A 57,671-nucleotide genomic window follows, 5' to 3' on the forward strand; every position below is an offset into this window, starting at 1 on the left:
CGAAGCTGGCCAAAGTGCCATTGCCTCATCTCACATCAGCTCATTCTTCTCGATGACAACCGGGTCCACGCCCGGTACCGGCGCGGGGGCGCCACACCATGTCGACACTATCGATGCTTCAGCGCGCTGCGGCGCGGGGTCTGGTTATGACGGTGGCGTCCCTCGCCACGGCAGGTGTGGCGCTGCTGAGCGGGTGCTCGAGCGCCAACGTCACTTCCACGCCGATGGCGGTGATGCCGATGCCGCGGGTGACCAACGTGCAGACGGCGGGGTCGATCTATCAATCGACCACGGCCACGAACTGGTTCGAAACGCCAGTGGCGCACCGGGTGGGCGACTTGCTCACGATTCAGGTGGCGGAAAACACGACCGGCAGCAACAAGGCGCAGAGCAATGTCACGCGCAACGCGAGCGTCACGGCCAAGAGCGCCAAAGACAACGGCGCCGATTCGCTGCTTGAGCGCTGGTTCAACATCGGCTCGTCGGCAAGCTCGTTCCAGGGCAACGGCACCACGAGCTCGACGTCGGCGATGACCGGCACCATTGCCGTGGCGATTGTCGAAGTCCTGCCGAACGGCGCCTATGTGGTGGGGGGCGAGAAGCAGGTGATGCAGGGCCGCAATATGGACACCTTCCGGTTCACGGGGGTGGTCAACAAGTTCGACATCCAGCCGGGTAACGTCGTGGCGTCGAGCAAGGTCGGTCAGGCGAAGGTGGCGCGGGTGGAGGACGGTCAGGTCGCCGACGGCGCAAACGGTGGCTGGCTCCAGCACGTGCTGCTTGGCGTGGCACCCTTCTGATGAAACGGCTCGCCGGGGTACTGGCGCTGGCGGCGGCGGCCTGCGCGTCGTTGGGGGGGTGTCTGTTCGCGACGCCGGTGCCGGTGATGGCGGCGCAGGTGGCGGCCAGCGTGGTGACGACAGGCGTCGTGCTGGCCGATCAGCTGCCGTCGGTCGTGCCGCCGACGCAGCCGGCCGCGCCGGAGCTGATGTCGCGCAATCTGTGTATCGAACTGGGGGCGGATGGGGTGTCGGACTTGCTGCCGGCCATTCAGGGCCGACTGCGCGCCTACGGCATCGTGAGCACGATTTACAGCCCGGGGACTTGGCCGACCGGCTGCGTCGTGCTGAACTACGCCGTCCGGCGCGCGTGGCGCAATTCGCTATGGGGCAGCACGCCTAGCGAATATCTGGCGTACGCGACGCTCACGCTGAGTCAGAACGGCTCGGTGATGAATACCGTGTACTTCGACGGCAGAACATCGACCGTGGAGTCGTGGTCCGGCGCGAACGCCAAGATCGCACAACTGGTGGATCGGCTGGTGGTGTTTTGATTTGGTGCGCCCGACTGGAATCGAACCAGTGACCCTCGGCTTCGGAGGCCGATACTCTATCCCCTGAGCTACGGGCGCTGTGCAGACCACCGGTGAGAAATGCGCGAACGCGCGGGCCGGCGGGCAAAGACGTAGAAGCATAGCGGTTTTGTCGCGTGCCGTCCATGCCTGGCGCATTCTCTCGCCTCACAATGCGGCAATTCACTACGGGATACGCGTCAGGCGCGGTTTTGCTGTGCATGCAACGCTATCCCACTTCACGCACAAACCACGCGGAACACCGCTTTGGGTTTCGCGTAAGTTAGGGAAAACACGGGACTTTTGCGGCGTCTGCGCACGGCCATCACGTGTCATCGCGTGAGTGTTTGTTGCTACAATGGCTCGTTATTTTGACTGGATGGCGCCTGCCATCCAGTGCGACGCACTCGGTTTCCACAAAAACTATTGAGAGATCCCGCATGAGTGAAGCACATAACGAGCATGAGTCCCTGATCAAAACACCCAAGCAGCTCATCGCGGCAGTCATTGCAGGTTTTCTAGTTCCGATCGTCATCATCGTCTTGCTGGTCAATTACGTGGGCAACAATGCCCTGACCGGCGCGGGCAGTTCCGCCATGACCGAAAAAGCCATCGCCGAGCGCATCGCGCCCGTGGCCAAGGTCGAAATCAAGGATGCCAACGCACCGCGCGTCTATCAGACGGGCGAGCAACTCTATAAGGCCGTTTGCGCCGCGTGCCACGCCGCAGGCACCGCCGGCGCGCCGAAGGTCGGCTCGGCAGACTGGGCCCCGCGAATTGCGCAGGGCTACGATGAAATGCTCAAGATCGCGCTGGCCGGCAAAGGCGCCATGCCCGCGCGTGGCGGTACCAGCCCCGACGACGTGACCGATTACGAAATCGGCCGTGCCATCGTCTATATGGCCAACGCCTCGGGCGGCAAGCTGCAAGAACCCGCGGAACCGGCACAACCGGCCTCCGGTGCCGTGGCCGCCGCTCCGGCGTCTGGCGCAGCACCCGCAGCAGATGCCGGCTCGGCCGCAGCAGCTGCCGCCGCCATGGCATCGCTCAAGACCGCCGCACCGGCCGCCGCCAGCGCCGGCAGCAACCTCGACGCGGGCAAGAAGCTGTACGACACCGTGTGTATGGCGTGCCACGCCGCAGGCGTCATGAATGCCCCGAAGTTCGGCGACAAGGCCGCCTGGGCGCCGCGCATCGCGACCGGCATCGACACGCTGCACAACGCCGCGCTCAAGGGGCTGAACGCCATGCCGCCGAAGGGTGGCGCGGCCAACGCTTCGGATGACGACGTGAAGGCAGCCGTCGACTACATGGTGAGCGCGGCGAAGTAAGCCCGCGCAGACGCCTTCGAGCCGACCGGCCGCACGGTTGCGCCGGCCGCAAAAGAAAATCCCCGCTTCGGCGGGGATTTTTGTTTTCTGCGTCGTGTTGCGCTGCGTTACGTCATCGCTGCGTCGCGATGTTGCGGCGCGTCAAACAGTGACGCACAACGCGGGGTCGAACGCGGCGTTCTCGACGCGCCCTTCGAAGCAATAACCACGCGGATTACACAGCACACGCGTGTGCCCGACGCGGTAATCAAACGAATCGTGCGTATGGCCGTGCACCCACAAGGCGGCGTCGGACTGGTCGACAAATGACGTCAAATCCGAAATGAATGCCGGATTGACGAGTGACCCGGCAAAGCGCGGATGAATACTCTGCGGCGTCGGTGCGTGATGGGAGATGACGACGGTCGGGCCGTCATGCGGGTCGGCCAGCGCGCGCGACAGCCACGCCACGTTCTCGCGGCACAACGCGGCACAGTCTTCCGGCGTGAAGAACGGCAGGTCGGACCATGGCGCGGCCGGATCGCCCACGCGAATGCGCGTGAAGTCGCGCACGAATTTCCGGGACTCCTCGATCACTTCGTCATGCTTGCCTTCGGCGTCGTACAACGCGAAGTCGGTCCACAACGTCGTGCCGATGAAGCGAACGCCGTCGATCGTCAGGCTGCCGCGCTCCAGCACATGAACGTTCGTACCTGCTGCGAGTTTGCGCAATTCGGCGAGCGTGCCCGCAAGCGTCGCGCCATAGAACTCGTGGTTACCGGCAACGTAGATGACGGGGCGTGGAAGTTGCTTCGCCCACTCGATGGCTTGCGCCGGCCGGCTGATGTCGCCGGCGAGAATGGTGACGTCGGCGGCGACGTCGGGCGTCGCCAGCGGGGCCACAGACAAATGCAGGTCAGACAGGATATGCAATCTCACGCACCACGCTCCACAAGGCTTGAGGATCGGTGCCGCACACTCGCCACGGCAGGGTGCTGATGACGCATCGCGAGAACGTTGGAGGGTGTGGGCATTGGGCCGAAATCGACGCAATTCGCGTATCGTTTCGCCCGTTTTTTACCGACTATCACCCGCGCCGCGCCGATGGTCAAGATGTCTTTGTCATCGAAAGAATGGCCTCCTATAGTGAAACCTCACCTGACGAGTGGAGGAGAGCCTATGCGCAAGTTGTTGGTTGTCGTTGTGCTTGGTTTCGCCGGTCTGGCAGGCGCGATGGTGGCGTCGAGTCCGGCAATCGCGTGTGGCCAGACGTCTACGGGCGGTGGCAAATAGCAGCAAGCCTTGCTTTACTGCGCGATCCGCCGCCGCCGACAGCCCCGGCCGGACGCTGCTGAATCCTCAGGCCAGCCCCCCGTACGCGGGGGGCGATTCGTTTACAGCGGAGATACAGCGGAGATACAGCGGGGATACAGCGGGGATACAGCGGGGATACAGCGGGGATACAGCGGAGACAGGCGGAGATACGGCGGGAATCTTAGGGCGGAGACCCTTTATTGCGGCGTCTTGTTCGCGCCGCCCGAGAGCATCGCCTTGAGGCTGGCGAGCCGATCCTTCGGCGACATCGGGGCGTCTTCCGGTGGCGGTGGCGGCGCTTCGTCGAGTTGCATTTCGGGTACGAACCGCGAGACTTCGCACGTGTACGTTTCCCGCGCCCGTTTGCGCTTCTTGCACCACGACAATTGCAGCGTGCGTTGCGCGCGGGTAATGCCCACGTACATCAACCGGCGCTCTTCCTCGATCTTCTCCGCAGTGACTTCTTCATCTTCGCGAATGTGCGGAAGAATGCCTTCCTCCATGCCGACGAGGAATACGTGCGGATATTCGAGACCCTTCGACGCATGCAGCGTCGACAGCCGCACCGCATCGGGATCGTCGCCGTCGCGGCCTTCGAGCATCGACATCAGTGCGATGGTTTGCGTGAGTTCCATCAGGCTCTTGGCGTCGTCGTCGATGTCCTCGGCGTTATCCAGTCCGGTCGCCGCATCGGCCGTGCCGCGCGTGCCCTTGCGCTTCATCCATTCGAGAAATTCGAGCACCGTGGTCCAGCGCGCCTGCGCCTGACGCTCGTCGAACGTGTCGTAAAGATAGGCCTCGTAGTGAATGCCTGCCATCAGGTCATCAATGACCTCATTGGCAGGATCGCGGGCTGCGCGTGCGGCAATGCGCTGAATGAAATCGCAGAACGCCCGCAGCGGTTCGAGCTGGCGCGGTTGCAAGCGCGCTTCGACGGCGCCCATGTAGACCGCCTCGAACAGCGACACCTTCGCCTGCCCGGCAAACCCGCCGAGCGATTCGAGCGTGGTGCTGCCCACGCCCCGGCGCGGTGTGGTCACCGCGCGGATGAACGCGGGATCGTCGTCCGGGTTGGCCAGCAACCGGAGGTAGGCGCAAAGATCCTTGATTTCGGCCTTGTCGAAGAACGACTGGCCGCCCGACAGCACGTACGGAATGCGCTCGCGGCGCAGCACTTGCTCGAAGATGCGCGCCTGGTGATTGCCGCGATACAGAATCGCGTAGTCGCGAAACTCTGCGCGCCGCTCGAACTTGTGGGCCGACAACCGGAATACGACCGATTCGGCCTCGTGTTCTTCGTCATTGGCAGGCGTGACGGTAATCGGATCGCCGAGGCCGTGCTCACTCCACAACTTCTTCTCGAAGATTTTCGGATTCTTGGCGATGACGTTGTTCGCCGCCGTCAGGATGCGTGAAGTCGAGCGGTAGTTCTGCTCCAGCTTGATGACTTTCAGCGTGGGAAAGTCGACCTGCAATTGCTTGAGGTTATCGAGCGTGGCGCCGCGCCAGCCGTAGATCGCCTGATCGTCGTCGCCCACGGCCATGAATGCCGCGCGCGGGCCGGCCAGCAGTTTGAGCAGCAGGTACTGACAGGTGTTGGTGTCTTGATACTCGTCGATCAGCAGATAGCGCAGCTTGTTCTGCCAGCGCTCACGCACCTCTTCGTCGCGCGCGAACAACTCGGCGGGCAGACGGATCAGATCGTCGAAGTCGACCGCCTGATACGCCTGCAACGTGGCCATGTAGTTGCGATAGACCACCGCGGCCTGATGCTCGTCGGCGGTCTCGGCGGCGGCCAGCGCCGTCTCGGGCGTGACCAGCGCATTCTTCCAGAGCGAGATGGCGGTCTGCACGCCGCGAATCATCCCCTTGTCCGTCGTGCCCAACTGTTCTTGAATGAGACCGAAACAATCGTCCGAGTCGAGAATCGAGAACTGGGGCTTGAGGCCGACGTTCTCCGCCTCGCGGCGCAGAATCTGCACGCCAAGCGAGTGGAACGTACAAATCGTCAACTGATTGACGGGAACCTTGCGGCCTTCCTTGCCGGGCGTGGTGAGCGTCTTGCCTTCGAGCTGCTTGGCCACGCGCTCGCGCATTTCGGCGGCGGCCTTGTTCGTGAAGGTGACGGCGGCGATGTGCTTCGGCTCGAACCCCTTGGTCTCGATCAGCCACGCGATTTTCTGCGTAATGACGCGCGTCTTGCCGCTGCCGGCACCGGCCAGCACGAGGCAGGGGCCGTCGAAATAACGCACGGCTTCGTTCTGGGCAGGATTGAGCGGAAAGGACGACATGGTGTGAAACGAAGGGGATGAAGGCGGCGGCTGGCCGGGTGCTCGCGAGGGCACCTCGTCGGGCTCGCGCAGGAGGTGGGCAAGTCTAACATGGGGCGTGCGCGCGTCTGTGACGCGGCGATGGCGGCAACGATGACAGGCCCGGTGACGGGCCGCAGCGCCTGAACTGTGGGGCTAGCGCGACGCTGTGTGACGCAACGGCCGCCATGACTGGCGTCCACGCACGGGGGGTGCCTATAATAAAAAACGTTGCCATCGTGGTGAGGTCGCCGTGCAATGTCCAACCTGTGGGACGAACAATGCGACGAGTGCGCTGCGCTGCAAACAGTGCGGTGCGCCCCTTGCAGATGCCGAACCGGGCTTTCGGGAGGCCAGTCTGGCGTCCACGGGGAGCGGTGTGCTCAGTGCATCCGGTGCCGCCGAGGTGCCGGTCACGGCGGCGACCGTGAGTGAGACTTCCGCATCTGCCTCAGCTAACGCGTCTGTCCCGCCTTCGGAGAACCGCCGTCTGACACGGCGCGAGCGCCGGGAACAGCGCCGGCGTGACGGCGAACCCGGCTGGATCAATGGCGCGCTGGTGCTGGGCACCGCCGTCTTCGCCGCCATCGCGCTCGTCGGTATCTGGTGGAATCTGCGCGCGCCTTATGTCGACCCGACGCCCAAGCCGGACGCCATCGTCGTCGCCCCATTCAATAACGGTAGTAACGCTCCCCCGATCAATGCGTCGGGCGATGTGAGCGCGGCCGCCCCCAGTGCCGCCAGCGGAGCGGAATCGGCGTTACTGGCCCGCGCGCAGGTACTGGCCGCGGTCGATGCCGCCGCGTCAGGCGCCGAGGCGGACGTGGCGTCGGCCCCGCCAATGACGGCGTCTGCGGCCACCGCTGCACTGACCGCCGCCGCGACCGCAGCACTGACACCGCCCGCACCTGCCCCGGACGACATGATGACGTTGCTCAGCCGTCGCGATGCGGCGAATGCTACGAATACCGCGCGGCCGGTGGCCAACCCGGACCTGCCCGCGCATCTCGACAACAACGACATCGGTCCGATTGCCGCAGCCGGGGCTGCGCGTCCACCCGTCACGGCGTCCAGCCCGACGGCCGCGTCGGCCGCCGGTGCGGCCACGACCATCGCCGCCGCGCTCGCGCAGTGCGACAAGTACCGGTGGTTTGAAGTCGTGCCGAAGCAGCGCTGCATCTGGGCGGTCTGTAACGGACGATGGGGTCGAGACGGTTGTCCGGCCGGGGTGAATCCCGGGGAGTCGCACTAGCGGTTTTTCGTCAAATTGACAGCCCCCGGCTTTCCCCGTAAAGTGCGCGAACGCGGTCGGGAGAGCGCGCCGGGAAGCACATGCTGGCGCCGCCGAAGGGGTAATACCCACAAACTCTCAGGCATCAAGGACCGTCCGCGCCGAAGGCTTCGCCTTCGATCTCTGGAGAGCGGCTGTGGCGTGACTTTCGTCATGCAGACAGCCCACCGAAGGGGCCGGCTGTCTCGGTCAACACCGAGCACCGGGCAATCTCTCAGGTACCAAGGACAGAGGGGTCATCTCGCCAACTGGCATCGCGCCGGGCAAGTGCATTCGCACACGCTCGAAGCGCAGGTGCCGGTCGTCGAGATGACCCCTTTTTGCATTTTCGGACACTGTATTTCCGAAACCCCTGGATCCTGAGGCCTCGATGACCGATCTCAAACGCACTCCGCTCAACGAAACGCACCGCGCCGCCGGCGCCCGCATGGTCGATTTCGGCGGCTGGGACATGCCCGTGAACTACGGCTCCCAGATCGAAGAGCACAACGCCGTTCGCACCGACGCCGGCATGTTCGACGTCTCGCACATGTGCGTGGTCGATCTGCACGGCCCGAGCTGCCGCGAACTCCTGCGTTTCGCCGTCGCCAACAACGTCGACAAGCTGCAAACCCCGGGCAAGGCGCTCTACACCTGCATGCTCAATCCGAGCGGCGGCGTGATCGACGACCTCATCATCTATTTCATCGCTGAAGACTGGTTCCGCATCGTCGTGAACGCGGGCACCGCGGACAAGGATCTGGCCTGGATCGGCCAGCTCAACGCCCACGGCGATTACAGCCTGACGATCACGCCGCGCCGCGACCTGTCGATCGTGGCCGTGCAGGGCCCGAACGCCCGCGCCAAGACCTGGCAGGCCGTGCCGGGCAGCCAGCCGGCGAGCGAAGTGCTCAAGCCCTTCAACGCCGCCTTCGTCAAGGACACGCCGTTCGGCGAATTGATGATTGCGCGCACGGGTTACACCGGCGAAGACGGTTTCGAAATCGTCGTCAATGCCGACCACGTGGCGGCGCTCTGGCAGGCGCTGGTCGCCGCCGGTGTGCGACCGGCGGGGCTGGGCGCGCGCGACACGCTGCGTCTGGAAGCCGGCATGAACCTGTACGGTCAGGACATGGACGACGACACCTCGCCGCTCGACGCCGGTCTCGGCTGGACGGTCGAAAAGGAAAGCGAGCGCACGTTCGTCGGCAAGGATTCGCTGCTCACGCGCGGCCAGACGTGGCGCTTCGCCGGTCTGGTGCTCGACGGCAAGGGCGGCGTGTTGCGTGCCCATCAGGTCGTGGTGACCGACGCTGGCGACGGTGAAATCACCAGCGGCACGTTCAGCCCGAGCCTTCAGCAATCGATCGCGTTTGCGCGCCTGCCGAAGGGCGTGGCCGACGGTGCGCTCGTGCACGTACAAATTCGTGACAAGCAATTGCCCGCACGTGTGGTCAAATTACCGTTCGTGCGTCACGGCAAGGCCGTGGTGGCGTGAGCGATAAGGGCACACCCACGCGGTTGGCGACACGACAGACTCTCAATAAGACACCCCATACTGAAACCGGAGCGTCACACATGGCGAATACCCCCGACAACCTGAAGTACGCCGAGTCCCACGAATGGGCTCGCCTCGAAGCCGACGGCACCGTGACCATCGGCATTACCGACCACGCGCAGGAAGCGCTGGGCGATGTGGTCTTCATCGAGCTGCCGGACACCGGCCGCACGGTCAAGGCGCAGGAACAAGTCGCCGTGGTCGAGTCGGTCAAGGCCGCCTCGGACATCTATGCCCCGATCGGCGGCGAGATCATCGAGACCAACAGCGAAGTGGCCGGCTCGCCGGAGCAGGTCAACACCGATCCGTACGGCAACTGGCTGTTCCGCATCAAGCCGTCGGACGTGAAGGAACTCGACGGCCTGCTGAGCGCCGAGCAATACAGCGCCGGCCCGGGCGCTTAAGCCCGCGAGCCGAAAGCCCGGTGCGATGGTGGCGATCGTCGCCATCGCACCGGGCTTAGTCACGCTAGCAACGCTTAGCAACACCTTGCCGTAGTCACTTGCCGTGACCGAACGAGAGATCTGACCCATGAATGCCATGACCGACCTGCATCAGCCGCGCCGCTCGCTCACCGAGCTGGAACAGCGCGACAACTTTTCTGCGCGCCACATCGGCCCCGACAGTCCCGAACAGCAAGCCATGCTCACCGAGCTCGGCTACGCCTCGCGCGCCGCGCTCATCGACGCGGTCGTGCCGGCGTCGATTCGCCGCGACGGCCCGCAATTCGCTGCTGCACTGGGCCAGTTCGCCGCGCCGAAAACCGAGTCGCAAGCCGTCGCGCAACTGCGTGCGCTGGCCGACCAGAATCAGGTCTTCAAGTCGTTCATCGGTCAGGGCTACTACAACACGTTCACGCCGGGCGTGATCCTGCGCAACGTGCTCGAAAACCCCGCTTGGTACACGGCCTACACGCCGTATCAGCCGGAAATTTCGCAAGGCCGTCTCGAAGCGCTGCTCAACTATCAGCAGATGGTGATCGACCTGACGGGTCTCGCCATCGCCAACGCCTCGATGCTCGACGAAGCCACCGCCGCCGCCGAAGCGATGACGCTGGTCAAGCGCACGGGCAAGTCGAAGTCGAACACGTTCTTCGTGGCCGACGACGTGCTGCCGCAAACCATCGAAGTGGTGCAAACGCGCGCCAAGCCGTTGGGCATCGAAGTGCAGGTTGGGCCGGTTGCCGCCGCTGCCGACGTCGATGCGTTCGGCGTGCTGGTGCAGTACCCGGGCGTGGGCGGCGACGTGCGCGAATATCGCGCGCTGGCCGACGCGATCCACGCGAACGGCGGCATGCTGATTGCCGCCGCCGATCTGCTCTCGCTCACGCTGCTGTCGCCGCCGGGCGAGTGGGGCGCCGATGTGGCCGTAGGTAACAGCCAGCGCTTTGGCGTGCCGATGGGCTTCGGTGGCCCGCATGCGGCTTATCTGGCCACGCGCGACGAACTCAAGCGTTCGATGCCGGGCCGTCTGGTCGGCGTGTCGGTCGACACGCAGGGCAAGCCCGCGCTGCGTCTCGCACTGCAAACGCGCGAGCAGCACATCCGCCGCGAGAAGGCGACTTCGAACATCTGTACCGCACAGGCACTGCTCGCCATCATGGCCAGCATGTATGCGGCGTATCACGGCCCGCAAGGCCTGCGCATCATCGCGTCGCGCGTGCATCGTCTGACGGCGGTCCTCGCTGCCGGTCTCGCGAAGCTGGGTGCCGCACCTCGCAATGCCACGTTCTTCGACACGCTGACCGTGCCGGTCGCCGGCCGTGCTGACGCTGTGCACACGGCTGCCGTCGCGCGCCGCTTCAACCTGCGTCGCGAAGATGCGGACATCGTCGGCATCTCGCTCGACGAGACCAGCACGCGCGATGATGTGATCGCGTTGTGGGAAGTGTTCGCCGAAGGCTTGGGCAAGAGCGCCGGTTCGATCGACTTCGACGCCATCGAAGCCACGATTGCCGACGGCTTCCCGGCGGCGCTGGCGCGTCAGAGCGCCTATCTCACGCACCCGGTATTCAACCGTTATCACTCGGAACACGAGATGCTTCGCTACCTGCGCAGCCTCTCCGACAAGGATCTCGCGCTCGATCGCACGATGATCCCGCTGGGCTCGTGCACGATGAAGCTCAACGCCACCTCGGAAATGCTGCCGGTGACGTGGCCCGAGTTCGGTCAGATCCACCCGTTCGCGCCGACGGCGCAGACGGCGGGCTATCGCACGATGATCGACCAGCTTGAGCAAATGCTCGTGGCGGCCACCGGCTATGCGGCTGTGTCGCTCCAGCCGAATGCCGGCTCGCAGGGCGAGTACGCGGGTCTGCTGATCATTCAGGCGTATCACGCCTCGCGTGGCGAAGCGCATCGCGACATCTGCCTGATTCCGGCATCGGCTCACGGCACCAACCCGGCGTCGGCGCAAATGGCCGGTATGCAGGTCGTGGTGGTGGCATGCGACGCCAACGGTAACGTCGATCTGGCCGACCTTCAGGCGAAGGCCGAGCAGCACCGCACCCGTCTGGCCGCGATCATGATGACGTACCCGTCGACGCACGGTGTGTTCGAAGCCGGCGCGCGTCAGATTTGCGAGATCGTGCATGCGAACGGCGGTCAGGTGTATGTCGACGGCGCGAACATGAACGCGATGGTCGGCCTGTGCGCACCGGGCGAGTTCGGCGGCGACGTGTCGCACCTGAACCTGCACAAGACGTTCTGCATTCCGCACGGCGGTGGCGGCCCGGGCGTCGGCCCGGTCGCAGTCGGCGCGCATCTGGCGCAGTTCCTGCCGAACCAGCGCTCGACCGGTTACTCGCGCGACGCCGACGGTATCGGTGCCGTGTCGGCCGCGCCGTACGGCTCGGCCTCGATTCTGCCGATCTCGTGGATGTATGTCGCGATGATGGGTGCCACCGGCCTGACGTCGGCCACCGAGACCGCGATTCTCAACGCCAACTACCTCGCGAAGAAGCTCGCGCCGCACTATCCGGTGCTCTACTCGGGCCCGGGCGGTCTGATCGCGCACGAGTGCATTCTCGATCTGCGTCCGCTCAAGGAAACGAGCGGCATCTCGGTCGACGACGTGGCCAAGCGCCTGATGGACTTCGGCTTCCACGCACCGACCATGAGCTTCCCGGTGCCGGGCACGCTGATGGTCGAGCCGACCGAATCGGAATCGAAGCACGAACTCGACCGTTTCATCGAAGCCATGGTCACCATTCGTGAAGAAATTCGCGCGGTGGAAGAAGGCCGTGCCGATCGCGAAGACAACCCGCTCAAGCACGCCCCGCACACGGCAGAAGTCGTGACCGCCGACGAATGGACGCACGCGTATGCGCGCAGCCAGGCGGCGTACCCGGTGAAGGCACTGCGCGAGCGCAAGTACTGGCCGCCGGTGGGCCGTGCCGACAACGTGTACGGCGACCGGAACCTGTTCTGCGCCTGCGTCCCGATGAGCGACTACGAGTAAAAAACGTCGCAAAACTCGATAAAAAGGGGCCGGCAGAAACATTGCTGGCCCCTTTTTGTCTCTATAGATGTCACGCGAATGCGCCAGCATGTTGGTGCTCGCCGAGTCTCAAGTCAGTACTAAAAAATCAGGAAAGCCCCATGGCCGTTTCAGTTTTCGATTTGTTCAAGATCGGTATCGGACCTTCGAGTTCGCATACCGTGGGGCCAATGCGCGCGGCGCTGATGTTCGTGCAGGGGTTGGAGCGCGACGGCTTGCTGCCGCAGGTGGCGTCGCTGCGCGCCGAGTTGTACGGCTCGCTCGGGGCCACGGGCAAGGGCCACGGCACCGACAAGGGCGTGCTGCTCGGTTTCATGGGCGATGCCCCCGACACCGTCGACCCCGCCACGATTGCGGACCGTCTGGCCAAGCTGCGCCGTGAAAAGGTGCTGTCGATTCTGGGCAAGCACGACGTGCCGTTCATCGAGAAAGAGAACGTGGTGTTCTACCGCCGCGAAGCGATGGCCGAGCACCCGAACGGCATGAAATTCCATGCCTTCGACGGTGCGGGCAACAAGTTGCGCGAAGGCCGTTATCTGTCGGTGGGTGGCGGCTTCGTGGTGACGGCGGGGGCTTCGAATGCGCAGGTGCTCGCGGCGCACGATCAACTGCCGTACCCGTTCCGCACGGGCAAGGAATTGTTGGAAATGTGCCGCGAGAGCGGCAAGACCATCGCCCAGCTGATGTGGGAGAACGAGAAGGTCTGGCACAAGGAAGAAGACATCCGCACGGGCCTGATCAACATCTGGCACGTGATGCAGTCGTGTGTGACGCGCGGTTGCGGCATCGGCAACCCGGAAGCCGAAGGCGAATTGCCGGGCCCGCTGCACGTGCGCCGTCGCGCGCCCGAGCTGTACCGTCAACTGACGCAGCGCGCCGAGCGTACGCTCTCCGACCCGCTGTCGGTGATGGACTGGGTGAACCTGTACGCGATGGCCGTCAACGAAGAGAACGCGGCCGGTGGCCGTGTGGTGACGGCGCCCACGAACGGCGCGGCCGGCATTATCCCGTCGGTGCTCCATTACTACGACCGCTTCGTGCATGGCGCGAACGATCAGGGCGTGATCGACTTTCTGCTGACCGCAGGTGCCATCGGCATTCTGTACAAGCTCAACGCCTCGATTTCGGGCGCGGAAGTGGGTTGTCAGGGCGAAGTCGGCGTGGCCTGTTCGATGGCCGCCGGTGCGCTGGCAGCGGTGTTGGGCGGCACAGTCGCGCAGGTCGAGAATGCCGCTGAAATCGGCATGGAACACAACCTTGGGCTGACGTGCGACCCGGTGGGCGGTCTGGTGCAGATTCCGTGCATCGAGCGCAATGCCATGGCGTCGGTGAAGGCCGTGAACGCCGCGCGCATGGCGCTGCGTGGCGATGGTGCGCACTACGTTTCGCTCGATTCCGTCATCAAGACGATGCGCGAAACCGGCGCCGACATGAAAACGAAGTACAAGGAGACGGCACGAGGCGGTCTGGCGGTGAATATCGTCGAGTGCTGAGTGCAATGCACGACTGAGCCTCGGCGACACCGGGCGTGCACTTCGCCACCGTCCTGCCGGCGCATGTGATGGCCGTCGCTTCGTGACCGTCACATGACCGACATATTGCGGCGGTAACCTTGTCGTCGATGTCTCCTTGCCTTGTCTTTTGAGCCGCCCGGTATTTGCCGCGCGGCTTTTTTATTGCGCTTGGGAATCAACCTAAAGTGCGTCGCCGATTGCTCCTTTCGAGCCAAATCCTTGCCACTCTCCGTCTTTTCGCCCATTTTTTGTGGGCCAGTTCGTTAATACGCAGGTAACGAAAGGAGACGCAGCAATGGAGCAATGGCTCAAACCGATGGTCGATGCCGTCGGCGGTGTGTTGTCGGGATACCCGCTGGTGGTCGCGTTGCTTGGCGCGGGGTTGTACTTCACGATTCGCTTCGGCGGGGTTCAGGCGCGTGCGCTCTGGCACAGCATCAGTTTGTTGCGCAGTTCGGGCAGCCCCACCGGCATCTCGCCGTTTCAGGCGTTTGCGACCGGGCTGGCGAGCCGTGTCGGCACCGGCAATATCGCGGGCGTGGCCGTCGCGCTCACCATTGGTGGCCCCGGTGCCATCTTCTGGATGTGGATGACGGCGCTGCTCGGCATGGCGTCCGCCTTCGTCGAATCGACGCTCGCCCAAATCTTCAAGGTGGCGCATCGCGACAAGACTTTCCGGGGCGGCCCGGCGTATTACATCCAGATCGGACTCGGTTCGCGCACCTTCGGCATCGTTTTCGCCGTGGCGCTGCTGTTCACGTTCGGTTTCGCCTTCAACTCCGTGCAGTCGCACTCGATTGCCGAGACGCTCGAAGCGTCGTTCGGCTGGTCGCGCATCTGGATCGGCATCACGCTGGTGCTGATGACGGCACCGATCATTTACGGCGGCGTGCGGCGCGTTGCTCGCGTGGCGCAGTGGATCGTGCCGGTCATGGCGCTGATCTATCTCGGATTGGCGGCCTATGTCTGCATCGTCAACTACGACAAGATTCCGGCCATGATTTCGCTGATCGTCGATCACGCGTTCGGGCTGGGGCAGGCGGCCGGCGGTGTGGCCGGTTACGCGGTGAGTCAGGCGGTGCTGATGGGTGTGAAACGCGGCCTCTTTTCGAACGAGGCCGGGATGGGCAGCGCACCGAATGCGGCGGCGGTGGCCACCACGAAGCACCCGGTGCAACAGGGCCTGATGCAGATGCTCGGCGTGTTCTTCGACACCATCGTGGTGTGCTCGGCCACAGCCTTCATGATTCTGCTCTCGGGGCAGTACGAAGTCGGTGGCGTGGCAGAGGGGGCCGTGCTCACGCAGCGTGCGCTGGCGGCGCACTTCGGCGAGTGGGCGATCATGTTCACGGGCGTGACGGTATTCTTCCTCGCCTATTCGAGCGTGTTGGGCAACTACGCGTATGCCGAAGTGAATCTCGACTTCATGACGCGGCGTCCGTGGTGTTTCCACATCTTCCGCGCGCTGGTGTTGCTCGCGGTGATGTTGGGCTCGGTGGCGAGCTTGCCGCTGGTCTGGAGTTTTGCCGACGTGGGTGCGGCGTTGATGGCCTTCATCAATCTGGTTGCCATCGCGATGCTCGCCAAGTACGCCCACGCCGCATGGCGTGACTACGCGGCACAACGCAAGGCGGGGATTGCCGAGCCGGTCTTCACGCACGAGTCGCTGCCGCCGGAACTGCGGGCGTGTCTGCCGAAGGATGTCTGGCCGGCGCAGGCCAGCGTCGGCGCTGCGAAACCCGTGCCGCCGCAAGGATCGTTGCCGACGGCGGTGACGGACGCCTCGTAGGGCATCAGACGTAATACGTTACGTCGCAGCAGATAGAAAAAGGGCTGACGAGTGATCGTCAGCCCTTTTTGCGTTGCTACCGGACGGTGGAGGACTTACTTGCCGCCGACGGTCTCGAGCACGGTCCACTTGCCGTCGACAACCTTGTAGACGGTGATGGAGCCGTTCTTCAGATCACCCACGCTGTCGTAGGCGAGCTCACGCGTAGTGACGCCGGGCATGCCGGTCTTGGCAAGCGCCGGCAGGTACTTCGCCGGGTCGGTCGAGTTGGCCTTCTTCATGGCCGACATCATGGCCATCGCGCCGTCATAGGCATACGGCGAGTACGTTTCCGGCGCTGCGCCGAACTTGGCCTTGTAGCGCGACTCGTAAGCGGCGCCGCCCGGCATCTTGTCGAGCGGCAGGCCGGCAAGCGACACCACCGAGCCGTTGGCTGCATCGCCGGCGAGCTTCAGGAAGGCGTCCGACTTGACCATTTCGCCGGCCATCAGCGTGGACTTGATGCCCAACTGGCGCATCTGCTTGGCGAGCGGGCCGGCTTGTGCGTCGGCACCGCCGTAGAAGACGACGTCGGGGTTGGAGCGCTTGATGTTGGTCAGGATGGCGGTGAAGTCCACGGCCTTGTCCGTGGTCGACTCTTCGCGCACGATCTTGCCGCCGGCGGCCTGCGCGGCCTTCTTGAATTCGGCGGCGAGGCCCTGACCGTAGGCCGTACGGTCATCGACGATGGCGATGTTCTTGAAGCCCAGCTTCTTGACGGCAAAGTTGCCGACGACCGAACCCTGCTGAATATCGGACGTCATCATGCGGAAGGTCGTTTTGAACCCTTGCTTGGTGTACTCCGGTGCCGTGGCCATGGCGATTTCGGGAATGCCGGCCTGTGCGTAGATGCGCGAGGCGGGAATCGTCGTGCCGGAGTTGAAGTGGCCGAGCATGCCCTTGATGCTCGAATCGACCAGCTTCTGGGCCACCAGCGAGCCCTGACGCGGGTCGGCCTGGTCGTCTTCGGCTTGCAGAACGAACTTCACCGGCTTGCCTTCGATGGTCGGCTTGGTGGCGTTGTACTCGTCAATGGCGAGCTGGATGCCGTTTTGCATGTCCTTGCCGTAGTGCGCCTGAGCGCCCGTGAGCGGTGCAGCAAAACCCAGCTTCACTTCCTGCGCCTGTTGCGCGTTTGCGGCGCTGCCGAACGCGATCAGTCCTGCGACCGCGAATGCGCTGAGCGTAAGCTTCGATTGCATCAACCCTCTCCTTGCATGTGTATGTCGTTGAGTGGCAGGCCTGCGGGATCGCCGCGGCCCGCCTGTCGTGGGATGCCATCTGCCACGCGCCGGTTGGCCGTGAGACGGCATTCAATCTGTATCAAACGCACAATGCGCCCGACGCGGCAGTATTGGATGGCTACGCACGCCGGTCAAGAGGGACATATTCCGATGGAAGGTGCTACCGGGTTATGGCGAAGGTTGCGCCGCCGGGGTGTCGGGCACCGCGTCTTCCTCCCGGCCGGCCTGAATGTCGCGCAGACGCTGCTCGGCGGCCTCGTAGCGGGCCACCACCTCGTGGGGTGGCGCCCGGTCGAGACGGCTCACGACGATCAATGCCAGACCGCCCAGCGCAAAGCCGGGCAGGATTTCGTACAGATCGAACCAGCCGAACTGTTTCCAGATCAGCACCGTTGCCGCGCCGACCACAATGCCTGCCAGCGCGCCGTTACGGGTGACGCGCGGCCACAGCAACGTGGCTAGCACCAGCGGGCCGAAAGCGGCGCCGAAGCCGGCCCACGCATAGCTCACCATGCCCAGCACACGGCTGTTCGGGTCGAGCGCCAGCAGCACTGCCACGGTGGCAACGGCAAGCACCATCGCCCGGCCAATCCACACGAGGCGGCGCTGGCTGACGTGTCCGGGGGCGAACGTCTTGTAGAGGTCTTCGGTGAGCGCACTGGCGCACACGAGCAACTGGCATGAGAGCGTGCTCATCACGGCGGCCAGAATCGCTGCCAGCAGAATGCCGGCGAGCCACGGCGCAAAGAGTTGTGTGGTGAGGGCGATGAAAATCGTCTCCGGGTTGGCGGCCACGCCTGCGCTGGCCGCGAGATCCGGTCGCGCGCTGAAGAACGCCAGTCCGAAGAAGCCGACCGCGACGGCGCCGACCAGACACAACACCATCCACGTCATGCAGATGCGCCGCGCCTTGGGGATGGCCGCAGCGGATCGCGTTGCCATGAAGCGCACGAGAATGTGCGGCTGGCCGAAGTAGCCCAAGCCCCACGCGAGCATCGAGATCACGCCGAGCGGTGCGAGATCGCCAAACCAGTCGGTATGCGTCGGATGCACGGCGGTCACGGCCGCAACCGCCGCTGCCGGGCTGCCGTCGAGTGCGATGACGGCGATCGGGGTGACCACCAGCGCCGCGAACATCAGCGAGGCCTGCACGGTGTCGGTCCAGCTCACCGCGAGAAAGCCGCCGATGAAGACATAGGCAATCGTGGCGAGCGCCCCGATCCACAGCGCAGTGCGGTAATCGAGTCCGAACATCGTCTCGAACAGGCGCGCGCCTGCGACCACGCCCGACGCGCAATAGATTGTGAAAAAGATCAGGATCACCAGCGCGGTCACGATGCGCAGCACGTGGCTGCCGTCGCCAAACCGGTGCGTGAGGTATTCGGGCAATGTGAGCGCGTTGCCGCACTGCTCCGTGTGCACGCGCAGACGTGCGGCGACGAGATGCCAGTTGGCCCACGCACCGATCGCGAGGCCCACGGCAATCCACACGCCCGACAGGCCGCCGGCATAAATGGCGCCGGGCAGGCCGAGCAGCAACCAGCCGCTCATGTCGGAGGCCCCGGCAGAGAGGGCGGTGACGAAGCTGCCGAGACGGCGCCCGCCGAGGATGTAGTCGGAGAGATTGTGCGTTGCCCGATAGCCGAGCCAGCCGATGCCGAGCATCAGCAGTAAATAGACGGTGAAGGTCACCGCCGTGGGATTCCAAAGGGACATGAAGCCTCCTTGACCGGCGCCGTGGCACGTGCGGAGGCATCTCCCGGCATGACAAAAGACGCGTTGGCGCGTGCCGGCGACGGCAGCGGCCGGCGATACGTGTCGCCGGCACAGGTTGACCGCACAAAGGCGGTTACGGATTCCGATTTCGGATGTCGGGGGAGGGCGCGACGATACCGCGAATGCGTGCGGCCCGCTTGACTACGGGGAACACGTACGGACGCAGTAAACGTAGGAAAAAGACGTGACGAACGCGCTGACAAGCGCGGCCAATCGCGCGCAAACGAAAACGCCCGCGAGCGCGGGCGCAGAAACGAATCGCGCCTCGCGCGCCCCGCGGATGCGAGACGGGCGAGGCGCGTGACCTGCCGGCGTGACTAACGGATCAGCCGATGGTCATGAGGTTGGCGTTACCGCCGGCCGCAGCGGTGTTTACCGACACCGAGCGCTCGCAGAGCAGGCGCTCCAGCGAGTAGTCGTCGCCTGCGGCGAGGGCTTCGGGGGCGAGGCCTTGCATCGACAGGATCGGCCCGTTACGCGTGGCAATGCGGCGGTTCAGGGCGCGCAGCTCGTCGCTGTCACCTTCGAACAGCACGGCGGCGAGCGACGGTTCTGCGGCGGCATCGACACCGGCGGCCAGCACCGCAGCGCGGCCCTTGATCGACGCAGGCAACGCGCCCACCAGATCGCGAGCGACAGCGCTGTCGGCGAACACTGCCGTGTTGCCCGTAGCGAGTACGGCGGCCAATTGCGTGCGAGCACCAAACGGCGTGGCGGCCACACACAGCACCGGACCGCGCGGCTCCAGACCGTAGGTGTTGCGCTCGCCGGTCGGGCCCGGCAGGACGGCCGTGGCGTCGAGGGCCGATGTGGCCAGATAGCGGTCGACGCGATGGATCGCTGCCGCGCTGTCGGCTTGCGATTGACCGGCTTGATGCAGCCAGTCGCGATAGCTCACCAGCGGCGACAGGGCCGACTCGTTGCGGTTGAGTTCCGGTGCGAGGGCAGCCGGACGCGTCGCCAACAGGCGCGGCAGGTACATCGGACCGCCGGCTTTCGGACCCGTCCCAGACAAACCTTCACCGCCGAACGGCTGCACACCGACCACGGCGCCGATCACATTACGGTTCACGTAGACGTTGCCGACATGGGCACGTTCGGTCACGTAGGCGATGGTTTCGTCGATCCGCGTATGCACACCGAACGTCAGGCCATAACCGGTGCCGTTGATCTGATCGAGCAGCTTGTCGAGTTGCGCGCGCTTGAAACGGATGACGTGCAGCACCGGGCCGAAGACTTCGCGTTGCAGCGCCTTCAGGTCGGTCAGTTCGATCAGCGTCGGCGGCACGAACGTGCCGTGACGAGCGGCGTCCGGCAGCGGCAGTTGTTCCACTGGGAAGCCCTTGGCGCGCATCTGCTCGACGTGGCGGGTGATACCGGCTTGCGCTTCGGCATCGATCACCGGGCCGACGTCGATCGACAGGCGGTCCGGGTTGCCGATCGCCAGTTCCTGCATCGCGCCCTTGAGCATGTGCAGCGTCTTGTCGGCGATGTCGTCCTGCAAGCACAGCACGCGCAGTGCCGAGCAACGTTGACCGGCCGAGTCGAAGGCCGAGGCCAGCACGTCGTACACGACCTGTTCCGGCAGGGCCGACGAGTCGACGATCATCGCGTTCTGACCGCCGGTCTCGGCAATCAGCGGAATCGGACGGCCGTTGGCGTCAAGGCGTTCGGCCAGCGTGCGCGCGATGATGCGGGCCACTTCGGTCGAACCGGTGAACATCACGGCCTTGGTGCGGGCGTCGGCGACGAGGGCAGCACCCACGGTCTCGCCCGTGCCCGGCAACAGTTGCAGCGCACCTGCCGGAATGCCGGCGGCGTGCATCAGGCGCACGGCTTCGGCGGCGATCAGCGGCGTTTGTTCGGCCGGCTTGGCGATCACCGGGTTACCGGCGGCCAGTGCTGCCGAGACCTGCCCCACGAAAATCGCCAGCGGGAAATTCCACGGGCTGATGCACAGCACCGGGCCCAGCGGGCGGTGCGTGTCGTTCGAGAAGCCCTGACGGATCTGCGCGGCGTAGTAGCGCAGGAAGTCGACCGCTTCGCGCACTTCGGCGACGGCGTTCGGCAGCGACTTGCCGGCTTCACGCACACACAGGCCCATGAGCGTGGGCATATGCGCTTCAAGCAGATCGGCGGCACGCATCAAACAGTCGGCGCGCTCTTCCACCGGCGTGGCTTGCCAGATCGGGGCGGCAGCGACGGCGTGGGCGAGGGCGGCATCGACGTCTTGCGTCGTGGCTTCGATCACCTGACCCACGGTGTCGCGCAGGTCGGCCGGGTTGCGCACGAAGCGCGGCGTGCCTTCCACGCGCTCGCCGTCGGCAAGCATCGGGGCGGCGCGCCACGGCGTACCGGCGCTGGCCAGCAGGGCGGACGACAACGAGGCGAGGCGGTGTTCGTTCGAGAGGTCGAAGCCCGACGAGTTGGCGCGCGACGTGCCGTACAACTCACGCGGCAGCGGAATCTTGGCGTGCGGGGCGCCCAGCGGTTGCACCTTCTCGGCTTCGGTGATCGGGTCGGCAATCAGTTCGTCGACGCTGACGGTCTCGTCGGCGATACGGTTCACGAATGACGTGTTTGCACCGTTCTCCAGCAGGCGGCGCACCAGATACGCGAGCAGCGTTTCGTGCGTGCCGACCGGCGCGTAGACGCGGCACGGACGGGCCAGCTTGCCCGCCGAGATCGGGCCGGTGACTTCTTCGTACAGCGGCTCGCCCATGCCGTGCAGGCACTGGAACTCGTACTGGCCGGGGTAGTAATTGTTACCGGCCAGATGGTAGATCGCCGAGAGCGTGTGGGCGTTGTGCGTGGCGAACTGCGGGTAGATCGCGTCGGGCACGGCGAGCAGCTTCTTCGCGCAGGCCATGTACGACACGTCGGTGTAGATCTTGCGGGTGTAGACCGGATAGCCTTCGAGGCCGTCGACCTGTGCGCGCTTGATTTCGGTATCCCAGTAAGCGCCCTTGACCAGACGCACCATGATGCGGTGACGGCTGCGGCGGGCCAGATCGATGATGAAGTCGATCACGAACGGGCAGCGCTTCTGATACGCCTGCACCACGAAGCCGATACCGTTCCAGCCGGCCAGATCCGGGTCGAAGCACAGGGCTTCGAGCAGGTCGAGCGAGATTTCGAGGCGGTCAGCTTCTTCGGCGTCAATATTCAGGCCGATGTCGTAGTGACGTGCCAGCAGGGCCAGCGACTTCACGCGCGGCAGCAGCTCGGTGAGCGTGCGCTCGTGCTGGCTGCGCGCGTAGCGCGGGTGCAGGGCCGAGAGCTTGATCGAGATGCCCGGGCCTTCGTAGATGCCACGGCCGGCCGAGGCCTTGCCGATGGCATGAATGGCCTGCTCGTAGCTGGCGTAGTAGCGCTGCGCGTCTTCTTCGGTCGTCGCGGCTTCACCGAGCATGTCATACGAGTAGCGGAAGCCTTGGGCTTCGTACTTGCGGCTGTTGGCGAGCGCTTCGGAGATGGTTTCACCGGTGACGAACTGTTCACCCATCAGGCGCATGGCCATGTCCACACCCTTGCGGATGAGGGGTTCGCCGCCACGGCCGATCAGGCGCGTGAGGGCCTTGGTGAGACCCGCTTCGCTGGTGGTGGTGACGAGCTTGCCGGTGATCATCAGGCCCCACGTGGCGGCGTTGACGAACATCGACGGCGAGTTGCCCATGTGGGCGTGCCAGTCGCCCTTGCTGATCTTGTCGCGGATGAGGGCGTCGCGGGTGGCCTTGTCGGGAATGCGCAGCAGGGCTTCGGCCAGACACATCAGGGCGACGCCTTCCTGGCTGGACAGCGAGAATTCGTGAATCAGGCCTTCCACGCCGCCGCCGGTGCTCTTGCCGCGCAGGGCGACCACGAGCTTGCGGGCGAGGGCCGAGGCCGACGAGGCGGTGGCCGGGGCCAGCTTGGCTTGGCCGATCAGCACGGGCACGCATTCCGGCTCGGGGCGGCGGTAGGCGGCGGTGATGGCGGCGCGCAGCACCGACTGGGGCTGCACGTTCTGGGCGAATTCGAGGAAGGGGTGCGCCGCAGTGTCGTCGCCGTTCAGGCCATCGATGACTTCGGTGCCCGCGTGGGTTGCACCGTTCAGCTCCGGCGGCAGTGTGCCGCTCTCGATACGCTCCAGATAGGCAAAGATCGCCTGTTTGATGAGCCAGTGGGGGGTGCGCTCGATTTGCTGGGCGGCCGTCTTGAGCCGGGTGCGCAGAACGTCGTCGACCTTGACGCCGAGAGTGGTGTTAGCCATGGAGGGTTACCTGATGACGCGAAAACATGACACCCATAGCGGGGTGAATGGCGGCATCGTAACCGGGTTTTCAGGTGGGTGCAACCGGTGTCAATATTCGGGTTGCACCTTGGGATTTGGGAATTGTCAGTCGAAATCGAGGCAGACCGCCTCTGATGTTTCGACTTCGGCGACATAGCTGACCCATTCGCGTTTGTCGGTATAGGATCGCTTGTCGAAGGGGGATGCATCCTTAGGCATGACCTGCACTTTCGGGTTGTAACTGCCACCGCAGGTTGCAATGATCGCTGAGACGGCACACAGGTGATGCATGCCGAGCGAACGGGCGATTGACGATGCAGCACTACCTACACACCCGTTGTCGCTCTTGTAATACGTGACTCGAGGCGGCTTTGTCGTGGCTTGTCTCCCCGCCGGCCCCATCGGGCCCGTGTCGCCTTGGCGACCCGAGTCCCCCTTGTTGCCTTGATAGCCGCGCTCGCCCTTGAGCGAGGCCCATGCATGGTTTTGGCACGTATAGAACATGCCTTGCGAGTCTCTGCCGATTTGCCCGACCGGACTGCATCGGCTGTCGCGCAGGTCAATCGGGGCGCCCAGTGTAAGGGTGCTGTGATCCAGTTTTGATTTGCCAACGATGATGCTGCGCGAGGCGATAACGTTGCCGCCGAGGCTCTCAATATCGCCGGTTGCCTGAACCTTGCCCGCCGCGACGACGTCCTTCCCAGAGGCAATCCCTTTGCCGGCGATCGCCCATCCCTGCGTGGCGAGATGACCGGAGGCGCCTGCATCGGCTTCCGCAGCCAGACGATTGGTCAGCAACTGCTGCGCCGTCGGGCCCACCAGTACGTTGCCGCCGGATGCCTCAATGCCTTGTTGGGCAACGATCTGCTCTTCGGATGTCAGTTGCCCTTTGACGGTCAGCCGTCGCCCCTCGCCGGTAATCGCTTTGATGCCGACAATTTCCTTTCCCCCCATCTGTAGATCCCCCTGCATCGCCTGCGAACCATCCCGACGCAGAAAGCTGTTCAGCGGGCTCAGCAAATAGCCCGCGCGTATGGCGAGCAGGCCGGCGCCGGGCGTCGGATTCGGCAAGTCGTTCGGGGTGTTGGTGTCGGACGATGGGGTGAGGGGAAAGGTGAACCTGTCCGGGCTCTCCGGTTTGGAAAAACCGCCATGAACGCCGATCTGGCGAACCGCCGTGCTCATCATGTTCCAGTCGGTATCGGTGCCGTAGGTGCGCCGCAGGGGCCGGTTGATGAAGATGATCGCGTGGATGTCGCGCTCGCCCGTTCGCCTGAAAATCCGGATGACGTAATCGGCGTTCGCCAGCATCGGTGGCTTATCGCCGACGCCCGGCAGTTTCATGATGCGAATGATGTCTGCTGCGGTGGGCTCGGCAAGATTGGCGGCACCGATTCGCAAGTGCAATACCTGGCCGGAACTGGCATTGGGTTCGCTTTGGACGTCGACGCTCAGACCCTTGATGTCCTCAAGTGGTACCGGCGCAGTGCCATCGAACGCTTTGCCGATCTCTCCGTGGTGTTTGACGATAAACGACTGCACGCCTTCGCCAATCACTTGCAGCGAGGCACCGATATTCTCGGCGCGCTTAATGCGCATCTCCTGCATCGTCTGATTCATCCAGAGTGTCAGCAGCATGCCGACGATGGCGACGGCAATCGTCGCGCCGATCAGGAAGACACCACGTTGTTTGCTTTGCATATCCAAGCCCGATATCGAGAATGGCCCGCGCGCCGCAAAGTACGACGCTTGACGAAGAGCCAGAGCGCAATTCTGGTGGGGCTGCGTCGCTTCGAGTGACGGACATTTCTGAATTGATCAAAGCGTTGGCGCAAATGCAAAACCTCCACGCCAAATAACGAAGGCGCCGTGCGAGCGACTCCCACAATGGCGAGTTTCAATGGGACTGCGATGAGGGTGACGCGGCGTCGACCGCGCTTGCATCGACTCGCGAGGGGTAAAACAATGCGGAGCAAACAACGGGGCGTGTTTCTGATCGGCGCCACGATAGCCGTCGCTGTCGTGGGATTGTTGATCGCATTTTGGGGCAGGCATCAGATGCAGCAGATGCGCATCGAGAAGGGGGAGCGGGTGGGTGAGGCGCTCAAGGTACTGGGAAATCACGTGCAGGATTTCATGGTGCAGCACCACGGGGAGATCAAGACGTTGTTCGGTGGGAAGGACCCGCGCATCACGTTGAAAATTCCGGCGGGCGAAATCACGTTGACGCGTAAGTTCAATGGATATTTTCAGGCGACGACCATCGAAGACCTGACGGTGGAAAAACTGATTCGGGCGACCGGGGCGAAAGGTATCGGGGCGTCGCCGCCGTTGCCCGGGGCGCAGTATCACATCGTCGTGTACTCCGATAACTGCGCGGACGAGAAGCAGCCGTGCGATATCAACGCTGTCACGTATCTCTCGGCACCGATCAAAAGCACGTATTCCACCGAGCCGGACTGGGTGGCATCGGGGGCAGCGTTGACGAAGCTTGGCGTGCTTGGCGGTATCTCACGGCATGAAGCGCCGGGGACCTTCCGTTTTCTCGACGGGAACGGCACGGTGGTCAATACCGTGCAAAATCCGGCGCAACCGGCGGTCGCCGGACTGATCGCGATGCGTGGCGGCTACCAGACGAGTGCGCAGGACGTGTTCTTGCGACGCGATGGGACGCGTGCGATGGAGGGAGATCTGAAAATGGGCGACAAGGACATCGTTGGCGCGAGGAACATCAGTGCAACCGAGCGTGTGACTACTTCATCGGTGTTTGCGACTAAAAATTTGGTGGCGGGGTATTCAAAGGACAAACACGACGAACTTATCAAGACGATGGACGGCGGTGTCATTGCGGAGGGGGGCATTTACTCCGGTAAGAACGTGGTCGCGGTAGGTGAGGTGTCGGCCGATGGTGACGTGCACACCAAGAAGAGTGTGCGTGCCGATGCCGACGTGAAGGCAATAGGGAACGTATCGGCCGGGGGCACGTTGATTGGGAACGGGGCGACGATTAACGGAACCCTGTCTGTCGCGGGCACCGGGGCATCGGTGAAACTAGGAGAGGTGACGATAGGTAGCGACCAACGGTCGATGACAGTGAGAAACGACGTTTGGGGTTACGGCGACGTTTGGGCGGCGGGCAAACTGTGGTCCGAGCGCGGTGTTATTCAGCTTGATGGCAAAGTCGGTGGGACGTGTAAGGAGCGAGGTATCGGGCTCAATGCAGACGGCCGCGTCATGTCCTGTCAAAACGGCACATGGCAATTGGGAAGCGTGCCGAAAGATCCGAGCGAGGTGCCCAAGGATGTTCGGGACAAAATCGAGAGGGACGGACAACTGGGTTACGCGAGTTGGGACGTCGTACACGGCAGTTTCACGGGATCGAGGCCTGACTGCCATTCGCCGGTTTATATGGAAATCTGGAACGGCTTTGCCTGTCAGATCAACGTCACCAAAAACTATTGCAAGCAACCGCCGCGGTTAGTACGGGGCAGCGATTGGGCGTACGGCAACTCCACCGGGACGAAGACCTTTGAAATTCCGCTCAACGACAGTGAGGGGGGTGTTGGCGGTGCGGATTTCGAACTCACATGTCTGGCCCCCAAAGGGCAGGGGGTGGACTATCTCTTGACCGACGGGAAGAGTCGCGGTGGTGGTGAGCTTTCCCAGCGATACGCCGGTTGGACTCGCCCCGCGAATGAAAGGGATCTGGATCGGCTGATTTTGCGTGACCGCCAGCCCCGAGTCGCGTCGATTAGATTCATCGAGAAGTTTCGTTGTTCGTCGTGGGGCGGTGATTCTGGATACGTCTACAACCTCGACGCAGAGGCCGGTGGGCCATGGGACCACTGCGAAATGGTCGCCGACGAAGACAAGTACGGATGTTCATGGCCCAACCAGATGCGAGACTTCTACCGCGACAAGAAAACCGGGGCGTGGTCATTGCGACTCAAGGAGCGCGGCGCTGGCATTACGTGTGTGAAATTCGCACGGTAGCCGCGGCACGAGCGCACGCGCTCCCTATCGCACTCGATGCGCTACTTCCCTCCATCCGTCCCGTAAGTCTTGCCCAAATACTCCGAAATCAGCTTCACCTGATCTTCCGGAATCGGCGCGCCGTAGACCTTCACCATCTTCGTGACTTCTGCGCTCCAGAACGCGGCTGGCATCGGCGGCTGGCTGTTGATGTAGTCGACCGAGTGGCACATCACGCACCATGCGCTGGTTGCCTGATAGCCAGTAAGCGTCGAGGCTTTCAGTTGCGCCGTCTCCTGCGGCAACTTGATCTCAAGCGCGTGCGCCGCCGGGGTGGCCAGCGCGCCCAGCAAGCCGAACGCACACATCACGGGAGCGGCCAGACGGCGCGATATCTTCAAAGCATTCATGGTCATCTCCCGTCTCAAGCCGCAACTACGCGCACGGTCTCTACGCCGTTGCGCAGATACCCGGCCGGATTCCACAGCGATTGCAGCGGCTGCGCGACGCCCGCGCGATTCGTCGCGCGTACCTTCAACACTTGCTCGCCGGCCGCCGACGGCGTGAACGTCGCCGTCCACTCGCGGAACGAATACTTCGACAACTCGTTGCCCAGCTTCGCCGCCTGCCAAGTCTGGCCGCCGTCGCTGGAGAACTGCACATCGCGGATGCCTTCGCCGCCATCGAACGCGATCCCGCGCACACGTACCGGCTTGCCCACTGCGACGTGTTGCCCATCGGTCAAATTCGTCACGAACGAGCGCACCGTGAAGCGCTCGATCGGCTTCGTCTTCTGTGGTGCCGTCCCCGGGGCGACGCAGTTGCAGTCGTTGTCGGGAATGCGATACGCCGTGGCCATCCAGAAGCCGTCGAACACCGTGTCGATCACCTTGATGTCGGCCAGATGCTTGACCCAATACGTGCCGTAGTACCCCGGCACCACCAGCCGCACCGGATAGCCGTTGAGCATCGGCAGGTCTTGCCCGTTCATCGCGAATGCGATCATCACCTCGCCATCCATCGCGTGATCGAGGTCGAGCGCCTTCACGAACTCGGGCGTCGCCGGAATGATCGGACGGTCGAGCCCTTCAAAGGTGACTTGCTTCGCACTGGCCGCGACACCGGCCTTTTCCAGAATTCGCTTGAGCGGAATGCCCTTCCAGCGCGCATTGCCCATCGCGCCATTGGCGATCTGCCCGCCGCCGACGCGCGGCTCGAAAAAGCCCCGGCTGTTGCCCGAACACTGATGCACGGCCACCACTTCGACCGGCGCGCCGAAATCCTTCTTCAGCGATGCGAGCGAAATTTCGAGCGGCTTGGTGACGCTGCCGCTCACGCGGATGCGGTGCTTCGCAGCATCGACGTCGGTCGGGACGCCCGCGAGGTGATACCGCACGAAGAACGCGTCGTTCGGTGTGATCAGCCCGTCGTTGAAGACTTCGAACGGCGTTTCCAACTGCGGTGGCCGAGCGGTCAGGCGGATCAGCGGGCGCTTTTGCGGATACGCCACCAGTTCGCGCTCGCCATTGGCAAACGGCAGCGTCACCGTCTGCGGCGCACTGACGGCGGCGAGGGTATCAAGCGCACGGCCGGCGAGGCTTGCGCCCACACCCAGCGCACCGGCGCGTCGCAAAAAGCGGCGGCGAGAGGTGGCGGCGATCGTTGATTCGGAAAGGTCTGCCCACGTAGATGGCGTGGACGCGGAGGATTCGGGCAAAGCAGAAGCGAGGGCCGTGGGGGCGGCGCTGGGGGCGTGCGACTTCATCGGAAGGTCTCCTGTAGACGTTCTTATCGTGCTTTCAGGGTGACGCGGCAGCGCGGTGAAGCTTGTGATGTGTTCGTGCGCGCTGCGGTGATGCGATGCGTGCTCTGGCGCCGCGTGTGGGGACGTGACGCAGGGCGAAGCATGCCCGCATCGTCGGAGATTCTTCCGATGATGTCAAATTTTCGGAACGTTATATACCGATTTATATTTCGAGCGGATCGACTTCGAGGTGCCAGCGAACCGGCGCCTTGAGCGCGCGCAGCCCGGCCATCCAGCCCGCAAGGAATCGTTGCAGAGCGCCGCGATGCGGGCTTTCCACCACGAGTTGGGCGCGGTCGGTGCCGGCGATGCGCACCATCGTCATGGGCACGGGGTCCCAGAGGGAGATGCGGGGATCGTTGAGATCGGGACCGGCGGCAATCTCGCGCGCCTGCTTGAGAAACGCCATGGCGTCGTCGAGCTTGCGCGCTTCGGCGCGCAGCAGCGCCTGATGCGTATACGGCGGCAACAGCGCGACGCGCCGTTCCTCCAGTTGCTGCGCGGCGAACCCCGCGTAGTCGTGACGCATGAGCGACCCGAAGAGCGGATGCGATGCGTAGCGGGTCTGGATCAATACGTCGCCGGGGCCGTCGGCCCGTGCCGCCCGGCCAGCGCGCCCCGCCACCTGCATCAACTGGGCGAACAGACGCTCGGCGGCGCGGAAGTCGTGCGAGAACAGCGCGCTGTCGGCGTTCACCACGCCCACGAGCGTCACGTTGCGGAAGTCGTGACCCTTGGCGACCATCTGTGTGCCGATCAGGATGTCGACTTCTCCCGCGTGCACCTGTGCGAAGAGCGCTTGCGCGCTGCCTTTGCGGCGCGTGCTGTCGGCGTCGATACGGGCAAGCCGCGCGTCAGGGAAGTGCTCGGCAAGCGCTTCTTCGATGCGTTGCGTGCCTCGTCCGAGCGGTGCGAGATCCTGATTGCCGCAATCGGGGCAGGCGTGCGGAATGCGTGACTCCGCGCCACAGTGGTGGCAACGCAGGCGGCGCTCGGGCTTGTGCAGCACCATGTGGGCGCTGCATCGGCGGCAGTCGCTGACCCAGCCGCACGCATCGCAGTTGAGCACTGGGGCGTAGCCGCGGCGGTTCAGGAACAACAGGCTCTGTTCACCGGCTTCGAAGCGGGCCTTGATCGCCGCGAGCAGCGTCTGCGACAGGCCCTCGTGCACGGTGCGCTGACGCTTGCGCTCGATGTCCATGTCGATCAGCGATACACGTGGCAGCACCGCGTCGGGGGTGGCGCGCTCCGGCATCGACAGTCGCACGTAGCGGCCTTGCTCGGCACGCCGCCAGCTATCGAGCGACGGCGTCGCGGAGCCGAGGACGACCGGAATGCGCAGCCGGTTGGCGCGCCAGATGGCGAGATCGCGGGCGGAGTAGCGCAGACCTTCCTGTTGCTTGTACGACGGGTCGTGCTCTTCGTCGACCACGATCAGGCGCAGATGCGGCAGCGACGCCATGACCGCGAGGCGTGTGCCCAGCACGATGCGGGCTTCACCGCGATGCGCGGCGAGCCAGTGCCGTGCGCGCTCGCCTTCGGCCAGTCCGCTGTGCAGGGTGACGAGCGTCTCGTGCGGAAAGCGCGAGCGGAACACCCCTTCGAGTTGCGGCGTGAGGTTGATTTCCGGCACGAGAACGAGCACCTGTGCGTCGCCTTCGCGCAGCGCTTCGGCGACGGCGCGCAGGTAGACCTCGGTCTTGCCGCTGCCGGTCACGCCGTAGAGCAGGAATGGGGCGCAGGCGGGCGTATCTGGGGTATCGGGCTTGTCGGTCTTGTCGGCGGTGCCGGGGGCGTTGCCGGTGTCATCGCCGGACGAATCTGTTGTGTTGGCCGCGTCGAGTGGCCGTGCGCCGGACGACAGCAACGCGTCGTGGATGGCGGCGACGGCATCGGCCTGTCCGGCGGTGAGTGTCTTGTTGCCCGGCAATGCGGGGGCGATTCCGTCAGGTGAATCGACGGCGTCGGCCGAAAAGCGATCGCCGGCGTCGGTCGCTATGTCATCCGAAACGTCTTCGTCGTCTTCCCGTACTGCCTCATGGAACGGCACAGTCTCCACCACAACCCAGCCCGCGGCCGCCCACTGCTTGAGCACGTCGGCGGCTTTGGCGCAGAGCGCGCGGGCTTCATCGGCGTCGAGCGTCCCGGCTTGCGCCAGTCCTTCGGCGAGCCGTCGCTGCGCGCGCAGCCGGGCAGGGACGTTCTCCATCAACGTGTCGAGTGCGCCGTCGGCAATGCGATAACGCTGCACGCCACGCTGGGCCAGCAATCGCGACCAGCGCATCGGCGTGCGCAAATGACCGGGAATGGCCGGCAACGCCACTTCACCGATGCCGCGCTGGTAATACCGCGCGGCAAAACGCATCAGGTCGCGCCACTCGTCACCCAACGGGGGCAATTCGTGCCAGACAGACGTCACTTCCCGGAGCTTGGCCGGGTCGACTTCGCTGCGCTGCGTCAATTCCCAGACGATGCCCACGACTTGCCGTCGTCCGAACGGTACCTGTACCAACTGCCCCGGGCTGGCGGCCTGGTCGAGGCGATAGTCGAACAACGTGAGCAACGGGGTATCGAGCGCGACGCGGGCGATGGCAAACGCACCGGCGCCGCCGCGTGGCGCGGCCGCAGCGACTCCTTCGTCGGAGGACTCCGGCGGAAGGAGGGACGGTTCGGGGAGATCGTCGGCGCGGGTCAAACTTAAAGTGAATCCTGAGAAGTTCCGGTAAACCCCGGATTTGAGTCGGCTTTCCGGTAGCCCGAAACGCTTGTGGATAACTATGTTGAGAACTGTGGGGATTATCTCCCGGCAGCCTCGCCGCGCGGGCCTGACATCGCGCAGCACCGTTTCTCTGTGTGAATCAAAAAGGCTTTTTGATCAATAGCTTATGAGCGGCGTCGTAGGGTGCTTCAAAGTGCGAGACAGTTGCGGCGGCGCAGCGAGAATTTGTGCATAAGTCTTTGGGACAACTCCGCAAATTGGAGGGGTTATTCGACCCGTTTCCCCTTGACTTTGCCAACGTGTAACGGCGGTCGGGTTTGCAGGGCAAAATGCCCCGCGAACCCGCACCGCCACGTGGCGGCACCTGTCATTACACCGGCTGGCGCAGCTTCCGGCTGTGGCTATGCACTTCGTCGACGAGTGCCGCGACGTGATCGGGCGACGTGAACTGCGAGATGCCGTGTCCGAGATTGAAGACGTGACCCGGGGCGTTGCCGTACGCATTGAGCAGACGGCGGGCTTCGGCGCGAATGGCGTCGGGCGAGGCGAACAGCGCGGTCGGGTCGAAATTGCCTTGCAGTGCACAACGATCGCCCACGCGCTTGCGCGCCGCAGCGAGATCGACGGTCCAGTCGAGGCCGATGGCGTCGGGGCCGGTATCGGCAATGGCTTCGAGCCACTGGCCACCGCCCTTGGTGAACACGATGTGCGGAATGCGCGCGCCGGCCCACTCACGATGCACGCCCGCGAGCGCTTTCTGCATATACGCGAGCGAGAAGCGTTGATAGAGTCCATCGGCAAGCGCTCCCCCCCAGGTGTCGAACACCATGATGGCCTGTGCGCCCGCTTCGATCTGCGCGTTCAGGTAGGCGCTGACGGCTTTGGCGTTGGTCTCGAGGATGTGCGTCATCAGGTCGGGACGCTCGTACATCATCGTCTTGACCGTGCGGTAGTCGGCCGAGCCCGAGCCTTCGACCATGTAGCACGCCAGCGTCCACGGGCTGCCGGAGAAACCGATCAGCGGCACACGGCCTTGCAGCGCGCGGCGAATCTCGGCGACGGCGTCGAACACGTAGCGCAGGCTGTCGAGATCGGGAGCATGCAGGCGGCGCACATCGTCTTCGGTGCGTAGCGGGCGCGCAAAGCGCGGGCCTTCGCCGGCTTCGAACGACAGACCGAGGCCCATGGCGTCGGGAATGGTCAGGATGTCCGAGAAGAGGATGGCCGCGTCGAGCGGGAAGCGCTCAAGCGGCTGAAGCGTGACCTCGGTGGCGTAGGCGGGGTTCTTGGCGAGCGCCAGGAAGCTGCCGGCCTTGGCACGGGTCGCGTTGTATTCGGGCAGGTACCGGCCCGCCTGGCGCATGAGCCAGATCGGCGTGTACTCGGTCGGCTGGCGCAGCAGGGCGCGCAGGAAAGTATCGTTTTGCAGAGCTTGGGACACGTCGAGGCGGTGGTATCTGAAATTTGGGCAAGCGGCTATTTTACTCGGGTATCCGGGGCCCGGACGCTTGGGGCGCTGTTATGCCGCGCATAAGTGCCCCCGGGCGGCACATCTGTTGCGTAGCGATCGATGTCGCGGGCATGCCCCGATTGGCGGCGGCGCCCACTCTCTTTACTATGGCGGCACACTTTGTGGCGCCGCTTCGGGAGTGACTTCGGGGCGATCCCAGAAGCATCCTCAGAAGCATGCTCAGAAGCGACCTCAGAAGTGACGCCAGGCACACGATCCGCAACAGACGGATCGCCCGGAAAGATAACGATCAGGAGACAAGCATGAAAGGCATGATCGCGGCCGCCTCGGTGGCCCTCATGGCAATGACGGCGCTCGCCGCCAATACGGCACAAGCCCAGTCGGCAGGTGCCGGCGCCCCCTCACGGCTCGACGAGATCGTGAAGTCGGGCACGCTGCGGGCCTGCGCCACCGGCGACTACAAGCCCTATTCCTATAAGCGCCCGGACGGTCAGTTCGAAGGCATCGACGTGGATCTGGTCGCCTCGCTCGCGAAGTCGCTCGGCGTGAAGCCGGAAATCGTGCCGACCAGCTGGCCCAAGCTGATGGACGATTTCACGGCAGGCAAGTGCGACATCGTCGTGGGTGGGGTTTCGGTCACGCTCGACCGTGCCCGCAAGGCTTACTACAGCCGAGTGGTGATGGTGGATGGCAAGTCGCCGATCGTGCGCTGTGCCGACGTGGCGAAGTATCAGACGCTCGCCGATCTGAACAAGCCGGGCACGCGCGCCATCGCCAACCCGGGCGGCACGAACGAACGCTTTGCCCGTCAGTTCATGCCGAATGCCACGCTTACGATCTATCCGGACAACGTGACGATCTTCCAACAGATCGCCGACGGGAAGGCCGACGTGATGGTGACCGACTCGTCGGAAACGCTGCTCCAGCACAAGCTGAATCCGGCGCTCTGCCCGGTGAACCCCGACAAGCCGCTGCAATTCGGCGAGAAAGCCTACCTGCTGCCGCGTGGCGACGACGTGTTCAAGAACTACGTCGATCAGTGGCTGAATCTCGCCCAGAAGACCGGCGAATATCAGGCGGTGGTGGATAAGTGGCTGAAGTGAGCTGATTCGGCGGGCTTTTTCTGCCCGCCTTTTCCATCCGCTTAACCCAGCCAGTCGCGCAGACGCTGTGCGGCGTCGTGCATCACGAGTCTCGCCTGCGGCACATACGGTTGCAGGCGAGCGAAACTGTGGGTCAATCCTGCGGCTTCGATCACCTCCGCCCGGCCACCCGATTGCGCAACGAAGTGCGCGTACTCGACCGCTTCGTCATGCAGCGGGTCGTACTCGGCGGCAATGACCAACGTGTTCGGCAGCGGATGCTTGGGGGCCTCGGCCGTCAGGTTGACGCGCACGTCGCTTTCCTTCGGCTCGGTGCCGTTCAGGAACTGCTTCCAGTACCAGCGCATTTCGTCCCGGGTCAAACCGACGCCGTCCGCCAGACGCTCGTAACTCGGGGTGTCGAATCGATACTGCACCACCGGATAGATCAACAACTGCGCACCCACGACGCCCGGGTGCTGGTCGTTGAACCACGCTGCCGCCTGCGCCGCCAGATGCCCGCCGGCACTGTCGCCTGCGACCGCCAGACGATCCGGTGACACGCCGAGCCGCACGCGCTGCTCCGCCGCCCACGCCAGCGCCTCGCGGGCATCGTCGACCGGGGCCGGGAACGAATGCTCCGGCGCCAGCCGGTAATCGACGCTCAACACGGCGACATCGCCATCCTGCGCAAGAAACGCGGCCATCGTGCCGTGCGTATCCACGTCACCAACGACCCAGCCGCCGCCATGGAAGAACACGACGAGCGGCACTTCACGCCCGACCGGACGGTAGAGCCGTGCACGCAAACTGCGACCGGGCAACGGAATCTCGAAGGTCTCGCTGCGCAAGGCGGCGGGCAACGGGCGCAGCGCCTCGTTGGCCACGGTAGCGAAGCGGGCACGGATTTCCTGCGGACTGGCGGACCCCGGCAGCGCAGGATACTTGCGCGCCATCAGGTCGTAGTAGGCAAGCAGATCGGCATCGATGGTCATGGCAGCGGACAGTGTGTGGAGTGAACGGGCGGGCGCTCGTGTGGCGTCTGGGTGACTCTTTCGTCGTCTTACTGGGGCTATGACTGACCTGCGCCAAGCATCTGCCAGCGCTGGTGTTCGATCTTGACGCAGCGATCCATCACGACATCGAGTCCGGCCGCCAATGCCGCGGCGGCCGCGTCGTCGTTCTCGATACCCAACTGCATCCACAAACTGTTGGCGCCGATGGCGACGGCTTCCTCCGCAATGGGCGGGATGTCGGCGCTACGCCGGAAACAGTCGACCATCTGAATCTGCACCCCTTCGGTGCGTAACGCATCGGCCGCCTCGGTGAGGCTGGCGTACACGGTCTCGCCCAGAATGGGCTCGCCGCTGTCGGCTGCCTGCGGGTTGACCGGCACGATGCGGTACCCGTGCTGCTGCATATAGCGCGAAGTGGTGAAGCTCGGGCGGTCAGGCCGCGGCGATAAGCCCACCACCGCGATGACGCGGTCGCGCGCAAGGATCTGTGCCAGTCGTTCGATGGTTTCCATGCGGGGTCGGCCGGTCCGGCCGGTGAGTCAACGGTTGGACTGCGAATTGGGATGGCGTTCTATGCTGCCACGCACAAAGACCGAACTTAGCACATTGACGCGCAGGACGTGAAACCGGGGCTGGCGACTGCCGAGAGGGGCGGCATCATTCGGAGACGTTGCCGACTGGTGATCGGGGATGACGCACTATTAGATGAGTTACTCAGGACGACGAATCAAGTGGCGAATTCGGTGTTACGCGTCAAACGCTTGCCGGACAAGGAGAGTGATGCCCGTTTTCGAGGCGTTTTCGGGCCGAGGTGTTACAACCTGAAACACTTTGTTACCCCTCGCCTCAGACGTTTCAACCACAATGCATCTCAACGCTGAAGTGCTTATCCCCCGGTAACACGGCAGCGCGACTGTATCGGCAACGAGCGTCCCCCGGCGCGATTTGCAAGCTGGTTCGATACAGTGCTCCGAATCTGGTCTCCTCGCGCTAACCCCGTAGCGTGTGGTTTTGGCGGGCCCAAGTGTCCCGCCATTTTTTTGTCCGAAACGTCCTACATCTTTTCTCACCCGTTCTCCGACACACACGTAAAACACGTGGGTACGCGATCGTCTCGATGCGCTGAATTGCGTCATGCAAACGGTTTCTTTTGCCCTCGCTGTCATCGCGCGTCACAGAAATGCTTCGCCATCCGAGTGAAATTCGGAAATCGATTTATCCCTGCGTAATTTGTCGAACAAGTCGTTGGCTGCGTCGCCGGTGGCTTCGTCAGCGCGCGGCACTGCGCAACCACGGTTTGAGCCAGCCAAGGCCCGCACGCGTTTCGCCCTGCGGACGATATTCGCAACCGATCCAGCCCGCGTAACCCAGTTCATCCAGCAACCGGAAGAGGAAGGGATAGTTGACTTCGCCGGTGTCGGGTTCATGCCGCGCAGGCACGCCCGCGACCTGCACATGCCCGATATTCGCGATGTGCTGGCGCAACTTCATCGCGAGGTCGCCTTCGACGATCTGGCAGTGATACGCGTCGAACTGCACTTTGAGGTTGCTGGCGCCGACTTCCTGACGAATGGCTTGCGCCTGATCCTGTCGGTTGAGGAAGTAGCGCGGGAAGTCGCGCGGATTGATCGGCTCGATGAGAATGGTCACGCCGTGAGCGGCCGCTTGTTCGGCGGCATAGGCTAGGTTGTCCAGATAGACGGCCCGGCATTGCTCGGGCGACTGCGAAGCATCGGGGCAGCCCGCCATCACGTGCAACTGGCGGCAACCGAGCGTGTCGGCGTAGTCGAGCGCGAGTTCGAGTCCGTCACGAAACTGCGCTTCGCGTCCGGGCAGCGCGGCGAGACCGCGCTCGCCGCTGGCCCAGTCGCCACCCGGGGTATTGAAGAGCACCTGCGTGAGGCCGGCGTCGTCGAGTCGCGCGCGCACCTCGTTGGCGGGGTGCTCATAAGGAAACAGGCATTCCACCCCACGGAAGCCATCGGCGGCGGCCTCGCGGAAACGTTCCAGAAACGGGACTTCCTGATAAAGCAGGGTCAGGTTCGCGGCAAATCGCGGCATGGTCAGACTCTCCGTCGCGTGAAGCGGATGGGCATATGCCCGTCACGATATCACTGGCCGTCGACCTGAGGCGCGGCCACGCTGCGAACCTGAAACCGTCCGTCATTATTGAAAAGCCATGTCTCGACGGCGCGCACCCGGCCGCTGCTGTCGACCAGTGCGCGGCTCGGCGCCGGCAACGGACTCGCCCGGCGCAAGCTCGCCACCGCAATGCGCTCGGCCTCGTGATCGCCGTTGCTGCGATACAGCAGCACTTGCGTGATGTTGCCGTTGCGATCGACCCAGTATTCCAGCGACACGACGGAGCGCAGCATCGGCTGCGGATTGCCCGGGGTGATCTGTTTCGCGTTGACTTCGGTCACGCGCTGCGCGGCGGCGATCTTGTATTGATCGAGCGCGGTGAGCGGCACGTTGCCGGGCGTGAAGTCGAGGACGAGTGGCGACTTGGGGGCGAAATCGGGATTGGCGCAACTGGCCAGCATTGCGAGGCTGCCGATCAGGCTGGCCATCAGTCCGCTTCCGGAGGCCAGCCGGGAGGCTGCGCGAACGCGACGCGCATTAGGAGAGGATTCGGTTTTCATGGGCGTCTCCTGCCAGATCAGCGACGCTTCTTTGTCTTGCCACGTCCTGCTATCCGGTGGCCGCCGCAAACGCGATATTCAAACCTCGAAGCCCGCGACGGCCACCGTGAATCACCTGCGGTCTTGCCTAGTGTCTTGCCTAGTGCGGCCGGGTACCGAACGACCAGTTCGGCATCAGTGTGTTGGACGGCAGATTCTCATCCTGCAATTTGCGCGCCGTCTCGATGCCGGCGACCGGCAACCCGGTCGGATCGAGCAACCCGATCTGCACGAGCACGCTCGCCTGATCCCAATAGATATGTTCGTGTTCGAGCTTGCCGCCCCGGAATCGCACGATGGCCACCAGCGGAATCTCGACACGGCGCCCGGTCGGTGCCACACCCGGCAGCATCCAGTCGACCGGCGTCGTGTGCGTGAAGCAGAACAGCAGCTCATCGACCAGTTGCGTCGCGCCGATGGTGCGCGAGATCGGCACCAGCTTGGTATCCGGCGGGTTGCTGTTGACGAAGTGATTGCGATAGAAGTGCGCGAGTTGCTGATGGCCGACCCCGCCCGTCATCGTCGGGATGTGATTGACGTAGGGCTCGTCGACCATGGTCTTCATCAGCGGATCGATCTCGCGGATGGCGAATTCGTACGCGCAGTGCGTTTCCCACAGGGAGGCGAAATCGAAATGCGGACCGATGACCCGGCGCAATGCGCCGATGGTTCGCTGGTGCGCAAGCTGGTTCGCCGACCGGTTGAAGTGTTCGCCGGGCCGGGCAAATGCGTGATCGGCGTCGGGGTACGTATAGAGGGTGACGTTGGGGTGTTCGCCCAACTGAGCATTGAGCGTCTCGCGAACCTCGGCCGGGGCATATTTGTCGAGTTCGGCAATATGCAGCACGAGCGGCGGATGGTCGCCGGCGAGTTCTTCCACATGCTGCTCCAGCCCGACGCCGTAGTAACCCACGGCGACATCGGCGCTGGTGCGCGTGACGGACAATGCGGCGAGTTTGCCGCCCAGACAATAGCCGACCACACCGACACCGCCCACGCATTCGGGCAGCGCGCGCACGGCATCGACGGTCGCACCCACGTCTTCCATGCCGAGATCGACGTCGAAACTCTGGAACAGCGCAAACGCCCGCTGCCAGCCACCCGGTGAGTAGTCGAGTTCGATGCCCGGCTCGATGCGCCAGAACAGGTCGGGGGCCAGTACGACGTAGCCCTCTTCGGCGTAGCGGTCGGCAAGTTCGCGAATGTGCGCGTTCACGCCGAAAATCTCCTGACATAGCACCAGGCCCGGGCCCTTGTTGTTGCCGCCCTTGCTCGCGTCGGGTAAGGCGAGATACGCCTGAAAGGTCTTGCCGTCGCGCGACTCGATGCTGATGAAGCGTCCTGCCATGTCACTGTCTCCTGAGGGGCCGGATCGTGCCGCAGACAGCGCTCATCGCCTAGCTTAGGCGGTGCACGCACGCTGCGCCGCGCGGTAAACCCGCAGCGGTGCGGCCGGGCGCGCAACCATGCCTGTCAGAGGCAAGGGCCGGGCGCTGCCGTCGGTTCGATACGCGGACATTACGGTGAAGTTGCGAGGTAATGATCGGGTGAAGCGGATCAGGTGATTCCGATTAGGTATTGCGGGTCAGTTACTGGGTCTGTGCTGTGACCTCAGTAGCGGCATTCGACGATACCATGCATACTCGGAGCGCACGTTCGAAGGGTGAACGTTTGCCTGTTTTTGACGCATTGGAGTGTCCATGATTACCGTGTATCACAACCCGCGCTGCTCGAAGTCGCGCGAAGCGCTGGCGCTGGTGGAAGGCTCGCCGGCCGTGGGCGGCAGCGATCTGCAAATCATCGAATATCTGAAGACACCGCCGAAGGCGGCAGAACTCAAGCGCCTGCAAAAACTGCTGGGCGTGCCCGTGCGCGAAATGATTCGCAGCAACGAGACGGAGTACACGGAGTTGGGGCTGTCGGACAAGGAGTTGACCGACGATGAGTTGCTGGCGGCGATCGCGAAGCATCCGAAGCTGCTGCAACGTCCCATCGTCGTCAACGGCGACAAGGCCGTGATCGCTCGTCCGCCGGAACTGGCGAACGAGGTGCTGTAAGCGAGATTTAAGGACGAGGTGTCTTAGGTCAGCTAAGTCAGCTAAGTCAGCTAAGTCGGCAGGAGGGGGGGGCGAGGCCCCCGCAGTGCGACGGCGCAATGGCTCAACGTTGCGCCGTACTGTCCTTCTCCGGGCCCGCCTCGGCGGCCGGGGCTTCGGTCGATTCAGCCGCCGCCGCCACTGTCGCTGTCGCCGCTTGTGCCGCCGCCGAACCGAACACCGGCTTGTCGGCATTGGCCGTCAACCCGGCGCCCTGCCATTCGGGCAAAGCGGCCAGCGTCTTCTGCTGTTCGCGCAACTCCGCCAGCATGTTGCAGAAGAGGGCGCCCTGTTCGAGCGCGTCGTCGAGCGCCACGTGCGTGTGCGGCAGCGGGTCGAGCCACACCTGCGGCAAACGCGGTTTGATGCACTTGCGATACGGCATGCCCGTCATCGCGAACGCCAGCGTCTTGATGTCGAGCGCCGACCACGAGAACGGGCAACGGCCGACAAAACGCATCATGTACCAGAACATGAACGTGAAATCGAACCCCGCCGGGTAGGCGACGAACACGGGCTTGCCCGGCAGCTTCTCGACCCACTTCACGTACGCCTTCAGCGCCTTGGCCGGATCTTCCGGATCGATGCGGCAGGCCGCCCACGCTTCGGGTTCGGTCTTCCACCACTTCATCGTGAGCGGATGGCCCTTGGCATCGGGCAAAAATTCCAGATTCGCGCTGAAGGTGCCGATGAGCTCCTTGTCGGCCGTGTAGGCCGCCGAGGCAAAGCTCAGCATCGAGTGCGGGCCGGGAATCGGGCCGTCGGCCTCGACGTCGGTGCTGACAAAAATTTCTTCGTCGACGGGGATGATGCGCGACGGCACGCGGGAGACGGTGGTGCTCATGCGCCGCTCCGGGCGAGCACGGCGTCGGCCACGTACGGATTGGTCTCGCGCTCCTGACCGAACGTCGACACGGGGCCGTGCCCCGGGATGAAGGTAACGTCGTCGCCCAGCGGCCAGAGCTTGTCGCGAATCGATGCGATCAGGTCGGCATGGTTGCCGCGCGGGAAGTCGGTGCGGCCGATGGACCCGGCAAACAGCACGTCGCCGACGCTCGCCAGCCGCTCATCGGCCGAGAAGAACACCACGTGGCCCGGCGTGTGCCCCGGGCAATGAAAGACATCCAGTGTGACGTCGCCAAAGTTGACGGTATCGCCGTCGCCCAGCCAGCGGTCCGGCGTGAAGCTCTGCGGCTCGGGAAAACCGAAGCGCGCGCTCTGGGCTTCCAACTGATCGATCCAGAAGGCGTCGTCGGGATGCGGACCTTCGATGGGCACGTCGTATTTGGCCGCCAGTTCGCCGGCACCGCCGCAATGGTCCAGATGGCCGTGCGTGAGGAAGATCTTCTCGAGCGTCACCCCTTGGCGCTCGATCTCGCCGACGATGCGGTCGATATCGCCGCCCGGGTCGACCACCGCGGCCCGTTGGGTCGCGTCGCAGACGAGCAGCGTGCAGTTCTGTTGGAAAGGCGTGACAGGAATCAGGGTGACGTTCATGAGGTATCGGGGACGCGGTTTTCGCTTATTGTAAGTCGGGCAGGGGGCTCGCCGCCTGCACAGCGACGTACTCAGAGCGCGCGAATTAGGCAATGCCTAGCCGAAATCGCCCGCCGGGCGGGGGCTTCGGGCGTTACATCGCTTTTGCGTAACGCTTTGTAAACAAGCCACGCCATGTAAGTGAACGCTCGCTGATGGGTTGACTTTGACGGCGTGTTAAACTTGCGGGCTATGCGAACACGCGACATGCTCACACGGTTCGCGGTCGGCTGCGCCCTCGCCCTGACGTTGACAGCCTGCACAACGCCGCTCGAACCACCCAGCCAGACGGCTGCCGCCCCCTCGGCGACAGACGTCCGTACGCGCTCGCGTGAAGCCAACGCACCCGTTGGCTCAAGCTTCGATCTTCACTGGCCCGGCCGGGCCTACCGTAACGAAGGCCTGAACCCCGGCGATCCGAACGCCCCGGACCGCGATGGCGAAGCTCGCCTGCGCGCCGATGCGGGCACGTTCTACCAAACCGGCACGGCCTCGTGGTACGGCAAGAAGTTTCACGGCCGACGCACTGCCACCGGCGAGGCGTTCGACATGAACGAACTGACGGCCGCGCATCCCACACTGCCGCTGGCAAGCTTCGTCCTTGTGCGTAACGTGGCCAACGACAAGACGGTGGTGGTGAAGATCAACGATCGCGGCCCGTACACGCGCAATCGCATCATCGATCTCTCCTACGGCGCCGCCAAACAACTCGACTTCATTCGCTCGGGCCACGCGAAGGTTGAAATTCGCCGCTTGTCGCGTAGCGAAGTCGCCGCGCTCGGCCTCGACCAAAGTAATAACGCGCCCTGAGCGCCGGGTTTCGCCCGCGTAATCTCCTCGCTGTATTCCCCTCGCGTCATCCGTTCTTCGCGGCCCATGCCGGTGCCTGCGGACAGCATGCCGTCTCGAATTCGAATCGGACGCGTCTTAAAAAGTGGGACGCCATCGGTCACTATCTGACGCGAATCGCGTAACGCGTCCCGGTTTTTTCATCGCGAACTGGCCGTTTCGGCGTATCTCATTGGCTGAACGCTTCGCATGAATGTGCGCGGGTATGAATACATGCGCCCGAATCGACTAATTTTTTTCCGATTGCCGCACAGTTCTGCCAGTGTTTGGGCGCAATCCGATATGTGGCGGGCCTCGCCATCGGTTGCGTTGGCAACCGTTGTTCGCTGCTGGGGATGTGGGTAGACTGTGCCCCACGCGCAGGTGCACGCTTTAAGTGCATCCGAATGAGGCCCGCAGAGACCCGGGCACGGCGCACCTTTCAAAAAGCAATCCTGGAGGAGTTTTGATGTCGACCATGGGCAAATACGCCAAGCGCACCCTGTTGTGCGCGGTGGCCGCAACGATGTTGGGGACAACCGGCGCCGCATTCGCGCAGGATACGAAGTCGGTGGCCGTGCTGGCCATCGTGGAGCACCCGGCACTCGACGCCATCCGTGACGGCGCGCGCGACGAACTCAAGGCTGAAGGTTTCGAAGCCGGCAAGAACCTCAAGTGGGAATATCAAAGCGCACAAGGCAACGTGTCGACCGCGGCGCAGATCGCCCGCAAGTTTGTCGGCGACAAGCCGGACGCGATCATCGGCATCGCTACGCCGACGGCTCAGGCTGTCGCTGCCGCGACGAAGAGCGTGCCGCTGGTGTACTCGGGCGTGACCGATCCGGTCGCTGCACAACTGGTCAAGAGCTGGGACGCCTCGGGCACCAATGTGACCGGCGTGTCGGACAAGCTGCCGCTCGACAAGCAGGTGGCTCTCATCAAGCGCGTCGTGCCGAACGCCAAGCGCGTGGGCATGGTGTACAACCCGGGCGAAGCCAATTCGGTCGTGGTCGTCAACGAACTCAAGAAGCTGCTGCCCGCCGCGGGCCTGACGCTGGTTGAAGCCGCTGCACCGCGTACCGTCGACATCAGCTCGGCGGCCAACAGCCTGGTCGGCAAGGTCGACGTGATCTACACGAACACGGACAACAACGTCGTGTCGGCTTACGAGTCGCTGGTGAAGGTTGCCAACGATCGCAAGATCCCGCTGGTGGCGTCGGATACCGACAGCGTGAAGCGTGGCGCCATTGCGGCACTGGGCATCAACTACTACGATCTGGGCCGTCAGACGGGCAAGGTGGTGGTGCGCATTCTGAAGGGTGAAAAGCCGGGTGCGATCGCTTCGCAGACCAGCTCGAACCTGGAACTGTTCGTCAACACGGCGGCCGCGGCCAAGCAAGGCGTGACGCTGTCGGACGATCTGGTGAAAGAAGCCAAGACGGTCATCAAGCAATAACGCGAGCGTGATGCCGGTGTGGCGGGCGAACGGCCTGCCTTGCCGGTGAGCGACAGGGCGGCGACCGGACATGACCTGTCCCCGCCGCTCTTTTCCGCTTGAGTCCCCCCAACGGCGCGCCTCACCGAGACCCGGTGCGGATCGTCTTGTGTAGTGGAATTACGAAAAATGTCCCTTTTTTCTATGATGGGCGCCCTGGAGATCGGCTTGATCTTCAGTCTGGTGGCGCTCGGGGTGCTGATCTCCTTTCGCATCCTCAATTTTCCCGACCTGACCGTTGACGGCAGCTTTGCGCTCGGCGGTGCCGTTGCCGCCACGTTGATCGCTGCCGGCACCAATCCGTTTCTGGCCACAGCCGGCGCGATGGCGGCGGGTGCCACGGCCGGTTTCATCACCGGCTGGCTCAATGTGCGCCTGAAGATCATGGATCTGCTCGCCAGTATCCTGATGATGATCGCGCTCTACTCGGTGAACCTGCGTGTGATGGGCGCACCGAACGTGCCGCTGATCACTTCGCCGACGGTCTTCACGATGTTGTTGCCCGAGAACGCCCCGCAATGGCTGCCTGACTTCGTGCTGCGCCCGCTCATGCTGCTGGTCGTGGTGGCGGTGGTGAAGCTCGGCCTCGACTACTTCTTCTCGTCGCAACAAGGTCTGGCCATGCGCTCGACCGGTGTGAATTCGCGCATGGCGCGCGCACAAGGCGTGAACACGGGGCACGAGATTCTGGCGGGGATGGCGTTGTCGAATGCGCTGGTGGCCCTTGCCGGGGCACTGTTTGCGCAGTCACAGGGCGGGGCGGATATTTCGATGGGGATCGGTACCATCGTGATCGGTCTGGCGGCGGTGATCATCGGCGAGACGATCTTGCCGGCGCGACGGCTCATTCTCACGACGTTGGCGGTGGTGGTCGGAGCGGTGTTGTATCGCTTCTTCATCGCGCTGGCGCTCAATAGCGATTTCATCGGTCTGAAGGCGCAGGACCTGAACTTGGTGACGGCCTTGCTCGTCGCGGTGGCACTGGTGTTGCCGGCCACGCGTCGCAAGCTGTTTCCGCGCAAGAACGGGGGTGCCTGATCATGTTGAGCGCAAAAGACCTGAAGATCACTTTTAACCCGGGTACGCCGATTGAAAACCGTGCGCTGCGCGGCATGTCGCTGGACATTCCGACGGGGCAATTCGTGACGGTGATCGGTTCGAACGGGGCGGGCAAGTCGACGTTCCTGAACGCGATCAGTGGCGACTTGATTGTCGACACGGGTACGATTTCGATCGACGGCAACGACGTCACGAAGAAGACGGCGTGGCAGCGGGCGAGTCAGGTGGCACGCGTGTTTCAGGACCCGATGGCGGGCACCTGCGAGGCGCTGACCATTGAAGAGAACATGGCGCTGGCGGTGAAGCGTGGCGAGAGCCGCAGTTTCCGGCTGGCGTTGAACAAGCCGTTGCGCGAGCGGTTCCGCGAGAAATTGAGTCTGCTGAATTTGGGGCTTGAGAATCGACTGTCGGACCGTATCGGCCTGCTCTCAGGCGGTCAGCGTCAGGCGGTGAGTCTGCTGATGGCGTCGTTGCAACCGTCGCGCATTCTGCTGCTCGACGAACACACGGCGGCGCTCGATCCGAAGACGGCGGCGTTCGTGCTGGAACTGACGGCGCGTATCGTGCAGGAGAGCAAGCTGACGGCGATGATGGTCACGCACAGCATGCGTCAGGCGCTGGACTACGGCGACCGCACGGTGATGCTCCACCAGGGCAAAGTCGTGCTGGACGTGTCGGGCGAAGAGCGCAAGGGGCTGGACGTCCCCGACCTCCTCCAGATGTTCGAGCGCACCCGCGGCGAACAACTCGACGACGACGCGCTGCTGCTGAGCTGACCGGCCGATTAGCAAATCCGCAGAATGAAAAAGCCCGCTTCGGCGGGCTTTTTCTTGGGTGGGCCGATGGGGAGTCGCCAGAGGCCTCCTCGGAGTATTCCGAATTGGAAGAGGGCCTGCCGCTCCCGTAATTTCCGCAAACGCTCTGCGGATCAGCCGTTCTTCAATGCCAGCGCACGTTCGTACAACGCGTTCTTCGGCGCGCCCGTAATCGCAGCAGCCAGCTTGGCGGCGCTCTTCGTCGGCAGCTCAGCCACCAGCAACGCCAGCACGCGCTGCGCTTCGGCATCCACGCCATCGTCGGTCGTACTGGCCGCCGCACCCGACACCACCAGCACGAACTCGCCACGCTGACGGTTGGCGTCCGCTTTCAGCCACGCTTCGCCGTCGCCCAGCGCGCACTCGTGAATCTCTTCGAAACGCTTGGTCAACTCGCGGCCGATCAGCAGCTTTCGCTCCGCCCCGAGCCCTTCGGCCAGTGCGGCAACGGTCTCGACAATGCGATGCGGGGCCTCGTAAAACACCTGCGCTGCGGTGGCGCCCGCCAACGCCGTGATCGCTTGCGCGCGCTGCTGCGACTTCGATGGCAAGAAGCCGACGAACGTGAACGTTTCCACCCATGCGCCCGCTACCGAGAGCAGCGTGATGATCGCGCTCGCGCCCGGCACCGGCACCACGCCCAGCCCGGCAGCACGCACTGCATCGACGAGCCGCGCCCCCGGATCGGAAATCCCCGGGGTGCCGGCGTCCGAAATATAAGCAATGCGCTCGCCCGCCCGCAAACGCTCCACAAGCCGCGTCGCCACGGTGTTCTCGTTGTGTTCGTGCGCCGCAATCAGCGGCTTGTCGATGCCATAACGCTGCAACAACTGCGCGCTGTTGCGCGTATCTTCACAGGCAATGGCGTCGGCCATGCCGAGGACATGCAGGGCGCGCACCGAAATGTCCGCCATGTTGCCCAACGGCGTGGCCACGACATAGAGCGTGCCGACAGGGTAGTGCTGACCTTCGGCCAGCGACATCAAGCGCTCGTCCATCTCAGCAGCCTCCCGCCGTCGGTGCGATCACGTCGCAAGTTGCATGAAGCGGGCCAACGTCGCAAACAGCGGCGCGCGGCACGGCGAAGACGGAGCACATCGGGGTACAGATCGGAACAACCATGTCGAATCAGCTTGGAGAATCGTTTGAAGCCCGCGCTCAGGCGATGCTGGAGCGCCGCGGCTGGCGGCTCGTCGCGCGCAATTATCGGTGCCGCGGCGGCGAAATCGACCTCATTATGCGCGATCGCGCCGGGGTGCTGGTGTTCGTCGAGGTGCGCGCCCGCCGCCGGGCGGACTTCGGCGGGGCCGCCGCGAGCATCACACATACCAAACGCCGGCGGCTGACGCTTGCGGCGCGCCACTATCTGCTTAGGCGCCCGGCCGGGCGCTGCCGCTTCGACGTCGTCGCTTTCGACGGCCATCCCGCCGTGGTCAGTTGGCTGCCCGACGCCTTCCGCGCCGACGAGGTGTGACGCGGGTATGACGAAACCCGGCCGGGCGCGCCCTGTTACACTTGCGAAAGTGCCGTCTCCGAGCGTCCTCGGGCTTTTCCGGGATTTTCAGGGTGACGGCTTTGATCGTCGGCCATGCAGGGACACTGCGCCCAGACCGGGCCGACAGCTTTTGCGACACCCTGGCTCAACGACCATGTCGATCGAACGAATTCAACAACACTTCACGGATAGCGTCGAAACCAAGCTGGCCGCGCGCGACGTGCTCGCCGACCCCATCGCCGCCGCCGCCGAGGTCATGTTCAACGCGCTGTCCAACGGCAACAAGATCCTCGCCTGCGGTAACGGCGGATCGGCAGCCGATTGCCAGCACTTCGCCGCCGAACTCGTCGGCCGCTTCGAGCGCGAACGCCCCGAACTTCCCGCGATCGCACTCACCACCGACTCGTCGATCCTGACCGCCGTCGGCAACGACTACAACTTCGACGCCATCTTCTCCAAGCAGGTGCGTGCGCTCGGGCAACCCGGCGACATCCTGCTGGCCATCACCACGTCGGGCAATTCGGGCAATGTGCTCGCCGCCATCGAGGCCGCACACGAGCGCGAGATGCACGTGATTGCTCTGACCGGCAAAGGCGGTGGCAAGGTCAACGCCGTGCTCGGCGAACTGGACGTCCATATCTGCGTGCCGGCCGATCGTACGGCCCGTATTCAGGAAGTTCACCTGCTCACCATTCACTGCCTGTGCGACCTGGTCGACGCGATGCTGTTCGGCGACGCGTGAACCTAATGTCATCGTAAGGCGTCAAGATCATCACGCACACCAGTCCGCGGGGGCGGGCGGTGTCGGCAGGGGACGGCGGGGGCCGGCCCGTTCGACCCATCCAACAAGGAGAATGCCCGATGAGTTTCCAACGCGCAGTCAGGCCGCTGGTAGCGGCTGCGTTGATCACAGCAACCCTGGCCGGTTGCGCCCCCATCATCCTCGGCGGCGCTGCCACCGGGGCACTCGTCGCCACGGACCGCCGCTCGGTCGGTGCGCAGACGGAAGACCGTGAAATTCAGGTCAAGGCGGAAGCCAATACCGCCAACACGCTGACCGCCGACGCCGTGCATGTGAACGTGACCGTCTTCAACCGTCGCGTACTGCTGACCGGCGAAGTGCCGGACGACGCTACCAAGCAACGTGCCGTGGACATCGTCAAGCAGATCAGCAACGTGCGCGGCATCGTCGACGAACTCGCTATCGCACCGAAGAGCTCGTTCGGCTCGCGCTCGAACGACGCGTGGATCACCAGCAAGGTCAAGGCGAACCTGATCAACACGAAGGAAATTTCGGCCAACGTGTTCAAGGTGGTCACCGAGCGCGGTGATGTTTATCTGATGGGCCTGGTTTCGGAAGAAGAAGGCCGCATCGCCGCCAACGTCGCAAGCCGTATCGATGGCGTGCAGAAAGTCATCAAGCTGTATGAATACGTGAAGCCGGAAGAGGCGCAACGTCTGTCGACCGAAGCGCAGAAGAACCCGGCCCCGGCGCAGGGTGACGACAGCAATGCCGCCACCGTGACCACGACACCGATCGGCACCGATACCGTGACGGCCAAGCCGTTGGCGACGCCCGCACCGATCAGCGACGCGCCGATCAAGCCCGGTCCGTCCACGCGCACGGGCAACTGACGTCGCGGATGGCGCGGATTAGCGCACAGCACCCGGAGGGTTCGAACCGCCGGCATCGTCTTGGGGCGATGCCGGCGCTATTCATTCTGGGCGCGCTGGCGATCGGGCCGATGGCGACGGCGGCACCGTCAACGCAGCCCCAACCCGACTGGCAAGCCCGTGACTGGGCGATGGCCTGTATGAGTTGCCATAGCGCGGCCGCCCCGGTGAGCGCAGGCAAAACCGCGTTGTCGAAACTCGGAGGGCGTCCGGCTGCCGAACTCGTCGCCGCACTGCAAGCGCTGCGCAACGCGAAGGGGGATGGGGCCCGTCCAGCCACACTCATGCCGCAGCTCCTCAAGGGCTATCGCGACGACGAGTTGCAACGCATCGCGGCTTACTTCGCTGCACAGCCCATTGCGCAGCCGCTTCCGCCATCTCAATCTCAGCCGCCTGCCCGGTCTCGCGCGGCGCCCGTCAGTCCGGCGCCCGAAGCGGCGCGCACTCCCCAATAGGCCGCGCCATGCATCGTCGCGACTTTCTCCTTGGTATGAGCTCGGTGGCAGCGCTGACCGGCATGTCCGGCGCGTTTGCCGCGCCGCCCGGATCTGCCGCCAATCCATGGGTCACGCCGATCAAAGGGCGCGCCCGTGTCGTCATCATCGGCGGCGGCTTTGGCGGTGCGACCGCCGCCAAATATCTGCGCATGCTGTCGGGCAACACCGTCGAGGTGACGCTGGTCGAGCCGAATGCGGCCTTTGTGTCCTCCCCGTTGTCGAATCTCGTCGTTGGCGGCAACCTGCGCGTGAGCGACCTCACGGTGCCCTATGACCGCTTGGCCGCCCGCCACGGCGTGGTCTGGCGACGTACACGCGCCAGCGCCATCGACGCCGCGCGCAAGCAAGTGCAACTCGCCGACGGCAGCCGTCTCCCGTACGACAAGCTGATCGTGTCGCCCGGCATTGCGTTGCGTCGCGATGCCATCGCAGGCTTCAACGACGCCACCGTTCGCGAGGCGTTGCCCGTCGGCTGGACGGATGCACGCGAGAGCGCCGCGTTGCACGCCCGCTTGCAGGCGATGCCCGAGGGCGGCGTCTTCGCCATCACGATTCCCGAAGCACCGTTCCGCTGCCCGCCCGCGCCTTACGAGCGCGCCTGTCAGGCCGCCGCATGGCTCAAGCAACACAAGCCGCGCGCGAAAGTGCTCATCTTCGACGCCAACGATGAGGTGCTGGCCGAAGCCGAGCAGTTTCACGAAGTCTGGCGTACCGAGTTCGCTGGCATCGTCGAGTACCACCCGCAGTTCAATTGCACGGAAGTCGCGCTGGACGGCGCGAAGCAAATCGCCCGCTTCGAGTTGGGTGAAGAGGTGCGCGCGGATGTCCTGAACGTCATTCCGCCGATGCGTGCGGGCGACATCGCGACCGCGAGCGGACTCGCTACCGCCAACGATCGTTGGTGCGACGTCGATTTCCTGACCTTCGCTTCGACGGCGCAACCCGACATTCACGTGCTGGGCGACGCCGTACAGATCGCGCCGCAAATGCCCAAGTCGGGCCACATGGCCAACCAGCACGGCAAAGTGTGCGCGGCGGCCATCGTCGCGACGCTGGCGGGCCGCCCGGTCAACCCCGAACCGCTCTATAGCAACACTTGCTACACGTTCGTCTCGGCAACGCAGGCCATGCACGTCGCAAGCGTCCATCGCTACGACGCGGCGCAACGCACCATGCTGCCGGTGCCCGGTACAGGCGGGGCGTCGCCACATGCCAACCGCGACGAGTTCGCGCTCGGGCTCGCGTGGGCGCAGGGAATCTGGGCCGACATGCTGGCCTGATGCGCCACCCGGCGGTATTTCGTCCTGCAAGGTAATAGTCCAGCGCGTTTGGAAGGGTTTCTCTAAGTAGCGAAACCCCGGTGCCATCGCCGTCGCGCTGACTTGTCGCCCGGTTGTTGCGCGAGCGCCTCAGTCCCCCTGCTTTCCTTCATTGACGGGGCCTGAGGCCTCTCGGTTACACTGGCTCCACGAAAAAATAAGCTGGGGGGCATAGGGATGGCGTATCGCCAGGGAGGGTCCCGTCTTGCGTCGCGCGACACGCGCGGGGACTCGGTCAAGACCGTTCGCAGCCGTAAAGTTGTCAGCGTAGTTCGCATCGTCCACCGTGCCGTTTCTGCTTCCGCTACCGCGTTCGCCGTCGTTGGTATCGGCGGGTGGCTCACCAGCCAGGCGGCGTGGGCCGACAGCAGCCCGGTGCGCGGCGACCCGTTGCAAAGCATCCCGAAGATCGAGGCACCCAAGGCAGCGCCTGCCACCATCCACATCCAGCCGCCCTCGCAGGACGACGCCCTCAAGGCGTTGCTGGCACGGCCGATTACGCCGCAGCGTTTCGGTATCGAAGGCGTGAAGTCGATCCCGTTCGATCAGGTGGCGGCGCTCTTCGCGCCGATGGCCGGCAAGGAAGTCACCATCGGCGATCTGGTCGAGAAGGCCAATCAGGTCACGAAGATGTATCAGGACGCCGGCTACCTGCTGTCGTTCGCGTTCGTGCCTGCGCAGGACTTCGCCAACGGCTTCGTGCGTGTGACCATCGTCGAAGGCTATATCTCGTCCACGAAGATCACCGGCAAGCCGGGGCCGTCCGAACAGCGTCTGCGCGATATCGCGGCGCACATCGAAGCCGAGCGCCCGCTCAAGCGCGCCACGTTCGAGCGCTACCTGAACCTGCTCACGCTCGTGCCCGGCATGAAGATCAAGGCCGACGTGCAGCCGCCCACACAGACCGACGGCGCCACCGAGCTCTCGCTCGATGTCTCGCGCCAGCCGATCGCAGCGGGCACGTCGCTCTCGTACAACAACCCGGGCATTCGCGGCGTGTTCACGGTGACGAGCAACGCGCTGACGCCGCTGGGCGAACAGATTCAACTGACGGCCATCGCGCCGAAGGGGCACAACGACGAGGAGTTCTACTCGGCGTCCTATATTCAGCCGCTCGGCTCGAATGGGCTGCAAGCGCGTCTGGATGCGTCGCACTATCGCGGGCAGCCTGACGATCAGGCCCTGGCGGGGCTCACGCGCCACCTCGATACCAAGCGCGTGGCCGTGAGCCTGTCGTATCCGATTTTGCTGAACAACCAGCGCAGCCTGACGGCCAGCGGCGGCATGTACGGCGTCAATTCGCGCGACCGGTACGAAGTGCCGGACTCGCCGAACTTCATCAATTCGCAGGCAAACGTACGCGCCGCGCAGGTGCAACTCGCCTATAACGAAGTCACCGACAAACAGACGCGCAGCGCCACGCTGGGCGTGTTCAAGGGTTTCAACGGACTGGGCGCGAGCCAGTCGTACACCACGCAGCCTGCCGGTATTCAGCAAATTCTCGGACCGTACGATCTGGGGTTCTGGCGCTTCACGCTCGATGCCAAGCAGGGCGTAGTGTTGCCGTGGGACTTCGGCGTCGTCGTCTCGGCAGGCGCGCAGTACAGCGGCAATACGTTGCCGACGTCTGAGCAGGCCACGTTCGGGGGCACGCGCTACGGCCTCGGCTATCCGGCGGGTGAAGTGGCCGGCGACAAGGGCTGGGGGGCGTCGATCGAGATCAACCGCCTGTTCCGCACCGATTTCCGCTATCTGAAGACGGTCCAGCCCTACTTGATCGCGGACACAGCGCGCGTCTATGTGAACTACGGACAGGTCGTGCACAACAGTCTCGCGTCGGTCGGCCTCGGCGTGCGGATCTCCGACAAGAAGTACTACACGCTCGATCTGTCGGTTGCGAAGCCGATGGCCGATGCGCCGACCAATTCGCCGAACCGGCCGCTGCGGTTCAACGCCAATTACTCTTACCAATTCGAGTGAGCCGCATGTGCGGTGACTTGCCGCTGACGTCATTCGGGACGTCGTACGCAGAGCGGAGTGCTCTGGTGCGACGTCCCGCGTCATTTTTCTTATCAGGTTTTTCCCTGATGCCATCGATACGCGCCCCGTCGAGGCCGTCGAGCGACTTGCCAGCAGGCGTCGTCACGACCCACTCGCTGCGGCATAACCCGCTGCGCGCTATATCCGGCGGTATACATGGAAACTTGATTTTCATCTCGCAAATCGGCCAGATGCCGCGCAATAGATCGGCCTCCGATATGTTGCAGCGCAGCTTGCTTATCTCGCCCGTTATTTCGATTATCCGTATATGCGTATGTAGGCATATACGGTCTCATTCACGCCTTCACACGAACTTGATTGCCGAACGTCATGGAAGAACTCGACCGCGTATTCGAAAAGGTATCTCACTACTTCAGCCTGCTCTCCGAGCCGACCCGGCTGCGCATTCTGCATGCCTTGTGCGGTGGCGAACAGTCGGTGAGCGATGTGGTGACGGCGGTGAATTCGTCGCAGACGAACGTCTCGCGACACCTCAATGCGATGTATCAGGCCGGTGTGCTGGGGCGTCGCAAGGAAGGCAATCAGGTGTACTACACGATTGCGGATACCGGGGTGGTCGAGATCTGTCGCGCCGTGTGCGTGCAGGTGGCCGGCCGGCTCGAGGAGGAGGCGCTGCCGCACCGTGCCGTCGACGGCTTCATGCCGCGCGGTCAGTAACGCGGCTGGCGTCAGCGCCATACGAAGCAACATCGCAACATTGCAAGACCCGTAGTGCAGCGCGGCGACGAGACCGCGCGAGGTTCCAGGGTGGGTTCGCACGAGGTGATGTGAACCGGCTCTAGCCCGATCCGTGTCCTTCGCGACGCGCTCGGGCGCCACAAAACGCGAGGAGACAGGGTGAGCAAGACCAGCGATAGCACATCGCGAGCCGGCCGGTTGCGCCGGGCTCCGGAGAATTTCATCGACGGCACACTGGCCGGCGACATCGCCCGTGACGGGCTGAACCCCACACGCCGCAATTTCCTGCAACGCAGCTTTCTTGCCGCCGGCGCCGCGCTCGCCGGGGGTGCCGCTTTTGCCGCCGACGCCCCCAAGTCGCTCGGCGATGGCGATCCGATGATCCTCGAGCCGCGTCCGTGGGCGACGTCACTGGGTCAGCCGGTGGCCGCCCGCCCGTACGGCATGCCGTCGAAATTCGAAGTCAATCTGCAACGCCGGCAATCGCCGGGGCTCACGCAGACGACACAGGCGTCGGTTGCCTTCACGCCGCTTCAGGGTCTGTTCGGCATCATCACGCCGAGCGGCCTGCACTTCGAGCGTCACCATCAGGGCTGGCAGGAGATCGACCCGACCCAGCATCGGCTGATGGTGCACGGCATGGTGCGTGAGTCGAAGGTCTACACGATGGACGACATCATGCGGTTGCCGTCCGTCTCGCGCATGCACTTCATCGAGTGCGGCGCGAACACCGGCATGGAGTGGGGCAACTCGGCCGTGCCCACGGTGCAGTACACGCACGGCATGCTCTCGTGCTGCGAGTTCACCGGCGTGCCGTTGTCGGTATTGCTCGACGACGTGGGCGCCGACATCAAGCGTGGTCAGTACGTGCTCGCCGAAGGCGGCGACGGCTCCGGCATGACGCGCACCATTTCGATGGAAGCCGCCCTCTCGGACGTGCTCGTGGCATGGGGCATGAACGGCGAGATGCTGCGTCCGGAGAATGGCTACCCGCTGCGTCTGGTCGTGCCCGGTGTGCAGGGCGTGTCGTGGGTGAAATGGCTGCGCCGCATCAAGATCGGCGATGCGCCGTGGAATGCCAAGGATGAAACGAGTCACTACGTCGACCTGATGCCGGACGGTCAACACCGTCAGTACACGTCGATTCAGGAGTGCAAGTCGGTGATCACGTCGCCGTCGGGCGGCCAGGCGTTGCTCGATCGCGGTTATTTCAACGTGACGGGGCTGGCATGGTCGGGACGCGGGCGCATCAAACGCGTCGATGTGTCGACCGATGGCGGCAAGTCGTGGCGCGCGGCGCGCATCGAGTCGCCCGTGCTGCCCAAGTGCCTCACCCGCTTCAACTTCGACTGGCAGTGGGATGGCTCGCCCGCGCTGCTGCAAAGCCGTGCGGTGGACGAGACGGGCTACGTGCAGCCGCGTTATCGCCAGTTGCGCGATGTGCGCGGCACCAAGTCGATTTATCACAACAACGCGATCCAGACGTGGCAAGTGGCCGCCAGCGGGGAGGTGACCAATGTCCACGTCGACTAAATCGTACGGTATGGCCAAGCCGAACCGGCGCGCCGTGTTGCGTCACCGGTTGCAGGCCGCTGCGGCCGCCTGCCTGTGGGCGAGCGCGCTTGCCGTGGCCGGGCTGACCGTGAGCGCATGGATGAGCACCTCTGCCCATGCCGCCCCCGCGACTACCTCCGCTGCGCCTGCGATCAAGGCACCCGCCGGCATCGGCCGTGACGCCACGCCCGCCGAACTGAGTGCGTGGGACATCGACGTGCGTCCCGACTTCAAGGGGCTGCCAAAGGGGCAAGGTTCAGTGGCCGACGGGCAGAAGCTCTTCGACGCACGCTGCGCGTCTTGCCACGGCACGTTCGGCGAGAGCAACGAGGTGTTCAATCCCTTGGTGGGCGGCACCACGGACGACGACATCAAGACCGGTCACGTTGCGTCGCTGCGCGCGAACAACCAGCCGGTGCGCACCACGCTGATGAAGGTGAATACGGTCTCCACGATCTGGGACTACATCCGCCGCGCGATGCCCTGGAACGCGCCGCGATCACTGACGCCCGACGAAGTCTATGCGGTCACCGCTTATATTCTGAATTTGGGCGAGATCGTGCCGGCCGATTTCGTGCTGTCCGACAAGAACATCGCCGACGTGCAGCAGCGCATGCCCAACCGCAACGGCATGACGCGCGCGCACGGCATGTGGCGCGTGGGAGACAAACCGGATACCCATAACAGTGCGTGTATGCAGGATTGTCCCGGGGCTGGTATCGTGACGTCCGCACTCCCTGCGTACGCCCGCGACGCACATGGAGATCTGGCCGCGCAAAACCGTGTCATCGGACCGGTGCGCGGTGTCGATACGAAGCTGCCGCCGCTCTCAGGCACCGCCGCGCAAAATGCGTCGGTGCGCAAGATGGCGGCTCTCGCCACGCTTGGCATGGCGAGTCCGGACGCACCGGCTCAAACCGCCGCTGTGACGTCACCGGCAGCAACGCTTGCGGACAAGAACGGTTGTCTGGCCTGTCACGGCGTTACCGACAAGAAGATCGGGCCCGCCTTTTCGGAGGTCGCCACCAAGTACCATGGGCAGTCGGATGCGACTGAAAAATTGGTGGCGAAGATACGTGCCGGAGGCGCCGGTAACTGGGGCAGCATGCCAATGCCGCCGCAGTCGCAGGTTGCCGAAACCGACGTCCGTACGATGGTCGACTGGATTCTCCGTGGTGCACAGTGAGCGGGCAAGGTGTCCGACGGCAGCGCTTTGTTCCGCTTGCCGCCGCAGGACACCGTCCCCTACATAAATCGAAGGAGATACGATGAAAAAGTTGTTGATCGCCGCCGCGATGCTGGCCGGTACCTCGCTGGCACACGCCGGTGTCGACGTTGCCGCAGCGACCAAGCTTGCTGCCGCCAACGCCTGTATGGGTTGCCACGCCGTCGACAAGAAGCTCGTGGGCCCGTCCTATCAGGACGTCGCTGCCAAGTACAAGGGCGACAAGGATGCCGTGGCCAAGCTGGTGAAGAAGGTGAAGGGTGGCGGTGCAGGCGTCTGGGGTCCGATCCCGATGCCGGCGCACCCGAACATGTCGGATGCCGACGCCAAGATCCTGGTGGATTGGGTTCTGGCAGGCGCCCCGGCGAAGTAAGTCCGGGGCAGGGGGCTCAGGCGGCACGCCTCGTTCGCGAGGGGGCCGGATGAGCGAACGGCGGCCGGTGCGTTCAGGATGTTTCGCATCGGCGGCCTTCAGAGAAGGAAACACACGAAGATGAACCAACAGCGACGCGACATGCTGCGGTTTTCCGCGGTAATGGGACTGGCGGTGGCCGCCGGGCTGATCAAGCCCGAAGAGGCACGCGCGGCCGAAGCGCAGTGGAACAAGGCGGCGTTTGCGACCAAGAGCGTGGCCGATACGGTCAAGGCACTGGGTGGCACGAGCGCTAGCCCGAGCGATCTGGTCGTGCTCACCGCACCCGACATTGCCGAGAACGGTGCAGTCGTGCCGGTGGCGGTTACGAGCAAGGCACCGAACACGCAATCGATCGCGATTCTGATCGAGAAGAATCCGAACACCCTCGCGGCGTCGTTCGACATTCCCGATGGCACCGACCCGTCGGTGACCACGCGCGTCAAGATGGGCCAGACCTCGAAGGTCTACGCGCTCGTCAAGGCGGACAACAAGTACCTCGTGGCCGAGAAGGAAATCAAGGTCACGCTGGGCGGCTGCGGCGGTTAAGCGCGCGAAGAGAATAACGAGGAGCCACACATGGGTAATCCGATGCGCATTCGCGCAACCGAGGCCGGCGGAGTCGTCGAGGTCAAGGTGCTGATGAGCCACATCATGGAAACCGGCCAGCGCAAAGACGCTTCCGGTAATATCGTGCCGGCACACTTCATCCAGACGGTGACGGTGGCCTGCAACGGCAAGACCGTGCTGACGGCGGAATGGGGTCCGGCGGTGTCGAAGGATCCGTTCCTGTCGTTCAAGTTCAAGGGCGCCAAGAAGGGTGACAAGGTCACGGTCACGTGGGTCGACAACAAGGGCGACACACGTACCGACGAGACGGCAGTCGCCTGACACGCCTTAAGCACGACTCAAGCACGACTCAACTACGAGTCGTCGC

General features: G+C 64.1%; 46 protein-coding genes, 1 tRNA gene and 2 riboswitches. Of the genes, 28 read left to right on the forward strand and 19 right to left on the reverse strand.

Annotation, left to right across the window (positions count from 1 at the left end; translation table 11 throughout):
* Positions 1-98: 98 nt before the first annotated feature.
* Complete coding sequence (locus CDV46_RS05070) at positions 99-800, forward strand: flagellar basal body L-ring protein FlgH (protein ID WP_087690975.1); 702 nt, start codon at positions 99-101, stop codon at positions 798-800.
* Positions 800-1,333 (forward strand): hypothetical protein, encoded by a 534-nt coding sequence (locus CDV46_RS05075; protein ID WP_087690977.1) that lies wholly within the window; start codon positions 800-802, stop codon positions 1,331-1,333. The genes CDV46_RS05070 and CDV46_RS05075 overlap by 1 nt, the downstream gene beginning before the upstream one ends.
* A 2-nt stretch (positions 1,334-1,335) precedes the next feature.
* On the opposite strand, the gene CDV46_RS05080 is transcribed toward CDV46_RS05075, so the two are convergent.
* A tRNA-Arg gene (locus CDV46_RS05080) sits at positions 1,336-1,411 on the reverse strand.
* Between the two features lie 380 nt (positions 1,412-1,791).
* On the opposite strand from CDV46_RS05080, the gene CDV46_RS05085 reads away from it, so the two are divergent.
* Positions 1,792-2,682 (forward strand): c-type cytochrome, encoded by an 891-nt coding sequence (locus CDV46_RS05085; protein WP_087690979.1) that lies wholly within the window; start codon positions 1,792-1,794, stop codon positions 2,680-2,682.
* A gap of 141 nt (positions 2,683-2,823) precedes the next feature.
* On the opposite strand, the gene CDV46_RS05090 is transcribed toward CDV46_RS05085, so the two are convergent.
* Entirely contained in the window at positions 2,824-3,600 is a 777-nt protein-coding gene (locus CDV46_RS05090; RefSeq protein ID WP_087690980.1) for a metallophosphoesterase, read from the reverse strand.
* Between the two features lie 572 nt (positions 3,601-4,172).
* On the reverse strand, positions 4,173-6,266 hold the full coding sequence (locus CDV46_RS05095; RefSeq protein ID WP_087721932.1) for a UvrD-helicase domain-containing protein: 2,094 nt from the start codon (positions 6,264-6,266) through the stop codon (positions 4,173-4,175).
* Between the two features lie 397 nt (positions 6,267-6,663).
* On the opposite strand from CDV46_RS05095, the gene CDV46_RS05100 reads away from it, so the two are divergent.
* The 6 genes from CDV46_RS05100 to CDV46_RS05125 all read left to right on the forward strand — a co-directional run bounded on the left by CDV46_RS05100 (position 6,664) and on the right by CDV46_RS05125 (position 15,913).
* Positions 6,664-7,536, forward strand: a complete 873-nt coding sequence (locus tag CDV46_RS05100; protein ID WP_087721933.1) for a hypothetical protein — start codon at positions 6,664-6,666, stop codon at positions 7,534-7,536.
* A 47-nt stretch (positions 7,537-7,583) separates the two neighbouring features.
* Positions 7,584-7,680, forward strand: a riboswitch (glycine riboswitch).
* Positions 7,681-7,688: 8 nt separating this feature from the next.
* A riboswitch (glycine riboswitch) is annotated at positions 7,689-7,816 on the forward strand.
* A 129-nt stretch (positions 7,817-7,945) separates the two neighbouring features.
* Positions 7,946-9,052 carry a glycine cleavage system aminomethyltransferase GcvT gene (gene gcvT / locus CDV46_RS05105; RefSeq protein ID WP_087721934.1) on the forward strand — a complete coding sequence of 369 codons (1,107 nt, stop codon included), beginning with the start codon at positions 7,946-7,948 and terminating at the stop codon, positions 9,050-9,052.
* Positions 9,053-9,132: 80 nt separating this feature from the next.
* Entirely contained in the window at positions 9,133-9,516 is a 384-nt protein-coding gene (gene gcvH, locus CDV46_RS05110; RefSeq protein WP_087690988.1) for a glycine cleavage system protein GcvH, read from the forward strand.
* A gap of 127 nt (positions 9,517-9,643) precedes the next feature.
* Positions 9,644-12,571, forward strand: a complete 2,928-nt coding sequence (gcvP, locus tag CDV46_RS05115; RefSeq protein ID WP_087690989.1) for an aminomethyl-transferring glycine dehydrogenase — start codon at positions 9,644-9,646, stop codon at positions 12,569-12,571.
* A gap of 140 nt (positions 12,572-12,711) precedes the next feature.
* Positions 12,712-14,103, forward strand: a complete 1,392-nt coding sequence (locus tag CDV46_RS05120; RefSeq protein WP_087721935.1) for an L-serine ammonia-lyase — start codon at positions 12,712-12,714, stop codon at positions 14,101-14,103.
* Between the two features lie 316 nt (positions 14,104-14,419).
* Positions 14,420-15,913, forward strand: a complete 1,494-nt coding sequence (locus CDV46_RS05125) for an alanine/glycine:cation symporter family protein (protein ID WP_087721936.1) — start codon at positions 14,420-14,422, stop codon at positions 15,911-15,913.
* Between the two features lie 95 nt (positions 15,914-16,008).
* Here CDV46_RS05125 and CDV46_RS05130 read toward each other — a convergent pair whose 3' ends face one another.
* The 4 genes from CDV46_RS05130 to CDV46_RS05145 form a co-directional block, all read right to left on the reverse strand.
* Positions 16,009-17,154 carry a branched-chain amino acid ABC transporter substrate-binding protein gene (locus CDV46_RS05130; RefSeq protein ID WP_058376511.1) on the reverse strand — a complete coding sequence of 382 codons (1,146 nt, stop codon included), beginning with the start codon at positions 17,152-17,154 and terminating at the stop codon, positions 16,009-16,011.
* A gap of 210 nt (positions 17,155-17,364) precedes the next feature.
* The gene (putP, locus tag CDV46_RS05135) at positions 17,365-18,912 is read right to left on the reverse strand and encodes a sodium/proline symporter PutP (protein WP_087721937.1); all 1,548 of its coding nucleotides are present in this window, start codon (positions 18,910-18,912) and stop codon (positions 17,365-17,367) included.
* 385 nt (positions 18,913-19,297) lie between these two features.
* Complete coding sequence (putA, locus tag CDV46_RS05140; protein ID WP_087721938.1) at positions 19,298-23,224, reverse strand: trifunctional transcriptional regulator/proline dehydrogenase/L-glutamate gamma-semialdehyde dehydrogenase; 3,927 nt, start codon at positions 23,222-23,224, stop codon at positions 19,298-19,300.
* A 126-nt stretch (positions 23,225-23,350) separates the two neighbouring features.
* The gene (locus tag CDV46_RS05145; protein ID WP_140413297.1) at positions 23,351-24,952 is read right to left on the reverse strand and encodes a hypothetical protein; all 1,602 of its coding nucleotides are present in this window, start codon (positions 24,950-24,952) and stop codon (positions 23,351-23,353) included.
* 258 nt (positions 24,953-25,210) lie between these two features.
* Here CDV46_RS05145 and CDV46_RS05150 point away from each other — a divergent pair, with 258 nt between their 5' ends.
* Positions 25,211-27,238 (forward strand): hypothetical protein, encoded by a 2,028-nt coding sequence (locus CDV46_RS05150; RefSeq protein WP_087721940.1) that lies wholly within the window; start codon positions 25,211-25,213, stop codon positions 27,236-27,238.
* Between the two features lie 41 nt (positions 27,239-27,279).
* Here CDV46_RS05150 and sorB read toward each other — a convergent pair whose 3' ends face one another.
* The 4 genes from sorB to hemE form a co-directional block, all read right to left on the reverse strand.
* A complete protein-coding gene (gene sorB, locus CDV46_RS05155; RefSeq protein ID WP_249277681.1) occupies positions 27,280-27,627 on the reverse strand; it encodes a SorB family sulfite dehydrogenase c-type cytochrome subunit in 348 nt (115 codons plus the stop codon).
* A gap of 14 nt (positions 27,628-27,641) precedes the next feature.
* Positions 27,642-28,982, reverse strand: a complete 1,341-nt coding sequence (gene sorA / locus CDV46_RS05160; protein ID WP_087721941.1) for a SorA family sulfite dehydrogenase catalytic subunit — start codon at positions 28,980-28,982, stop codon at positions 27,642-27,644.
* 202 nt (positions 28,983-29,184) lie between these two features.
* On the reverse strand, positions 29,185-31,716 hold the full coding sequence (locus CDV46_RS05165) for a primosomal protein N' (RefSeq protein ID WP_087721942.1): 2,532 nt from the start codon (positions 31,714-31,716) through the stop codon (positions 29,185-29,187).
* A gap of 394 nt (positions 31,717-32,110) precedes the next feature.
* Positions 32,111-33,181, reverse strand: coding sequence for a uroporphyrinogen decarboxylase (gene hemE / locus CDV46_RS05170; protein WP_303395608.1), 1,071 nt, complete (start codon positions 33,179-33,181; stop codon positions 32,111-32,113).
* Between the two features lie 341 nt (positions 33,182-33,522).
* Here hemE and CDV46_RS05175 point away from each other — a divergent pair, with 341 nt between their 5' ends.
* Positions 33,523-34,314, forward strand: a complete 792-nt coding sequence (locus tag CDV46_RS05175; RefSeq protein WP_441339307.1) for a transporter substrate-binding domain-containing protein — start codon at positions 33,523-33,525, stop codon at positions 34,312-34,314.
* Positions 34,315-34,355: 41 nt separating this feature from the next.
* Here CDV46_RS05175 and CDV46_RS05180 read toward each other — a convergent pair whose 3' ends face one another.
* From CDV46_RS05180 to CDV46_RS05200, 5 genes are all read right to left on the reverse strand, one after another.
* Complete coding sequence (locus tag CDV46_RS05180; RefSeq protein ID WP_087691008.1) at positions 34,356-35,288, reverse strand: alpha/beta hydrolase; 933 nt, start codon at positions 35,286-35,288, stop codon at positions 34,356-34,358.
* Positions 35,289-35,365: 77 nt separating this feature from the next.
* Positions 35,366-35,821: a CoA-binding protein gene (locus tag CDV46_RS05185; RefSeq protein ID WP_087721944.1), complete on the reverse strand. Its 456-nt coding sequence runs from the start codon at positions 35,819-35,821 to the stop codon at positions 35,366-35,368.
* A gap of 757 nt (positions 35,822-36,578) precedes the next feature.
* Entirely contained in the window at positions 36,579-37,370 is a 792-nt protein-coding gene (gene otnI, locus CDV46_RS05190; protein ID WP_087691012.1) for a 2-oxo-tetronate isomerase, read from the reverse strand.
* Between the two features lie 50 nt (positions 37,371-37,420).
* A complete protein-coding gene (locus tag CDV46_RS05195) occupies positions 37,421-37,951 on the reverse strand; it encodes an energy transducer TonB family protein (RefSeq protein WP_140413298.1) in 531 nt (176 codons plus the stop codon).
* A 139-nt stretch (positions 37,952-38,090) separates the two neighbouring features.
* A complete protein-coding gene (locus CDV46_RS05200) occupies positions 38,091-39,338 on the reverse strand; it encodes a dienelactone hydrolase family protein (RefSeq protein ID WP_087721946.1) in 1,248 nt (415 codons plus the stop codon).
* A 352-nt stretch (positions 39,339-39,690) separates the two neighbouring features.
* Between CDV46_RS05200 and arsC the strand changes: the two genes are divergently transcribed.
* The gene (gene arsC, locus CDV46_RS05205; protein WP_087691018.1) at positions 39,691-40,047 is read left to right on the forward strand and encodes an arsenate reductase (glutaredoxin); all 357 of its coding nucleotides are present in this window, start codon (positions 39,691-39,693) and stop codon (positions 40,045-40,047) included.
* A 103-nt stretch (positions 40,048-40,150) separates the two neighbouring features.
* Here the strand turns inward: arsC and CDV46_RS05210 are convergent, their stop codons facing one another.
* Both CDV46_RS05210 and CDV46_RS05215 read right to left on the reverse strand, forming a co-directional pair.
* The gene (locus CDV46_RS05210; RefSeq protein WP_087721947.1) at positions 40,151-40,930 is read right to left on the reverse strand and encodes an exonuclease; all 780 of its coding nucleotides are present in this window, start codon (positions 40,928-40,930) and stop codon (positions 40,151-40,153) included.
* The gene (locus tag CDV46_RS05215; protein WP_087721948.1) at positions 40,927-41,583 is read right to left on the reverse strand and encodes an MBL fold metallo-hydrolase; all 657 of its coding nucleotides are present in this window, start codon (positions 41,581-41,583) and stop codon (positions 40,927-40,929) included. Before CDV46_RS05215 ends, CDV46_RS05210 begins: the two co-directional genes overlap by 4 nt.
* Before the next feature lie 246 nt (positions 41,584-41,829).
* Between CDV46_RS05215 and CDV46_RS05220 the strand changes: the two genes are divergently transcribed.
* The 4 genes from CDV46_RS05220 (at position 41,830) to CDV46_RS05235 (ending at position 45,780) form a co-directional block, all read left to right on the forward strand.
* On the forward strand, positions 41,830-42,432 hold the full coding sequence (locus CDV46_RS05220) for a septal ring lytic transglycosylase RlpA family protein (protein WP_087691023.1): 603 nt from the start codon (positions 41,830-41,832) through the stop codon (positions 42,430-42,432).
* 544 nt (positions 42,433-42,976) lie between these two features.
* Entirely contained in the window at positions 42,977-43,906 is a 930-nt protein-coding gene (locus tag CDV46_RS05225; protein WP_249277692.1) for an ABC transporter substrate-binding protein, read from the forward strand.
* A gap of 168 nt (positions 43,907-44,074) precedes the next feature.
* Positions 44,075-44,983, forward strand: coding sequence for an ABC transporter permease (locus tag CDV46_RS05230; RefSeq protein WP_087691028.1), 909 nt, complete (start codon positions 44,075-44,077; stop codon positions 44,981-44,983).
* Positions 44,984-44,985: 2 nt separating this feature from the next.
* Positions 44,986-45,780 (forward strand): ABC transporter ATP-binding protein, encoded by a 795-nt coding sequence (locus CDV46_RS05235; protein WP_087721949.1) that lies wholly within the window; start codon positions 44,986-44,988, stop codon positions 45,778-45,780.
* A gap of 152 nt (positions 45,781-45,932) precedes the next feature.
* Here the strand turns inward: CDV46_RS05235 and rsmI are convergent, their stop codons facing one another.
* Positions 45,933-46,817: a 16S rRNA (cytidine(1402)-2'-O)-methyltransferase gene (rsmI, locus tag CDV46_RS05240; protein WP_087691031.1), complete on the reverse strand. Its 885-nt coding sequence runs from the start codon at positions 46,815-46,817 to the stop codon at positions 45,933-45,935.
* A gap of 122 nt (positions 46,818-46,939) precedes the next feature.
* Here rsmI and CDV46_RS05245 point away from each other — a divergent pair, with 122 nt between their 5' ends.
* From CDV46_RS05245 to soxZ, 12 genes are all read left to right on the forward strand, one after another.
* Positions 46,940-47,293 (forward strand): YraN family protein, encoded by a 354-nt coding sequence (locus CDV46_RS05245; protein WP_087691033.1) that lies wholly within the window; start codon positions 46,940-46,942, stop codon positions 47,291-47,293.
* A gap of 175 nt (positions 47,294-47,468) precedes the next feature.
* The gene (locus tag CDV46_RS05250; protein ID WP_058376488.1) at positions 47,469-48,056 is read left to right on the forward strand and encodes a phosphoheptose isomerase; all 588 of its coding nucleotides are present in this window, start codon (positions 47,469-47,471) and stop codon (positions 48,054-48,056) included.
* A 119-nt stretch (positions 48,057-48,175) separates the two neighbouring features.
* Complete coding sequence (locus CDV46_RS05255; RefSeq protein WP_058376487.1) at positions 48,176-48,949, forward strand: BON domain-containing protein; 774 nt, start codon at positions 48,176-48,178, stop codon at positions 48,947-48,949.
* Positions 48,950-49,017: 68 nt separating this feature from the next.
* Positions 49,018-49,443, forward strand: a complete 426-nt coding sequence (locus CDV46_RS05260) for a c-type cytochrome (protein WP_087721950.1) — start codon at positions 49,018-49,020, stop codon at positions 49,441-49,443.
* Between the two features lie 8 nt (positions 49,444-49,451).
* Positions 49,452-50,765: an NAD(P)/FAD-dependent oxidoreductase gene (locus CDV46_RS05265; protein ID WP_087721951.1), complete on the forward strand. Its 1,314-nt coding sequence runs from the start codon at positions 49,452-49,454 to the stop codon at positions 50,763-50,765.
* 216 nt (positions 50,766-50,981) lie between these two features.
* Positions 50,982-52,784, forward strand: coding sequence for a ShlB/FhaC/HecB family hemolysin secretion/activation protein (locus tag CDV46_RS05270; RefSeq protein ID WP_087691039.1), 1,803 nt, complete (start codon positions 50,982-50,984; stop codon positions 52,782-52,784).
* Positions 52,785-53,174: 390 nt separating this feature from the next.
* Positions 53,175-53,522, forward strand: coding sequence for an ArsR/SmtB family transcription factor (locus CDV46_RS05275; protein ID WP_058376483.1), 348 nt, complete (start codon positions 53,175-53,177; stop codon positions 53,520-53,522).
* A gap of 180 nt (positions 53,523-53,702) precedes the next feature.
* Positions 53,703-55,076: a sulfite dehydrogenase gene (soxC, locus tag CDV46_RS05280; protein ID WP_087721952.1), complete on the forward strand. Its 1,374-nt coding sequence runs from the start codon at positions 53,703-53,705 to the stop codon at positions 55,074-55,076.
* A gap of 109 nt (positions 55,077-55,185) precedes the next feature.
* On the forward strand, positions 55,186-56,283 hold the full coding sequence (locus tag CDV46_RS05285; protein ID WP_441339308.1) for a c-type cytochrome: 1,098 nt from the start codon (positions 55,186-55,188) through the stop codon (positions 56,281-56,283).
* A gap of 82 nt (positions 56,284-56,365) precedes the next feature.
* Positions 56,366-56,695, forward strand: coding sequence for a c-type cytochrome (locus CDV46_RS05290; RefSeq protein WP_058376481.1), 330 nt, complete (start codon positions 56,366-56,368; stop codon positions 56,693-56,695).
* A gap of 120 nt (positions 56,696-56,815) precedes the next feature.
* On the forward strand, positions 56,816-57,283 hold the full coding sequence (gene soxY, locus CDV46_RS05295; protein WP_058376480.1) for a thiosulfate oxidation carrier protein SoxY: 468 nt from the start codon (positions 56,816-56,818) through the stop codon (positions 57,281-57,283).
* A 30-nt stretch (positions 57,284-57,313) separates the two neighbouring features.
* Positions 57,314-57,625, forward strand: coding sequence for a thiosulfate oxidation carrier complex protein SoxZ (gene soxZ / locus CDV46_RS05300; protein ID WP_058376479.1), 312 nt, complete (start codon positions 57,314-57,316; stop codon positions 57,623-57,625).
* Positions 57,626-57,671: the final 46 nt, after the last annotated feature.

Source organism: Pandoraea sp. PE-S2T-3 (genome assembly GCF_002179965.1).
In the GTDB taxonomy this organism is placed as follows: Bacteria; Pseudomonadota; Gammaproteobacteria; order Burkholderiales; family Burkholderiaceae; genus Pandoraea.

What these genes read in the sequence shown, in the direction of transcription:
- CDV46_RS05195 (WP_140413298.1), bottom strand. Translation starts at nt 37,951, where the DNA reads ATGAAAACCGAATCCTCTCCTAATGCGCGTCGCGTTCGCGCAGCCTCC.
- CDV46_RS05095 (WP_087721932.1), bottom strand. Translation starts at nt 6,266, where the DNA reads ATGTCGTCCTTTCCGCTCAATCCTGCCCAGAACGAAGCCGTGCGTTAT.
- sorA (WP_087721941.1), bottom strand. Translation starts at nt 28,982, where the DNA reads ATGAAGTCGCACGCCCCCAGCGCCGCCCCCACGGCCCTCGCTTCTGCT.
- CDV46_RS05180 (WP_087691008.1), bottom strand. Translation starts at nt 35,288, where the DNA reads ATGACCATCGATGCCGATCTGCTTGCCTACTACGACCTGATGGCGCGC.
- otnI (WP_087691012.1), bottom strand. Translation starts at nt 37,370, where the DNA reads ATGCCGCGATTTGCCGCGAACCTGACCCTGCTTTATCAGGAAGTCCCG.
- CDV46_RS05260 (WP_087721950.1), top strand. Translation starts at nt 49,018, where the DNA reads ATGCCGGCGCTATTCATTCTGGGCGCGCTGGCGATCGGGCCGATGGCG.
- soxY (WP_058376480.1), top strand. Translation starts at nt 56,816, where the DNA reads ATGAACCAACAGCGACGCGACATGCTGCGGTTTTCCGCGGTAATGGGA.
- soxZ (WP_058376479.1), top strand. Translation starts at nt 57,314, where the DNA reads ATGGGTAATCCGATGCGCATTCGCGCAACCGAGGCCGGCGGAGTCGTC.
- putP (WP_087721937.1), bottom strand. Translation starts at nt 18,912, where the DNA reads ATGTCCCTTTGGAATCCCACGGCGGTGACCTTCACCGTCTATTTACTG.
- CDV46_RS05085 (WP_087690979.1), top strand. Translation starts at nt 1,792, where the DNA reads ATGAGTGAAGCACATAACGAGCATGAGTCCCTGATCAAAACACCCAAG.
- CDV46_RS05265 (WP_087721951.1), top strand. Translation starts at nt 49,452, where the DNA reads ATGCATCGTCGCGACTTTCTCCTTGGTATGAGCTCGGTGGCAGCGCTG.
- CDV46_RS05210 (WP_087721947.1), bottom strand. Translation starts at nt 40,930, where the DNA reads ATGAGCACCACCGTCTCCCGCGTGCCGTCGCGCATCATCCCCGTCGAC.
- CDV46_RS05125 (WP_087721936.1), top strand. Translation starts at nt 14,420, where the DNA reads ATGGAGCAATGGCTCAAACCGATGGTCGATGCCGTCGGCGGTGTGTTG.
- CDV46_RS05130 (WP_058376511.1), bottom strand. Translation starts at nt 17,154, where the DNA reads ATGCAATCGAAGCTTACGCTCAGCGCATTCGCGGTCGCAGGACTGATC.
- CDV46_RS05185 (WP_087721944.1), bottom strand. Translation starts at nt 35,821, where the DNA reads ATGGAAACCATCGAACGACTGGCACAGATCCTTGCGCGCGACCGCGTC.
- CDV46_RS05225 (WP_249277692.1), top strand. Translation starts at nt 42,977, where the DNA reads ATGTTGGGGACAACCGGCGCCGCATTCGCGCAGGATACGAAGTCGGTG.
- gcvH (WP_087690988.1), top strand. Translation starts at nt 9,133, where the DNA reads ATGGCGAATACCCCCGACAACCTGAAGTACGCCGAGTCCCACGAATGG.
- CDV46_RS05275 (WP_058376483.1), top strand. Translation starts at nt 53,175, where the DNA reads ATGGAAGAACTCGACCGCGTATTCGAAAAGGTATCTCACTACTTCAGC.
- CDV46_RS05220 (WP_087691023.1), top strand. Translation starts at nt 41,830, where the DNA reads ATGCTCACACGGTTCGCGGTCGGCTGCGCCCTCGCCCTGACGTTGACA.
- CDV46_RS05245 (WP_087691033.1), top strand. Translation starts at nt 46,940, where the DNA reads ATGTCGAATCAGCTTGGAGAATCGTTTGAAGCCCGCGCTCAGGCGATG.
- CDV46_RS05255 (WP_058376487.1), top strand. Translation starts at nt 48,176, where the DNA reads ATGAGTTTCCAACGCGCAGTCAGGCCGCTGGTAGCGGCTGCGTTGATC.
- CDV46_RS05235 (WP_087721949.1), top strand. Translation starts at nt 44,986, where the DNA reads ATGTTGAGCGCAAAAGACCTGAAGATCACTTTTAACCCGGGTACGCCG.
- CDV46_RS05250 (WP_058376488.1), top strand. Translation starts at nt 47,469, where the DNA reads ATGTCGATCGAACGAATTCAACAACACTTCACGGATAGCGTCGAAACC.
- gcvP (WP_087690989.1), top strand. Translation starts at nt 9,644, where the DNA reads ATGAATGCCATGACCGACCTGCATCAGCCGCGCCGCTCGCTCACCGAG.
- gcvT (WP_087721934.1), top strand. Translation starts at nt 7,946, where the DNA reads ATGACCGATCTCAAACGCACTCCGCTCAACGAAACGCACCGCGCCGCC.
- CDV46_RS05120 (WP_087721935.1), top strand. Translation starts at nt 12,712, where the DNA reads ATGGCCGTTTCAGTTTTCGATTTGTTCAAGATCGGTATCGGACCTTCG.
- CDV46_RS05200 (WP_087721946.1), bottom strand. Translation starts at nt 39,338, where the DNA reads ATGGCAGGACGCTTCATCAGCATCGAGTCGCGCGACGGCAAGACCTTT.
- CDV46_RS05070 (WP_087690975.1), top strand. Translation starts at nt 99, where the DNA reads ATGTCGACACTATCGATGCTTCAGCGCGCTGCGGCGCGGGGTCTGGTT.
- arsC (WP_087691018.1), top strand. Translation starts at nt 39,691, where the DNA reads ATGATTACCGTGTATCACAACCCGCGCTGCTCGAAGTCGCGCGAAGCG.
- putA (WP_087721938.1), bottom strand. Translation starts at nt 23,224, where the DNA reads ATGGCTAACACCACTCTCGGCGTCAAGGTCGACGACGTTCTGCGCACC.
- CDV46_RS05215 (WP_087721948.1), bottom strand. Translation starts at nt 41,583, where the DNA reads ATGAACGTCACCCTGATTCCTGTCACGCCTTTCCAACAGAACTGCACG.
- rsmI (WP_087691031.1), bottom strand. Translation starts at nt 46,817, where the DNA reads ATGGACGAGCGCTTGATGTCGCTGGCCGAAGGTCAGCACTACCCTGTC.
- CDV46_RS05230 (WP_087691028.1), top strand. Translation starts at nt 44,075, where the DNA reads ATGTCCCTTTTTTCTATGATGGGCGCCCTGGAGATCGGCTTGATCTTC.
- CDV46_RS05175 (WP_441339307.1), top strand. Translation starts at nt 33,523, where the DNA reads ATGATCGCGGCCGCCTCGGTGGCCCTCATGGCAATGACGGCGCTCGCC.
- CDV46_RS05150 (WP_087721940.1), top strand. Translation starts at nt 25,211, where the DNA reads ATGCGGAGCAAACAACGGGGCGTGTTTCTGATCGGCGCCACGATAGCC.
- CDV46_RS05290 (WP_058376481.1), top strand. Translation starts at nt 56,366, where the DNA reads ATGAAAAAGTTGTTGATCGCCGCCGCGATGCTGGCCGGTACCTCGCTG.
- CDV46_RS05075 (WP_087690977.1), top strand. Translation starts at nt 800, where the DNA reads ATGAAACGGCTCGCCGGGGTACTGGCGCTGGCGGCGGCGGCCTGCGCG.
- sorB (WP_249277681.1), bottom strand. Translation starts at nt 27,627, where the DNA reads ATGAATGCTTTGAAGATATCGCGCCGTCTGGCCGCTCCCGTGATGTGT.
- CDV46_RS05270 (WP_087691039.1), top strand. Translation starts at nt 50,982, where the DNA reads ATGGCGTATCGCCAGGGAGGGTCCCGTCTTGCGTCGCGCGACACGCGC.